Origin of the sequence: Microbacterium sp. NPDC091382 (assembly GCF_044757025.1) — a bacterium.
GTDB lineage: Bacteria > Actinomycetota > Actinomycetes > Actinomycetales > Microbacteriaceae > Microbacterium.
The window spans coordinates 113,950-169,331 of the sequence record NZ_JBIVUD010000003.1 but is presented as its reverse complement, the minus strand read 5'-3'; the positions used below and the strand labels follow the sequence as shown (position 1 = coordinate 169,331).

Sequence of the window (55,382 nt, the reverse complement as noted above, 5' to 3'; positions counted from 1 at the left end):
TCCGCGCCGCGATCGAGGCCGTTGCGCGCGAGCTGGAGCAGCGCGGCGAGACCGCCGGAGGCGCGGCTCAGGAGGTCCTCGAGGCGCAGGCCATGATGGCCGAGGACCCCGCGCTCGAAGAAGAGGTCACGAACCGCATCGGCGCCGGCAAGACCGCCGAGTTCGCCGTGTTCGACGCCTTCGCGTCGTTCCGCGACACCCTCTCCGCGATGGGCGGCTACCTGGGCGAGCGCGCGGCAGACCTCGACGACGTCGCCCAGCGCGTGATCGCGAACCTCCGTGGCGTCGCCGCCCCCGGCGTGCCCGACCCGGGGCATCCGTTCGTCCTGGTGGCGAAGGACCTCGCTCCCGCGGACACCGCACTCCTGGACCTCGACAAGGTCCTCGCACTCGTGACGACGGAGGGCGGCCCCACGTCGCACACCGCGATCCTCGCGCGTGAGAAGTCCATCGTCGCCGTCGTCGGCGTCCGCGGCGCCGCCGATCTCGCCGACGGCGAGACCGTGATCGTCGATGCCGCCGGCGGCGTCGTCACGACCCAGCCGACCGATGACGACATCGCCCAGGCCGAGCGTCGCGAGGCCGATCGCGCCGCCGCTGCCGATGCCCCCGTCACGCCGGGCGCGCTCGCGGACGGGACGGCCGTGCCGCTGCTCGCGAACCTCGGCAAGCCGCAGGACGCCGCGAAGGCCGTCGAGCTCGGCGCCGAGGGCGTGGGCCTGTTCCGCACCGAGTTCCTGTTCCTGAGCTCGTCTCAGGCGCCGACGGTCGAGGAGCAGACGAAGGCGTACACCGAGCTGCTGCAGGCGTTCCCCGGCAAGAAGGTCGTCGTCCGCGCATTGGATGCCGGGGCCGACAAACCGCTCGCCTTCCTCAATGACGCGCATGAGGAGAACCCGGCCCTCGGACTCCGCGGCCTTCGCGCACTCCGCGCCAGCGAGGACATCCTGCGCGAACAGCTCACCGCCCTCGCCAACGCGGATGCCGCCACCCAGGCAGACCTCTGGGTCATGGCGCCGATGGTGTCGACCGTCGAGGAGACCGAGTACTTCGTCACCCTGGCGAGGGAGTACGGCATCAAGACCGCCGGCGTCATGGTCGAGGTCCCGTCGTCCGCGCTGCTCGCGGACAGGGTCCTCGCCCACGCCGACTTCGCATCGATCGGGACGAACGACCTGACCCAGTACACCCTGGCGGCCGACCGCCTCCTGGGTTCGGTGTCCTCGTTCCAGGACCCGTGGCATCCCGCCGTCCTGCAGCTCGTCAAGGCGACGGGCGACGGTGGACGCGTCACCGGCAAGCCCATCGGCATCTGCGGTGAAGCGGCGGCCGACCCGCTGCTCGCGGTCGTCCTCGTCGGCCTCGGCGCCACGACCCTCTCCATGGCACCGACGGCGCTCGCAGACGTGCGCGCCACCCTCTTGCACCACAGCCTCGACGACGCGAAGCGCATCGCCGAGGCAGCCCTCGCCGCATCCGATGCGGCATCCGCCCGAGCCGCGGCACAGGAAGCCGCAGCACAGCACAAGGAGAACAAGTAACCATGACAACGACGTCTCCGGCACAGACCCGGGGAGGAGCACGCGTCGCCGTTCAGCGATTCGGCACGTTCCTCTCGGGCATGATCATGCCGAACATCCCCGCGCTCATCGCGTGGGGCATCATCACCGCCTTTTTCATTCCCGTGGGCTGGACGCCCAACGCGGACCTGGCGACGCTCGTGGACCCGTTCATCCACTACCTGCTGCCGCTGATCATCGCCTACACGGGCGGCTACATGATCTACCGGCAGCGCGGCGGTGTCGTCGGCGCCATCGCGACGATGGGCGCCATCGCCGGCTCCGACCTCATCATCAACAACTTCAACGCCGCGCTCCTGGCTGCGAACCCGGATGCGTCCGAGCTCGGCAAGGTGCACATGTTCATCGGTGCGATGATCCTCGGCCCGCTCGCCGCCTGGACCATGAAGAAGCTCGACTCGCTTTGGGAGGGCAAGATCCGGGCGGGCTTCGAGATGCTCGTGAACATGTTCTCAGCGGGCATCTGGGGCTTCATCATGGCCGTCATCGGGTTCTACCCCGTCGCCTGGCTCGTCAACGGCATCATGACGGTTCTGTCGAACGCGGTGAACTTCCTCGTCGACACGAACCTGCTGCCCCTGACCAGCATCATCATCGAGCCCGCCAAGGTCTTCTTCCTGAACAACGCCATCAACCACGGCGTGCTCACCCCGCTCGGAATCTCCGAGTCGGCTGAGCAGGGCAAGTCGATCCTGTTCCTGCTCGAGGCGAACCCCGGCCCCGGTCTCGGCCTGCTTCTCGCGTTCACGTTCTTCGGCATCGGTGCGGCTCGCGCATCGGCTCCGGGCGCCGCGGTGATCCAGTTCCTCGGCGGCATCCACGAGGTCTACTTCCCGTACGCGCTCATGAAGCCGGTTCTCATCGTCGCGCTCATCGCGGGCGGCATGACGGGCGTGACGACGAACATGCTGCTCGGTGCGGGCCTGCGCGCACCTGCGGCTCCAGGCAGCATCATCGCTGTGCTGGCCCAGACCGCGAGCGACAGTTACGTCGGCGTCATCCTCTCGGTGATCCTGTCGGCTGCGGTGACGTTCATCGTCGCCTCGATCATCCTGCGCGCTTCGCGCAAGCGCGATCTGGCTGCCGCCGAGCTCGGCACTGATTCCTTCGCCGCCGCGGTCTCGCAGACCGAGGCCAACAAGGGCAAGAAGTCCGACGCCCTCTCGGGCCTGCGCGGTTCAGCCACGGCTCCCGCCGCGACGACGGACGCAGCAGCCGCGGCATCCGCCCCGGCCGAGACCGCCGTCGCCGAGCGCGAGATCACCAACGTCGTGTTCGCCTGCGACGCCGGCATGGGCTCGTCCGCGATGGGCGCGAGCGTCCTCCGCAACAAGTTCAAGAAGGCGGGCGTCGAGGGCGTCACGGTCACCAACAAGGCGATCGCGAACCTCGACCCGTCGGCCGACCTGGTCATCACCCAGCAGCAGCTGACCGACCGCGCGCGCGGAGTCACCCCCGACTCGGTGCACGTCTCGGTCGACAACTTCATGAACTCGCCGAAGTACGACGAGGTCGTCGAGATGGTGCGTCGCCAGCGCGGCGACGCCTGATGCACAGCGCTGCGGGGTCGGGAACAATGGTCCCGACCCCGCAGCATCCTTTTTTCCACCCCCTCAGAAGGAGAACGTCATGGCTCGCGAAGTCCTCACCCTCGGCCAGATCCGCATCCACTCCGGCTCCGTCAGCCAGGAACAGGCCATGAAGGAGGCCGCCGACATCCTCGAGGCCGCCGGCGCCGTCACGAGCGCCTACTTCGACGCGATGCAGCAGCGCGAGGTCGCCGTCTCGACCTACATGGGCAACGAGCTCGCGATCCCCCACGGCACCAACGAGACGAAAGAGGCCATCCTCGACTCCGCACTCTCCTTCGTCCGCTACGACGGCGGCGTGGACTGGGGCGGCGAGCACGTCTCATTCGTCGTCGGCATCGCCGGCAAGGGTGACGAGCACCTCGAGATCCTGTCTCAGATCGCACTCCTCTTCTCCGAAGACGACGAGGTCGCGAAGCTCAAGGCCGCGCAGACGCCCGAGGAGCTCTACCAGCTGCTCGCGACGGTGAACAACGCATGAAGGCCGTCCACTTCGGCGCCGGCAACATCGGGCGCGGCTTCGTCGGACTGCTCCTTCACGAGGGAGGGTACGAGCTCGTCTTCTCCGACGTCGCTCCGACCCTCGTCGAGACCATCAACGCGGCGTCCGAGTACACCGTCCACGAGGTCGGACCGGGCGGCGGCGACAAGACCGTCACCGGTTTCCGCGCGTTGAACAGCCAGGCCGACCCGGATGCCGTCGCCGACGAGGTCGCTTCGGCCGACGTCGTGACGACCGCGGTCGGGCCCAACATCCTGCCGTTCGTCGCGCCGCACATCCTCGAGGGCCTCGCGCGGCGCGCCGCCGACGCGAAGCCGCTGCAGGTCATGGCGTGCGAGAACGCGATCGGCGCCACCGACACCCTTCGCGGCGAGATCGAGAAGCTCGCGGGCGACGCCTGGGGCGACCTCTCGACCCGCGCCGTGTTCGCCAACACCGCCGTCGACCGCATCGTTCCCGGTCAGCCCGAAGGCGCCGGTGTCGACGTGACGGTCGAGCCGTTCTTCGAGTGGGCGATCGAGCGCGGGCCGTTCGGCGACGATCTGCCCAGCATCCCCGGGGCCCACTTCGTCGACGACCTCGCCCCCTACATCGAGCGGAAGCTGTTCACGGTCAACACCGGCCACGCCGCGACCGCCTACTTCGGTGCCGCGGCGGGAATCACCCGGATCTCGGACGCACTGGCGGACCCTGGCATCCGGAGCAAGGTCGAGCAGGCCCTCGAGGAGACGTCCGCGTTCCTCGCCGCCGCGCACGGGCTCGACCCGACCGAGCTCGCCGAGTACCGTGCGACGATCCTCGAACGGTTCTCGAACGACGCGCTTCCCGACACCGTGCAGCGCGTCGGCCGTCAGCCGCTGCGCAAGCTCTCGCGTCACGAGCGCTTCGTCGGCCCCGCATCCGCCGCCGCCGAGCGCGGTCTCGGAGTGGACGGCCTCATCGCAGCGATCGCTGCGGCGCTGCGCTTCGAGGACGCCGCCGACCCGCAGGCCGTCGAACTGCAGGAACGCATCCGCACCGAGGATGCCGCGGCTTTCACGGCATCCGTCACCGGTCTCGAGCCGGCCCACCCCCTGTTCGGGCGCGTGCAGGAGCAGGTCCTCCAGCGGCAGACCGAGCTCGGCGTCTACAGCGCGTGAGCGCGTCGACGCGGCCCCGCTCCCGGGCACGGCGCGTCGTCTCGATCGTGCTGCTGTCCGTGGCGGGGCTGCTCGTCGCCGGCGTCCTCGGCATCGTGATCTGGAGCCAGGTCGGTGTGATGGATGCCGAGGCGGGCCCACTCGCGTCGGTGCGCGATGACGATCGCATCACCGTGTCCGACGTCGGCGGCAATGTCGTGATGTCGCCCGCGTCCGATGAAAGCACCGTCGGGCTCGTCTTCATCCCCGGCGCGAAGGTAGAGGCCGAGGCGTACGAGGCGAAGCTGTCGGGACTGGTCGCGGAGGACGGGATGACCGTCGTCATCACGCGCCCCTGGCTGAATCTCGCCTTCTTCGACCCGCGGCCGCTGTCGACGTTCACCGATGCCGCGCCCGGCGTGGACACCTGGCTCGTCGGCGGCCACTCCCTCGGCGGTGTGCGGGCGTGCCAGCTCGCTCCGGACGCCGACGGTCTCGTCCTGTTCGGCTCGTACTGCGCGAACGACCTCTCCGAGTCCGGCCTGCCGGCGCTCAGTATCTCGGGATCGGAGGACGGCCTGTCGACCCCCGAGAAGATCCAGGCGGCCCGCGACATGCTGCCTGCCGACGCCGAGTTCGTCGAGGTCCCCGGCGCCGCGCACGCCTCGTTCGGCGACTACGGCCGCCAAGCCGGCGACGGCACCCCCACGATCGACGACGCCGACATGACGGCCGACATCACGGCATCCGTCACGGACCTGCTCGCACGCCTCTGACCTGCGCTACGAGGTCCCGCGACCACAGCCGCGGAGAATCGCTCACCTCCGACTCTCGCCGCCACCTTCCCCCTCGCGTACTGGCCGCAACCGCGGAGGAATCCGCGCCCGCCCACACCATCGCGGCTGATAAGGGCCACTGGGCCACAAAACTCCTCGGACAGCGCCGCACTGCGAATTTCGCGGCAAGGGATGTCATCTGGCGCAGCTACAGAACTCCGCGCACAGTGCCGGCGCCGGTTCCTCCCCGGGCGCGGGATCGACCCACTGCTCCCCACGTCGGCTGCCCAACCGACCGGACCCGCGCGGAAAACGCCATCGTGAGTCGCATGTCCACGCCCACTTACCCCGCTCATGCCTTCTCGCGACGTCAGCTCCGCGACGCCGGAATGCGACGCCGCGACATCGACCGTGCCCTGGCATCCGAGCGACTCGTGCGTGTGCGTCGGGACCGTTACCTCCCGGGAGACGCTCATCCCGACCTCATCCGTGCGGCCCGATCGGGTGACCGTCTGGACTGCGTCTCGCTCCTGCGAACGCTCGGGGTGTACGTCCTCTCAGACGCACGATTGCACGTCCAGGTGACGCCGCACCGCAGCAGCCTGCTGCCGGCTGAGTCTGACGTTGTCCGGCATTGGCGGCCCGCTTCGCTGCCCTCGAGCGCGACAGCAGTGGACATCGTCAGCGCGATCGTCGCGGCCGTCCGCTGCCAGGAACCGCGCGCCGCCGTCGCCTCCCTGGACAGCGCCTGGCATCTGGGACACATCGACGAGGTCTCGATCGCGGAAATCTTCCGGCGGCTCCCGCGTCGCCACCGCGGTCTTCGTGCCCTCATCGACAGGTCAGCCGAGTCCGGGCCCGAGACCCTCATGCGACTGATCCTCCGTTCACTCGGTTGCGCCTTCGAGACACAGGTGTGGATCGCGACGGTCGGTCGGGTGGACTTCGTCGTGGAGGGCTGGCTGATCATCGAGTGCGACAGCCGCGCCCACCATGAGGGATGGGAGGCGCAGAAACGCGACCGGCGGCGAGACCTTGCGGCCGCTGCGCTCGGCTACGCCACGGTCCGCCCGCTCGCGGAGGACATTCAGTACCACCGCGACCAGGTCCGTACAGCGATCGGATGCGCGCTCGAGCGGCACTGACCGCGGAGAATCCGACGTCAGTGCCGCTCGTGTCGCACCGGCTCGTCAGCCGGGCCCGGAAAGTCCGCGGACCTTGCCGCTCAGAAAGGGCCTCGAGGGCCCGTCAGGCCGAGAACCCCTCGCCGATGAGCTCGATGAGCTCCTCGCGCTCCTCGATCGTGAGGAAGGCCGCCGCGGCGGCGTTGAGCTGGAACGCCTCGAGGTCGTCGAGGGTGTACTCGAACGCGTCGGCGAGGAGCTTGAGCTCCCGCGTCAGCGACGTGCGGCTCATGGTCCGGTTGTCGACGTTCACGGTGACCGCGAAGCCGAGCTGGTAGAGCAGGTCGAACGGGTGATCCTCGAGCTGCGTCCCCCATGCGGCGATCGCACCGGTCTGCAGGTTCGAGGACGGCGACAGCTCCAGCGGGATCTCGCGGTCGCGTACCCATCGGGCCAGGTCGCCGAAGCGCACCTGCACCTCTTCGCCCTTCTGCTCGACGACGTCGAGGTCCTCGGCGATGCGGACGCCGTGCCCCAGGCGCAGCGCACGTCCGTCGATCAGCGCGGAGCGGATCGAGTCCAGGCCCGCGGCCTCACCGGCGTGGACCGTGGCCGGGAAGAAGGCCGAAGCCAGGTAGTCGAACGCCGGGCGCAGGTTCGACGGCGGGAATCCGGCCTCGGGGCCCGCGATGTCGAAGCCGACCGCGCCCCGTCCGCGATGGCGGACGGCGAGCTCGGCGATCTCGAGGGACCGGTCGGTCTGGCGCATCGCGCTGATGAGCTGACCGACACGGATGTCGCGGCCCGATGCCTCGACGGCGTCCTCGCCCTCCTCGATGCCTTCCTGCACGGCTTCCACGACCTCGTCGAGGCTCAATCCGCCGCCCAGGTGCTGCTCAGGAGCCCACCGGACCTCGCCGTAGATGACGCCGTCGGCCGCGAGGTCCTCGACGAACTCCTTCGCCACCCGTCGCAACCCGTCGCGGGTCTGCATGACGGCGATCGCGAGGTCGAAGGTCTTCAGGTACTCGACGAGCGACCCCGAGTCCGACTGATCCTCGAACCAGTCGGCGAGGTCGTCGGCCGCCGTCTCGGGGACCTCGACACCCGCCTCGTCGGCGAGCTCGATGATCGTCTGCGGACGCAACGCGCCGTCGAGGTGGTCGTGCAGCGACACCTTCGGGAGGGAGCGGATCGAGACGCCCTCGAGCTTCGCGTCACCGTGCTGATCGATGGCCATTGTGCAGTCCTGTCGTGAGGGTTCAGGCGGTGATGCGCTCGAGGACGAGCGGGGTGGATGCCGGGGCTTCCGCACCGATCTCCCAGGCGCCCTCGAGCGCCTCGGCGGCCCGCGCGAAACGCTTCTCATCCTCGGCGAGGAGGGTGAACAGCGGCTGTCCGGCGGTCACGGTGTCGCCCGGCTTGACATGCAGGTCGATGCCGGCGGCATGGATGACGGGGTCCTGTGCGCGGGCGCGTCCGGCGCCCAGGCGCCACGCAGCGATCCCGAACGGGAGGGCCTCGAGCCGGGTCACGACGCCGGACTCCGTCGCGGTGACGGTGTGCGTCTCGCGCGCCGTCGGAAGGGCGGCATCCGGGTCGCCGTCCTGCGCCCGGATCATCCGACGCCACGAGTCCATGGCGCGGCCGTCCTTGAGCGCCGCCTCCACGTCGGCGTCGGGCTGCCCGGCGAGGGCGAGCATCTCGCGAGCGAGGGCCACGGTCAGTTCGACGATGTCGGCGGGCCCGCCGCCGGCGAGGACCTCGACGGACTCGCGGACCTCGTTGGCGTTGCCGATCGCGAGCCCGAGAGGCGTGTTCATGTCGGTCAGCAGCGCCGTCGTCGCGACGCCTGAATCGGTGCCGAGGGCGACCATCGTGCGGGCGAGCTCACGGGCCTTGTCGACGTCCTGCATGAACGCGCCGGAGCCGAACTTCACGTCGAGGACGAGCGAGTCGGTGCCCTCGGCGATCTTCTTCGACATGATGCTCGACGCGATGAGCGGGATCGCCTCGACCGTCCCGGTGACGTCGCGGAGCGCGTAGAGCCGCTTGTCGGCGGGAGCCAGGCCGGAGCCCGCGGCGCAGATGACGGCGCCGACGCCCTGCATCTGCGCGATCATCTCGTCGTTGCTGAGCGCCGCACGCCAGCCGGGGATGGCCTCGAGCTTGTCGAGCGTTCCGCCGGTGTGGCCGAGGCCGCGGCCCGAGAGCTGCGGCACGGCGACGCCGAACGAGGCGACGAGCGGCGCGAGCGGCAGGGTGATCTTGTCGCCCACACCGCCGGTGGAGTGCTTGTCGACGGTCGGCTTGCCGAGACCGGCGAAGCTCATCCGCTCCCCCGACGCGATCATCGCATCGGTCATGACGCGGATCTCGTCGCGGCTCATCCCGTTGAGGAGGACGGCCATGGCGAACGCGGCCATCTGCGAATCGGCGACGTACTCCCGCGTGTAGGCGTCGATCATCCAGCGGAGCGCGTCCTCGGGGACGGCACCGCCGTCGCGCTTGGTGCGGATGACGTCGACCGCGTCGAACGCCTCGACCGCGCTCATCGGGCAGCCTCCAGGTCGCGGGGACCGAAGGCGTCCGGCAGGACCTCGTCGATCGTTCGGATGCCCGAGACCGTCTCGAGCAGCATCCCGGGGATCGCGAACTCGTTGAGCAGCTGTCGGCAACGTCCGCACGGCATGATCGTCTCGCCGTCGTTGTTGACGCAGACGAACGCGACGAGCTCGCCGCCGCCGGTCATGTGGAGGTTCCCGACCAGGCCGCACTCAGCGCACAGTCCGACGCCGTAGGACGCGTTCTCGACATTGCAGCCGGTCACGATCCGCCCGTCGCTCACAAGCGCCGCGGCGCCCACTCGGTAACGGGAGTACGGCGCGTACGCCTTCTCCATGGCCTCGACGGCTGCGGAGCGCAGCTCGTCCCAATCGATGTCGGTCACGACTTCTTCCTCTGTAGATGAGCGGATGCCGCGGGTCGCGGCATCCCGTGTCAGCCCTTGATGTAGGGCTTGCCCGCTGCCGCGGGTCCGCGGATCTGCCCGGCGAACCCGGCGACCGCGAGGATCGTCACGACGTACGGCAGCATCAGCATGAATTCGCTGGGGATCGGGGTGTCCAGCACGGTGAGCTGGTTCTGCAGGTTCGTCGCGAACCCGAACAGGAGCGCGGCCAGCGTCGCGCGGATCGGGTCCCACCGGCCGAAGATGACTGCAGCGAGGGCGATGAAGCCGAGTCCGGCGGTCATCTCCTTGCCGAACTGCGGCACCGAGACGAGTGTGAAGTAGGCGCCGCCGATGCCGGCGATCGCACCCGCGAGCGAGACGTTCCAGAACCGCGTCGTGTTGACCTTGATGCCCACGGTGTCCGCCGCCTGGGGGTGCTCACCGACGGCGCGCAGGCGCAGACCCCACCGTGTGCGGTAAAGGCTCCACGACACGACGGCGACCGTGACGTACATGAGGTACACGATGAAGGTCTGGTTGAACAGGACCGGACCGATGATCGGGATCTCGCTCAGGAGCGGGATCTCGATGCGACCGAAGCGCTCCGGACGGTTCAAGGTGTCCTCGTTGGGGACCAGCAGCGCTCCGTAGAGGAAGCCGGTCAGACCGGTCACGAGGACGTTCAGGACGACGCCGACGATCACCTGGTCGACGAGGTACTTGATCGCGAACGCAGCGAGGACGAACGACACCAGGACGCCGCCGACCATCGCGCCGATCAGGCCGACGAACGGGCTGCCCGTGATGCTCGACAGGAGCGCGGCGGAGAACGCACCGAGCAGCAGCTGGCCCTCGATGGCGACGTTGACCACGCCGACGCGTTCACCGATGACACCGCCGAGCGCTCCGAACACCAGTGGGACGGACAGCGAGACCGCGCCGAAGAGCAGGCTCGTCACGGGGAAGACGCCCCCGGCGGCGGCCCACACGATGAAGGCGACGACGGCGACGACGGCGAAGACCGTGGTCAGCCACAGGGGCGTCCGACGGTAGTTCCACGCGTTCCACGCGGCAAGTGCCGTGAGGAGGACGAGGACGACGACCATCACCCAGCTCGTCGGGCCGGTCGGCACCTCGATGTTCGGGACGGCGATGGACGACGTCGCGTCGCCGAGGCGGAACGTCGTGACGACCCCTCGGGGGACGAGGACGAACAGCAGTGCCATCAGGAAGACGACGACGGCGAAGACGATCGGCACCTTGATGTGACGCGCCTTGACGACGGTCAGCTGAATGGTGCCGTCGGATTCGACTGCGGGAGCCGGAGCGCTCATGCCGCCACCGCCTTCTTCGCGGCCTTGGCTCGCGCCTTGTCCGCCTTCTCGATCTCGGTCTTGGGGAGGAAGAACACCGCACGCAGCAGAGGCGGCGCCGCGATGAACAGCACGACGAGCGACTGGACGACGAGCACGATGTCGACCGGGATCCCCTGCGCCTGCATCGAGAACGACCCCGCCTTGAGTGCGCCGAACAGGATGCCGGCGGCGAAGGTCCCCCACGCGCGGCTCCGGCCGAGAAGGGCGACGGTGATCGCGTCGAAGCCGATGCCGGCGTCGATGGTCGCCGCGAAGCCGGTCGTGACGTTGCCCTGGATCTGGTTCATGGCGGCGAGTCCGGCGAGACCGCCGGCGAAGACCATGGCGTAGATGTAGATGCGCTCGACGTTGATGCCGCCCGCGCGCGCGGCATGCGGGTTCTCGCCGACGGCGCGCATACGCAGACCGAGGCTGGAGCGCTCGATGAGCCACCAGACGAAGACGGTCGCCAGCACGACGATGACGAAGCCCCAGTCCAGCTGCGGGAACGTCGGGCCGAGGAGGTCCGGGAACTGCGCCGTCACGGGTGTCGGCTGCGACTGCGGCTGGTTGCTGCCCTCGGCCTGCAGGAGACCCGGGGTGCGCAGCATCCACAGCAGCAGGTAGTACGCCACGTAGTTGAGCATGATCGTGAGGATCACCTCGTGCGCACCGGTGCGCGCCTTCAGCAGACCGACGAGACCGCCCCAGATCGCGCCGCCCAGGATGCCGGCGAGCAGCGTGAGGGGCAGGTGCACGAGCAGCGGCAGGTCGAGGTTGAATGCGAAGAAGCCCGCGAAGAGGGCGCCGACCAGCATCTGACCGCGCGCACCGATGTTGAACAGGCCGACGCGGAACGCCAGCGCGACGCCGAGACCGGCGGCGATCAGGGGCGCGGCGAATCCGAGCGTGTTGGTCAGCGGGCGGATCTGCGCGGAGAAGTCGCCGACGCGCGGGTTGAACACGGCGCCGCGGAAGAGCGCTTCGTATCCGGTGTAGATGGCGTTCCAGGCAGCGACGAGCGTGTCGGTGGGGCGCGCGAAGAAGTAGCCGCTCGTACGCTGAACCTCGTCGTTGGTGACCGCGATGAGCACACCGCCGACGATCATGGCGAGCACGAAGGCGAGGATCGTCGTGACGGCGCTGCCGCGCATCAGTTCGCGGAAGAAGACGTCGGTACGCGACGTCTGTGTCGGTTCCTTCTCCCCCGTCAGCGGGCCGCTCGCGGCGGGCAGCTGTTCAGCGGGATGCGCCGCGTCGGCGGCGCCGGGCGTCGTGCCGCTCATGCAGCCACCTCCGGGTCGGTTGCGCCGGCCATCATGAGGCCGAGGGTTTCGCGGGGGGTGTCACCGGGGACGATTCCCACGATGCGGCCGCGGTACATGACAGCGATGCGGTCGGCGAGAGCGGTGACCTCGTCGAGCTCCGTCGACACGACGATCACGGGGATGCCCGCGTCGCGGGTCTCGACGATGCGCTTGTGGATGAACTCGATGGATCCGACGTCGACGCCGCGTGTCGGCTGAGCAGCGACGAAGAGCTTCAGGTCGCGGCTCATCTCGCGGGCGATGACGACCTTCTGCTGGTTTCCACCGGACAGCGTGCCCGCGGGGGTTTCGGGACCCCTCGTGCGGATGTCGTACTCCTCGATCCGCGCACGCGCGAACGCGTCGAGTTCAGCGCGGCGGATGGTGCCCCCGCGCGAGAACGCGGGATCGGTGGTGCGGTCGAGGATGAGGTTCTCGGCAACCGAGAAGCCGCCGACGAGCCCGTCCTCCTTGCGGTCCTCGGGGACGAAGCCGACACCGGCGTCCAGGATGCTGCGGACGCTCTTGCCCACGAGCTCGGTGCCGTCGAGGCTGATGGAACCCTCGGTGCGGGCGGCGAGGCCGACGATCGCCTCGACGAGCTCGGTCTGGCCGTTGCCCTGCACACCGGCGACGGCGAGGATCTCGCCGGGGCGCACATCGAACGACACCTCGTCGACGACGATGGCACCGCCCGGGGTGAGGACGCGGAGGTCACGCACCTCGAGGCCGCCGGAGCTCGGCTTCGCCGGCTCCTTCTGGACGGTCAGCTCGACGGCACGGCCCACCATGAGGGAAGCGAGCTCCGCGTTGGTCGCCGTCGGTGACGCGGTGCCGACGATCTTGCCGAGGCGCACGACGGTGATGCGGTCGGCGACCTCGCGCACCTCGCGGAGCTTGTGGGTGATGAAGACGATGGAGGTCCCCTCGTCTCGCAGCTGTCGCATGATCCCCATGAGCTCGTCCGTCTCCTGCGGCGTGAGGACTGCGGTGGGCTCGTCGAAGACGAGGACCTTCGCATCACGGGAGAGCGCCTTGATGATCTCGACGCGCTGCTGGACGCCGACGGGGAGATCGCCGACGAGAGCATCGGGATCGATCTGGAAGCCGAACCGATCGGCGACGGCACGCACGTGCGCGCGGGCCTGCGCGAGGTCGAGCTTGCCGAGGCCGGTCGTCTTCTCGTGGCCGAGCATGACGTTCTCGGCGACGGTGAAGACGGGGATGAGCATGAAGTGCTGGTGCACCATGCCGATGCCGGCCGCCATCGCGTCGCCGGGACCCCGGAAGTTCTGGACGGCGTCGTCCAGGAGGATCTGTCCCTCATCGGCACGGTAGAGGCCGTAGAGGACGTTCATGAGAGTGGATTTGCCGGCGCCGTTCTCGCCGAGGAGAGCGTGGATCTCCCCCGGCTCGACCACGAGGTCGATGTGATCGTTGGCGACGAGGCTGCCGAATCTTTTCGTGATTCCGCGGAGCTCGAGCTTCATACGAGAACCCTAACCGGCGGGTGTCTGGAAGTACCCGCCATAAAACATTGTGCGAACGTCACTCGGGGCGGGCAGCTTCGCGCTGCCCGCCCCGAATGGATGTCGTTCAGATCACGGCGAGTTCTTGGACTCCACCGTGATGTCGCCGGAGATGATCGACTTCTGGAGCGCAGCGAGCTCGTCGGTCAGACCGGCGGGCAGCTTCGACTCGAAGTCGTGGAAGCTCGAAAGCTTGACGCCCTCGTTCTCCAGGGTGCCGATGTACGGCGCGGCGTCGAACTTCCCGGTCGATGCGGCGACGGTGGTGTCGTAGACGGCGACGTCGATCGCCTTCATGATCGAGACCAGCGTGATGTCGGAAACCGTCTCGTCGGCGACGGCGAGGTCGCTGTCGACACCGAGGATGAGGGTGTCGTCACCGCTGTCCTTGATCGCCGCTGCGGCACTCGTGTAGATCGGGCCACCGACGGGGAGGATGACGTCGACGCCCTGGTCGAGGACCGACTGCGCGGTCTGCTTGGCGGTGTCGTTCGCGTCGAAGCCGCCGGTGAAGGCGCCCTTCTGACCGGCGACGTCCCAGCCGAACAGCTTGACGTCGGCGCCCTTGTCCTCGTTGTACTTCTCGACACCGAGGGCGTAGCCGTCCATGAAGACAGCGACCGAGGGGATCTGAAGTCCGCCGAAGGTGCCGACCTTGTTGACGCCGGCCTCCGCGGACCACGCGGCGGCGGCATAGCCACCGAGGTAGGCAGCCTCAGCCGTGTTGAACACGAGGGGCTTGATGTTGGGGGCGTCGGTCTTGCCGTCCTGGTCGGTGTCCGCGTAGTCGTCGATGATCGCGAACTGCAGGTTCGGGTTGGCCTTGGCCGCCTCGACCGTCGCCGCGGCGAGCTTGAAGCCGACGGAGACGATGAGGGTGCAGCCCTCGGAGATCGCCGTGGTCATGTTGGGCTCGTAGTCGTTGTCGTTGGTCGACTCGAACTCGAGGGGCTTGATGCCCAGCTCGTCAGCGGCCTTGTCCATGCCGTTCTTGGCGGATTCGTTGAACGACTTGTCGTTCCAGCCGCCGGCGTCGGAGACGAGGCAAGGCTTGAAGCCGTCGACGACGTCGCCGGCACCGGCGCCTGCGGACGAGGACGGGTTGGCCTCGGGGGCGGTGCCGCAGCCGGCCAGCGCGGCGATGAGAAGCGCGGCGCCGGCGATGCCGGCGAGCTTCTTCGGGTTCGAGATGGTCAAGAGTGCCTCCACGGAAGAGAACCCGCGGACTTCGCGGGTGTGCGCAACCGAAGTTACCCACTGTGACGACGACCGGGCACCCTGATGAGCGCGTGAGGCGGAATGGTTACAAAGCCGCAACCAACCCGTCACAGGAGCGGCATCCTGCTCACCCGACATGGTGTCAGAGCACGTCGCCGCGACCCGTCACCTTCAGCGCGTCGACGACGCGCTTGACCCGCTGCGCATGCTCGGCGGTCGTCACCAGCAGAGCGTCGTCGGTGTCGACGACGACGATGTCCTTCACACCGATGATGCTGATGACCCGGCTGGTCTGCGAGACCACGATGCCGCTCGCCGCATCGGAGAGCACGCGGGCGTTCTCGCCCAGGATGGCGAGGTCGCTGCGCCCTGCCGAGTTGAGCTTCGCGAGGCTCGCGAAATCCCCCACGTCATCCCAATCGAAGTGGCCGGGCACGACGGCGAGCCGGCCCTTCTCCGCCGCGGGCTCGGCGACGACGTAGTCGATGGCGATCTTCTCGAGGGTCGGCCAGATGCGGTCGACGGCCGGTCCGCGGCGCTCGCGGTCGTCCCACGCCTCGGCGAGTTCCATCAGCCCCGCGTGCAGCGTCGGGTTGTTGGCTTCGATCTCGGCGAGCAGGACGTCCGCACGCGAGATGAACATGCCCGCGTTCCAGAGATAGGAGCGATCGGCGACGTAGGACCTGGCGGTCTCGAGGTCGGGCTTCTCGACGAAGCGCTCGACGAGCGACGCGTCCCGAGCCCCGTCGACGATCAGCTCACCGCCCCGCTTGATGTAGCCGAATCCGATCGCCGGCTCCGACGGTGCGATGCCGATCGTGCAGATGTACCCCTCGCGTGCGACCGCGACGGCGTCGCGCACAGCGAACTCGAACACGCGGGAGCCGCGGATGACGTGGTCGGCCGCGAAGGAGCCGATGACGACATCGGGATGCCGGCGGTGCAGGATCGCTGCCGCGAGACCGATCGCGGCGGCCGAGTCGCGGGGCTCCGATTCGAGGATGACGTTCTTGTCCGGGATGCCGGGGAGCTGCCCCTCGACGGCCGCCCGGTGCGCGCGACCGGTGACCACGGCGATCCGGTCGGGCCCCGTGAGCGGCTCCAGGCGGTTCCACGTGTCGCGCAGCAGGGAATGCCCTGACCCCGTCAGGTCGTGGAGGAACTTCGGCGCGTCGGCGCGGGACAGGGGCCAGAGGCGCGATCCGACCCCGCCGGCGGGGATGACCGCGTAAAAGTCCTCGATGTGATCGACCATGCCCCGAACCCTACCGGCCGATTAAGGCTCGCCTTCCTCGCCCGCCCCTCTCGAGGCCGCTTAGGATGGTCGATGCGCCCGCTTGCGACGATGGGCGACATTCCCCGGGATGCCGCGATCTCGCCGCACGCGCGCGATCCATCTCACTCAAGGGAGGACGACCGTGTCTGCACCAGCACGCGTCACGCCGTCGATCGCTGAGACCACGTCCAAGACCCCGCGCGGCACCCTGTACCGCGGCAACGAGGGCATGTGGTCGTGGGTCCTTCACCGCATCACCGGTATCGCCATCTTCTTCTTCCTGCTCGTGCACGTCCTCGACACCGCACTGATCCGGGTCTCGCCCGATGCGTACAACGCAGTCATCGGCACGTACAAGAACCCGATCATGGGCCTCGGCGAAGTCGCCCTGGTCGGAGCGATCGTCTACCACGCCTTCAACGGCCTCCGCATCATCGCGGTGGACCTCTGGCCGTGGGCCACACGGCACCAGCGTCAGCTGTGGTGGGGCGTGCTGGCCGTCTGGGCCGTCACGCTCGTCGGCTTCGCAGCTCGGCACCTTCCGAACGTCTTCTCGCACATGGGAGGCGAGCACTAATGACCGCCGACACCCTCGCCGCACCCCGCACTCCGCAGGGCAAGGCCGCCGTCCGCAAGAAGGGCCCCAACCTCGAGAAATGGGGCTGGGTCTTCATGCGCGTCTCGGGCGTGCTGCTGCTCGTTCTGATCTTCGGCCACCTCTTCGTCAACCTCATGGTCGGCAAGGGCATCTCGGCCCTGGACTTCGCCTTCGTCGCCGGCAAGTTCTCCACCCCGTTCTGGCAGTGGTGGGACGTCCTCATGCTGTGGCTGGCGTTCATCCACGGTACGAACGGCATGCGGACGATCGTCAACGACTACGTCACCAACGCGAAGGTCCGACGGGTGCTCGTCACCAGCCTCTGGGTGGTGGCCGGCTTCATGATCCTCCTCGGCACCCTCGTGGTCTTCACCTTCGACCCCTGCATCCCCAACCTCGACGGCAGCGTCCTCGCCGAGGTCTGCAAGGCACAGGGCTGAGCCGGCCCGCCCGGCACGCAAACGCAGAGAACAGAGGCAATCGTCACGTGAGCACTCAGACCGCGGACTCCGTCGTGAAGGACGGCGTCCACTACCACCAGTTCGATGTCGTCATCGTCGGCGCCGGCGGCGCCGGGATGCGTGCGGCCATCGAGGCCGGTCCCGGCGCGAAGACCGCCGTGATCACCAAGCTCTACCCGACGCGCAGTCACACCGGTGCGGCGCAGGGCGGCATGGCGGCGGCGCTCGCCAACGTCGAAGAGGACTCCTGGGAGTGGCACACCTTCGACACCGTCAAGGGAGGCGACTACCTCGTCGACCAGGACGCGGCCGAGATTCTCGCGAAGGAGGCCATCGACGCGGTCATCGACCTCGAGAACATGGGCCTGCCCTTCAACCGCACGCCCGACGGCAAGATCGACCAGCGTCGCTTCGGCGGGCACACGGCCGAGCACGGCAAGAACCCCGTCCGCCGGGCCTGCTACGCCGCCGACCGCACGGGTCACATGATCCTCCAGACGCTGTTCCAGAACTGCGTCAAGCTGGGCATCAACTTCTTCAACGAGTTCTACGCGCTCGACCTCATCACGGTGAAGGATGCCATGGGTCGCACCGGCATCGCCGGTGTCGTCGCGTACGAGCTCGCCACCGGCGACCTGCACGTCTTCCACTCCAAGGCCGTGATCTTCGCGACCGGCGGTTTCGGCAAGATCTTCAAGACGACCTCGAACGCCCACACCCTCACCGGTGACGGCGTCGGCATCGTCTGGCGCAAGGGTCTGCCGCTGGAGGACATCGAGTTCTTCCAGTTCCACCCGACCGGCCTGGCGGGCCTCGGCATCCTCCTCACCGAGGGTGCGCGCGGCGAGGGCGCGATCCTCCGCAACGCCTCGGGCGAGCGGTTCATGGAGCGTTACGCCCCGACCATCAAGGACCTCGCGCCCCGCGACATCGTCGCGCGATGCATGGTCAAGGAGGTCCTCGAGGGCCGCGGCGCCGGCCCCAACAAGGACTACGTCTACCTCGACTGCACGCACCTGGGTGCGGAGGTCCTCGAGACCAAGCTCCCCGACATCACCGAGTTCGCGCGTACGTACCTGGGCGTCGATCCCGTCGTCGAGCCGGTGCCGGTCATGCCGACCGCGCACTACGCGATGGGCGGCATCCCGACGAACATCAAGGGAGAGGTCCTCGCCGACAACGACACCATCGTCCCCGGGCTCTACGCGGCGGGCGAGTGCGCGTGCGTGTCGGTCCACGGCGCGAACCGCCTGGGCACGAATTCGCTGCTCGACATCAACGTCTTCGGCAAGCGTTCGGGGCAGAACGCCGTCGAGTACGTGCAGACCGCCGACTTCATGCCGCTCCCCGAGGACCCCGCCAAGGAGGTCCGCGAGATGATCGAGGGCCTGCGCGGCAACACGGGCACAGAGCGCATCTCGACCCTCCGCAAGAAGCTGCAGGAGGAGATGGACGCGAACGCCCAGGTGTTCCGGACCGAAGAGACGCTCACCAACGTCATGGGCACGATCAACGATCTGCGCGAGCGCTACAAGAACGTCCACGTCGACGACAAGGGCAAGCGCTACAACACGGATCTGCTCGAGGCCGTCGAACTCGGCTTCCTGCTCGACATCGCCGAGATCGTCGCCTACGCCGCACGCAACCGCAAGGAAAGCCGCGGCGGGCACATGCGCGAGGACTACCCCGACCGCGACGACGACAAGTACATGCAGCACACGATGGCCTACCTGACGGGCGACCCGCACTCCGCGAACCCCGAGGACCACATCCGCCTGGATTGGAAACCGGTCGTGTTCACCAAGAACGAGCAGGGCGAGTACAACTACCCGCCGATGGAGAGGAAGTACTGATGACCATCGTCGATTCCGACGCTCCGGCCGGCACGCAGGAGTCCACCGACTCCGGCATCCAGTCGTACCTGGTCACCTTCATCATCCGCCGCTTCGACCCCGAGGTGGACGCTGAGCCGCGCTGGGTCGACTACGACGTGGAGATGTACCCGACGGACCGCGTGCTCGACGCGCTGCACCGCATCAAGTGGGACGTCGACGGGACGCTGAGCTTCCGTCGCTCGTGCGCTCACGGCATCTGCGGCTCCGACGCCATGCGCATCAACGGCCGCAACCGCCTCGCCTGCAAGACGCTGATCAAGGACCTCGACATCTCGAAGCCGATCTACGTCGAGGCGATCAAGGGTCTGCCGCTGGAGAAGGACCTCATCGTCGACATGGACCCGTTCTTCGAGTCCTTCCGCGACGTGCAGCCCTTCCTGCAGGCGAACACCGCGCCGGAGCCCGGCAAGGAGCGCATCCAGTCCATCAAGGACCGCGCCGTCTACGACGACACCACCAAGTGCATCCTCTGCGCCGCGTGCACCTCGTCGTGCCCCGTGTTCTGGACCGACGGCCAGTACTTCGGCCCTGCGGCGATCGTGAACGCTCACCGCTTCATCTTCGACTCGCGCGACGACGCGGGCGACGTGCGCCTCGACATCCTCAACGACAAGGAGGGAGTCTGGCGTTGCCGCACGACCTTCAACTGCACCGAGGCGTGCCCCCGCGGCATCGAGATCACGAAGGCCATCGCCGAGGTCAAGCAGGCGGTCCTCCGCGGCTGATCCATCCGGATAGCCTCGAGGCGTGACCTCGGACGACACGACGCCTCCCCTGCGTGAGCGGTGGGAGGCGTCTCGTCTGCGTGAGCGCCTCGATCAGCCGATCGAGCGGGCCACGGAGCTGACGCAGCGGACCATCGGGTCGTTCCCGGTGCGGGTGTGGCGCCGGTTCCTGCGCCGGAACGGGTTCCTGCTGGCGGCATCCATCAGCTACCAGTCCCTGTTCGCGATCTTCGCGACGCTCTACACCGCGTTCGCGGGAGTGGGGCTCTGGCTCGGCGGCTCGCAGGCCGCCATCGACGGGCTCATCGCCGTCGTGAACTCCTACCTGCCCGGGTTCATCGCGGTGGGAGGGACCCTCGACCCCGCCGACGTGGCGGGCATCGCACGCGACAGCGGGAGCCTGCTCGCCGTGACCGGCGCGATCGCCGTCACCGTCGCGATCTGGACGGCGATCGGGTTCGTCACCTTCACGCGGCGTGCGGTGCGCGACATGTTCGGCCTGCCGTTCGATACGCGGAGCTTCGTGCTCCTCAAGCTCGGCGACCTCCTGGCCGCTGTGCTGTTCGGTCTCGCCCTCGTGCTCGGCGCGGTGTTCGGACTCGTCGCCGGCGGTGTCGTCGCGGTCGTGCTCGACTGGGCGAACATCCCCTATGAATCCGCCGCCGTCGACGTGTCGAGCCGGATCGCCTCGGTCCTCGTCAGCGTGCTCCTGAACACAACGGCGCTCACCGGGCTCATCCGCTTCCTCACCGGGACCTCGCTCCCGTGGCGGTCGATCATCCCGGGAGCCGCGCTCGGCGGGGTCGCCCTCGCACTCCTTCAGCTCGGCGCCGGGTTCCTCGCCGTCTACTCCCCCACCAATCCGCTGCTGGCGACCTTCACCGTCGTGGGGCTCCTCCTCTGGCTGCGCCTCGCGGGCATCGTGATCCTCGTCGCCGCCTCGTGGATCGCCGTCGCCGCGGACGACGCCGACATCCCGCTGGTCGAACCCACAGCGGCGGAGCGCCGCGAGCAGGAGCGCCGTGCGCTCCGGATCGTGGCCGAAGCGGGCGTGCGCGAGGCCAGGCAGGCCGTCGCCGACGCGTCGTGGTGGCAGAAGCCGGGCGCTCGGCGAGACCTGCGGCGAGCCGAAGAACTCCTGGAGCGCACACGGCGATGAGGCCGTGTCCGCGGCCCTCGATACGCTGGAACGCGTGCCACGAACACTCCGCATCGCCTCCGTCAACGTTAACGGCATCCGCGCCGCCGCCCGGAAGGGGATGCACGACTGGCTCGAGACCGCCGGCGTCGACGTCCTGACCCTGCAGGAGGTGCGGGCCGAGGCATCCGATCTCGCTGCGGCCCTTCCCGGATGGCATCTGGTGAACGACGAAGCCCTGGCGAAGGGGCGCGCCGGCGTCGCCATCGCTGCACGCGAGCCGCTGGACGTATGGCGCGTCGATCTCGGCGACGACGCGCTGGATTCGAAGGGCCGCTGGGTCGAAGCCGACCTCGAGGTCGACGGCGAACTGCTCACCGTCGTCAGCGCCTACGTCTTCACCGGCGAGGCGGGCACCGAGAAGCAGATGGCGAAGTACGCCTTCCTCGACGCGATGGAAGAGCGGATGCCGCACCTCGGCGATCTCGCGCTCATCACCGGCGACCTGAACGTCGGGCACCGCGAGTTCGACATCCGCAACTGGAAGGGCAACGTCAAGAAGGCGGGCTTCCTCCCCCGCGAACGCGCGTACTTCGATCGCTTCACCGGCGCCGCGGGCGAGACCGTCGCGACCGTGGACGGCGAGAGTGGAACCGGACTCGGCTGGGTCGACGTGGGGCGCAGCTTCGCCGGCGAGGTCGACGGCCCGTACACGTGGTGGTCGAACCGCGGCAAGGCGTTCGACAACGACACCGGCTGGCGGATCGACTACCACCTCGGGACCCCCGAGCTCGCGACGCGGGCAACCGACTACCGGGTAGTCCGCGCGCCCTCCTGGGACACGCGGTGGAGCGACCACGCGCCCGTCGTGGCGGACTACACGCTCGGTAGCTGAGGCACGGACGCGGGGGCGCGGCATCCGTTCACGCCTAGGATCGTAGGGTGAGCAAACCCCGCCTGTACTCCGGAATGCAGCCCTCCGCCGACTCGCTTCAGATCGGCAACTACATCGGGGCCCTCATGCAGTGGCGGGACCTGCAGGAGTCGTACGACGCCTTCTTCTCCGTCGTCGACCTGCACGCGCTCACGCAGCCGAACGACCCGTCGGAGCTGCGCGAGAAGACCCGCCGTACGGCCGCGCAGTACATCGCCGCCGGTATCGAGCCGGCGAAGTCGACGCTGTACGTGCAGTCTCACGTCCGTGCGCACGCCGAGCTCGCCTGGGTGCTGTCCACGATCACCGGGTTCGGTGAGGCGGGGCGGATGACCCAGTTCAAGGACAAGTCCGCGCGTTACGGCACCGACGCCACCAACGTCGGGCTGTTCACCTACCCGATCCTGATGGCGGCCGACATCCTGCTGTACCAGACCGACATCGTCCCCGTGGGGGACGACCAGAAGCAGCACGTCGAGCTGACCCGCGACCTCGCGGAGCGCTTCAACGGGCGCTTCGGCGAGGCGTTCCGCGTGCCGAAGCCCGTCATCCAGAAGGAGACGGCGCGCATCTACGACTTGCAGAACCCGACCTCGAAGATGTCGAAGTCCGCGGAGTCGGATGCCGGTGTCCTCTGGCTCCTCGACGATCCGGCGAAGTCCGCGAAGAAGGTCATGCGCGCCGTCACCGACTCGGAGGGCGTCGTCCGGTACGACCGGGAGAACAAGCCCGGCGTCTCGAACCTGCTCGTGATCTACGCCGCCCTCACGGGCCGCGAGATCCCGACCATCGAGGACGAGTACGCCGGTCGCGGGTACGGGGACTTCAAGAAGGGTCTCGCCGAGGTCGTCGTATCGGAGTTCGGTCCGGTGCGCGAGCGCGCCCTCGAGCTGCTCGATGACCCCGCCGAGCTCGACCGCGTCCTGTCGGCGAACGCCGCTCGCGCCGAGGAGGTCGCCGACCGCACCCTCGGCGACGTCTACGACAAGCTGGGGCTGCTGCGTCGTGCCTGACCAGCCTGGACTCGAACCCGCCTCCGACGCGGTCGCCGCGATCGATGCGGCCGCCGCGACGTCGATGGCCGCCCCCGACGATCGCGCCGCCCAGGAGCGCCTGTGGCGTGCGGTGTTCGCGCTGGAGAAGTGGATCTTCATCGCGCGCGGAACCGAGGATCAGCCCACCCCCTTCGCCGCCACGACCGAGCAGGGCCCGGCGATCTTCGCGTTCTCCACCCCGGAGCGCGCCCTCGAGGCTGCGACGGGCTTCGGCATCCCGTCCGAGGAAGCCGACCGCCTGCTGGCCGTTCCGATGCCGGATGCCGCCGGCTGGGTCGCCTCGTACGCCGAATCCGGCGTCGAATCGATGGTGTTCGACGCCCCCGTCACCGGCGCGATGGCTCCGCTGGCCAACCTCGCCGCGATGGCCGTCTGGATCCAGCAGCACCCCGAGGGCTGACGCCGGCCGCGGGTCGGCGGGCCGTTCTCCGGGCCGATGTCACTTCCGTGGTGCACGCAGGGCCGCTGGGCCTCGTTCATCCGGAGAACGGTACGACGAGCCGGCGACGACGAGCTCCAAGCAATCCGCGGAGGGCTGCCGCCACGCGTCCGGGGTGCCACATGATGTCGACGGCGGAGACCCGGAGGGTCGTGAGACCGAGCTCTGCCAAGGCGAGGTCTCTTGCCCGGTCGACACGATACGCCTCAGGCCCGAGGTGATGAGCCTCGCTGTCGCACTCGATGACGAGCCACCCGTCCACCAAGAGATCGACCCTGCCGACGCCGGCGATGCGGACCTGCACCTGCACCTCGGAGCACAGACCTCGTAGGAGCAGGCGCACGAGACTCTCCGGCCCGGATTCCGCTCGCCCGTCGATCAGGCGCTCGAGCCGCGCGTAGCGTTTCGGCAACGCCGCGAAGACGTCGGGGATGTCGCTGGGCCGGATGAGCCCGGTGTGGATCGCGCTGTCCAGGGTCGCGATCGCTGGCCTAGGTGGTTGGCAACGCACCGCATGGATGAGCATGTCCGTGGGAAGCGCACACGCACGTCGTGTGGTCGGTGTCTCGAGCGGCTCCCGCCAATGACGCACGACATGTCTCGAGACGGCCGGCAGCCGACTCGCATGCGGCGGCACGAGCACATGAAGACGGGACCGCTCGAGGACGAAAACACCCAGAAGTCGAAGTGCGCTCACACAGGTGAGGACGCCGCCCGCGACGACTGCGGCGATCAACTCCGGACGAGTGCCGGCGGCGAGGTAGCTGTCGCGCCGCGCCCGGACGAGCTCTCCATCGCACACGGCGGCCGCGATGCGCCGCCTGCTCATGCCTTCGGCGCGCAGATCTGCCGCGGCCCAGACCGGGGTCTCGATGAGGTCGGCGGCTCGCCGCTGGAACTCCCGCCGCTCGCTCTCCCGCATGGGCCCACCTTCGCCGACCGGAATCCCGGGCGGCGGCCCCGCTCACGGCCGGTGGATGAGGTGACATTCAGCGGCAATGTGGAGGACTCCCGAACGGTTCTCCGGAAAATGCCGCCGATAGAGCGCCCGCGGGGGCGGTCCGGGAGTCCTCCCGGAGAACGGCACGCTCGTCACCACCGGGCGGCTTCGGCGCGGCGAGCAGAGAAGCACGCGAAATGCGAACCCAACTCCGGAGAACCGAACCCAACTCCGGAGAACAAGGTGCAGACGGGGGCGAAACCGGCGGCATCCGCTTATTTCTCCGGAGGACGGCGCCGCCGCGGATAGGGTCGGAGCGTGGAACCGGTGACCCTGCGAACCGAACGGCTCGAGCTGTCCATCCCGACGGCGGCCGACATCGACGCGATCACGGCGGCCGCGCAGGATCCCGAGGTGCCCCGGTGGACGACACTCCCCTCGCCCTACGAGCGGCGGCACGCCGAGGAGTTCGTCGAGAAGGCCTCCGGGTGGTGGAAGGACGAGAGCGAGCTCACCTGGGCGGTCCGTCTCGAGGGCCGCTGGATCGGCATGCTCGGTCTGCACCGCGTCGAGAAGAGGGGTGCCGCCGAGATCGGCTTCTGGATGGATGCCGCGGCCCGCGGCCACGGCTACCTCACCGAAGCCGCCGTCGCCGCCGTGGAGTTCGGCTTCGCCGAGCCCCTCTCGCTCGCCCGCATCCAGTGGCGCGCCGTCGTCGGCAACCAGGCGTCGGCGCGGGTCGCGCAGAAGCTCGGGTTCCGGTACGAGGGGCTCCTGCGCCAGGGCCTCAACGACCCGCGCGGCCGTCACGACGGCTGGATCGCGTCCCTGCTGCCCACCGATGACCGGACGCCGCAGTCGTGGCCGGTGCTCTGACAACCCCCTGATCCCCGTCGCACCCGGATGGCAGGATGACCCCATGCCTGAGATGCCCGAGGTGCAGGGACTGGTCGATTTCCTCCGCGAGCGCGCGACGGGACTCGCCGTGACGAAGGTGTCGGTCGCCAACATCGCGGCACTGAAGACGTACGACCCGCCGATCGACGCCATCACCGGTGCGACCGTGACCGGTGCGAGCCGCCACGGCAAGTTCGTCGACCTCGAGACGGATGCCGGTGCCCACCTCGTCTTCCACCTCGCCAAGGCGGGCTGGCTGCGCTGGTACGACCAGCTGCCTGCGACCGTCATCCGGCCGGGCAAGACCCCGATCGCCCTGCGGGTCGGCTTCGACGACGGCTCCGGGTTCGATCTGACCGAGGCCGGCACCAAGAAGTCCCTCGCCTACTACGCCGCCCGCTCCCCCGCTGACGTTACCGGCATCGCCCGCCTCGGTCCGGACCCCCTCGACGCGACGTTCACGCGGGACACCCTCGCGGGCCTGCTCGAGGGGAGACGCACCCAGATCAAGGGCGTCCTCCGTGACCAGTCCATCGTCGCCGGGATCGGCAACGCGTACTCCGACGAGATCCTCCATGCCGCGAAGATGTCGCCCTACGCGCTGGCGGCGGGGCTCACGGATGCCGAGATCGATCGACTCTACGCTGCGCTGCGGCAGACCCTCACCGACGCGGTGGCCGCGGCATCCGGCAAGCCTCCAGCGGATCTGAAAGACGCCAAACGACGCGGCATGGCCGTGCATGGGCGACGCGGTGAGACCTGCCCGGTGTGCGGCGACGAGGTGCGGTCGGTGTTCTTCGCCGACAACAGCCTCGAATACTGCCCGACGTGTCAGACGGGCGGCAAGATCCTCGCGGACCGGCGTCTGTCGCGGCTGCTGAAGTAGGTCAGACGGTTCCGGCGAGGACGCGCGCGTCGTCGTCGACCCAGTCCATCGACTTCGAGACGGCCTTCTCCCACAGGCGGCAACGTCGGTCGCGCTCGTCGGGATCCATCTGCGGCTCGAAGCGGCGATCCTCCTGCCAGTATCCGCGCAGAGCGTCCTTGTCCGACCAGACGCCGACGGCCAGGCCGGCGGCGTAGGCCGCCCCGAGCGCCGTCGTCTCGACGACCTTCGGACGGATCACAGGGATCCCGAGGATGTCGGCCTGGAACTGCATGAGGGTGTCGTTGCGGGTCATCCCGCCGTCCACGCGCAGCTCATCGAGGTCGCGGCCGGTGTCGGAGACGACGGCGGTGATGACGTCGCGTGTCTGGAACGCGGTCGCCTCGAGGGCGGCCCGGGCGATGTGCGCCTTGGTGACGTAGCGGGTGAGCCCGACGAGGGCGCCGCGCGCATCGGGGCGCCAGTACGGGGCGAACAGGCCCGAGAAGGCGGGGACGAAATAGGCGCCGCCGTTGTCTTCGACGCTGCGCGCGAGCCGCTCGACCTCGCCGGAGTCGGAGATGATCCCGAGGTTGTCGCGCAGCCACTGCACGAGCGATCCGGTCACGGCGATCGATCCTTCGAGCGCGTAGTGCGCCGGCTCGTCGCCGAGGCGGTAGGCGACGGTGGTGATGAGGCCGGCCTCGGAGCGGACGAGCTCGGTGCCGGTTCCGACGAGCAGGAAGTTGCCCGTGCCGTACGTGTTCTTCGACTGGCCCGCGTCGAAGGCGGCCTGCCCGAAGGTGGCGGCCTGCTGGTCGCCGAGGATGCCGGCGATCCGGATGCCCCGGGCCACGCGCGGCTGCACGACCTCGCCGTACACCTCGGAGGACGAGCGGATCTCCGGCAGCATCTCGCGCGGGATGTCCCAGACCTGCAGCATCTCCTCGGACCAGTCCAGGGTGGTCAGGTCCATGAGCAGCGTGCGGCTCGCGTTGGTGACGTCCGTGATGTGGATGCCGCCGTCGCTGCCGCCGGTGAGGTTCCAGACGATCCACGTGTCGGGCGTGCCGAACATCAGGTCGCCGTTCCGGGCCGCGTCACGCGCGCCCTCGACGTTGTCGAGGATCCACGAGATCTTCGAGGCGGAGAAGTAGGACGCGAGCGGCAGCCCGGTGACGTCGGCGAAGGCGTCGACGCCGTGGGCGTCGATCATCCGGTCGATCGCGGGCTGCGTGCGGGTGTCCTGCCAGACGAGTGCGTTGTGGATGGGCCTGCCGGTGCGGCGGTCCCACACGATCGCGGTCTCACGCTGATTGGTCACCCCGATGGCGGCGACATCGGACGGCGCCAGGCCGACCTGGTTGAGGACGCGGGCGAGCACCCACTCGGTGTTCGTCCAGATCTCCACGGGGTCGTGCTCGACTCGCCCGGCCCGCGGGAAGATCTGCTCGTGCTCCCGCTGCGCGGTGGCGACGAGGGCCCCCTCTCCGTCGAACACGATCGCTCGCGTCGAGGTGGTTCCCTGGTCGATGGCGATCACGTGTTCAGCCACGTCTCGTCTCCTCTTCGAGTACTCGTCACCGCTGGTGACGGATGCCGGGCGTCAGACCGCGACGGGATCGGCGGCGTGCACCGCCGCGAGCGCCCGGTCGATCTCGGAGCGCCGTGCTGCGGTATCCCAGCCCATCACATCCGTGATCGCGTCGGCCACTTCTTCGACGACCTCGTGCGTCGCCTCGCCCCGGAAGCCGATGTTGGTGCGGCGGAGCAGGATGTCGTCGAGGTGGACGATCGACTCGGTGCGGGCGATGTGGCGGAACTCGCCCGACGAGAACCGCGGCAGCGAGGCGAGGGGGGCGTCCTCGTCGTCCCGGCGGATGGAGGCGGCCACGGCGAGCGCATGCGTGCCGTAGCGGTGCAGCAGTCGGGTGCCGCGCTCGAGTCCGAAGTCGGAGAGGTGCTGGTGCACCCACTCGTCGCGGTCGGCGTCGGTACGCGGGAAGCCGACGGCGCCGCCGATCGGCAGACCCTTCGTGGAGCGGACCCGCTGTCGACCGATCCGCGTCATCAGCTCGTCGGTCAGGCGGGCGGCGACGGCGCGGAACGTGGTCCACTTGCCGCCGACCAGGCTGAGCACCGGCACCCCGTCCGATCCCGGGAGGATGGCCTCTTCGATGCGGTAGTCGCGTGAGACGAAGCCCGCCGCCATGTCGCCGTGACCGGGCAGCGGACGCACGCCCGAATAGCGGTGGACGATCTGCGAGCGGTCGACCGGGATCGTCGGGAAGACGTGGCCGATGAGATCGAGGAAGTAATCGACCTCCTCCTCGGTGCAGACGGCCGGCTCGGACATGTCGTGCTCGAGGTCGCTCGTACCGACGAGGACACGACCGTTCAGCGGGTAGATGAGGACGATGCGTCCGTCGGAGTGCTCGAAGAAGAGCTCGCGGCCGCCGGTGGCCTGCATGAGCTCGGGGTGGTCGAGGACGATGTGGGAGCCCTTCGTGCCACCCATGTACTGCGTGGCGTCACCGAGGGCGCGGTTGGCGATGTCAATCCAGGGGCCCGCCGCGTTGAGGACGACGGATGCCGCGAATGCGAACTCCTCGCCACTCTCCTCGTCTCGCAGGACGACCTTCCCGTCCTGCACACCGGCCGCGGACACGTAGTTGGCGGCGCGAGCGCGGCTGCCGCCGACGGCGACGCCGTCGCGGACCAGGTCGAGGCCCAGGCGCTCGGGGTCACGGAGCGAGGCATCCCAGTACGTGGCGGTGTACTTCACGTCGGGGTTCAGGTCCGGCAGCGCTCGCAGCGAGCGACGGCGACCGTGGAACGTGTGACGGGGAACCTTGCCGCCGCCGCGCGAGAACGAGTCGTAGATGATGAGCCCCACCTTGATGAGGAGCGCGCCGCGTTCGGTCGAGGCCGTCTTGCGGTGGAGCACCATGCGCAGCGGCGCCGAGAGGAGGCCCGAGAAGGTCGAGAAGATCGGCACGGTCGTGCGGAGCGGGCGGACGTAGTGCGCTGCCGTGGTGAGCAGGTCGTTGCGCTCGGTGACGGCCTCGTGGACGAGGCGGAGCTCGCCGTTCTCGAGGTAGCGGATGCCGCCGTGGATCATGTGGCTCGACGCGGCCGACGCGCCGGAGAGGAAGTCGCTCTTCTCCACGAGCGCGACGTCGACCCCCTGCAGCGCCAGATCGCGGAAGGTGGCGACACCGTTGATGCCGCCGCCGATGATGAGCACGTCCGCCTCGGGCCGCTCTCGCAGCGCCGCCGTCGTCGATCGGATGTCGGTGTCCACGTCACACACTCCTGCTTCTGCCGGGTGTCCACCCGGTCGCCTCAGACCGCCACCGCAGTGGCCGATGGCACCAATGATGACATTCATGGACGAGATTGCAGTCGCCATGCACATACGTGCACACTGTCATCCGTGGAAGAGACGCTCGATCCCGACGATGTCCGCCGTGCCCTCACGGCGGCGCACCTGTATTACGTCCAGGACCGCACGATGGAGGCCATCGCGCGCGAGCTCGGCACCTCCCGATCGACGGTGTCGCGCTTGCTCTCGCGGGCCCGCGCCACCGGCATCGTCGACATCCGCATCCGCTCCCCCTTCGCCGCGCCGCAGCTGCTCGAACAGGATCTCGCCGACCGCTACGGCATCACGGCGCACGTGGTGCCGGTCCCCGACGACGCGAGCGACGTGGAGCGCCTGGAGCGCGTTGCGACCGCAGCGGCGCACCTGCTCGGCGACCTCATCGTCGCCGACACGACCGTCGGGATCGCGTGGGGGTCGACGACCGCCGCCGTCAGCCGTCGGCTCGTCCCGAAGGCCGTGCACGGGACGACGTTCGTGCAGCTCAACGGCTCCGGCAACACCCGGACGACGGGTCTGCTCTACGCGAGCGACATCCTCAGCCGCTTCGCGGAGGCGTACGGGGGCAGTGCACAGCAGTTCCCCGTGCCGGCGTTCTTCGACGATCCGCGGACGAAGCACGCGATGTGGCGCGAGCGGAGCACCACCCGCATCCTCACCATCCAGGCCGCGATGGACCTCGTCGTCTTCAGCGTGGGTGCAGCGGACTCGCGCGTGCCCAGCCACGTCTACTCGGGCGGCTACCTCGAACCCGAGGAGCTCGCCGCCCTCGACCGCGAGGGTGTCGTCGGCGACGTCGCGACGGTGTTCTACCGACTCGACGGCTCGACCCGGGGCATCGAGCTGAACGACCGCGCGACCGGTCCGCGATTCGACGTGCTCCGACGCGTGCCCAGCCGGGTCTGCGTCGTCTCGGGCGTCGACAAGCGGGACAGCCTCCGAGGGGCCCTCGCGGCCCGTCTGGTCACCGAGCTCGTCGTCGACGAGGCGACCGCGCGCGCCCTGACCGGGTGACGCACGAAGTCAAGAGATGACGCGGGAATGAATCGCGCGAAGAGCGGTTGATTACACTGCAAGAGCAAGAAACGTGCTCCGGGGTCGGTGGGAATCCGAACCGGCGGTGACAGTCCGCGAGCGGGATCGAGGTCCTGCTGATCCGGTGGAAATCCGGGACCGACGGTGATGCGACGAGAGTCGCTAGTCCGGATGGGAGGCAGCACGGTGGATGCGGCGACGCCGCGCCGCCCGCCGCGCCCGCGCCCCGGAGAACCCCATCGTGAGGATCCGGATGAGTGTCACCGACGCGGAGCGCAGCGCGCTCCGTCACGCGTTCGCGCTCGCGACGAACGGACCGCGCGGCCTGAACCCGCAGGTCGGGGCTGTGATTCTCTCGCCCGACGGCGCCGTGCTCGCCGAGGGCTGGCACCGCGGTGCCGGTACGCCACACGCCGAGATCGACGCGCTGTCGAAGCTCGAACCGGATGCCGCGCGCGGCGCGACCGCCGTCGTGACGCTCGAACCCTGCAACCACACCGGCCGCACCGGTCCGTGCGCCGTCGCCCTCATCGAGGCCGGCATCGCCCGCGTCGTCTACTCCGCCGAGGACCCCGGCGCCGTCTCATCCGGAGGCGCCGAGCGCCTGCGCGCCGCCGGCGTCGACGTCGAGGGCGGCGTGCTCGGCGACGAAGGCGTGGAGCTCATCGCGTCGTGGCTGACCGTGCAGCGGCTGGGGCGACCTCACGTCACCGTCAAATGGGCGCAGTCGCTCGACGGGCGGGCCGCGGCATCCGACGGCACCAGCCAGTGGATCACGGGACCCGCAGCGCGCGCGGACGTGCACCGGCGCCGCGCGCTGGCCGACGTCATCGTCGTCGGAACCGGTACCGTCCTCGCCGACGACCCGGCACTCACGGCACGCACGGCCGACGGTCCCCTCTACGACCACCAGCCGCGGCCCGTCGTCGTCGGCACCCGCGCGGTGCCGCAGGACGCGGCCGTCCGCCGCCACCCCCGGCCCTTCATGCAGGACGAGGGCGAGGACCTCCGCGACCTGCTCGACCGGCTCCGCGAACTCGGTGCGCACCGGGTCTTCCTCGAGGGCGGTCCGACGCTCGCGGCTTCGTTCCTGCGACAGGGACTCGTCGACGAGCTCCTCGTCTACATCGCCCCGACGCTGATCGGCGGCGACCGTGTCGCGGTCGGCGACATCGGTGTCTCGACGATCGCGGAGCAGCGCCGACTCGACATCACCGGCATCGACAGACTCGGTGACGACATCCTCGTCACCTTGACCCCCGAGGAGGGCTGATGTTCACGGGCATCATCGAAGAACAGGGCGTCATCACGGCCATCGAGCCGTCCGGAGACGGCGTGCGCCTCGCCGTGCGCGCACCGCTCGCGGTCTCGGACGCGCAACGGGGGGACTCGATCTCGATCAGCGGAGTCTGCCTCACCGTCACCGATCAGACTCCCGAGGGCTTCACCGCCGACGTCATGAAGCAGACGCTCGACATGTCGACGCTCGGCACGCTCGCCGTCGGCTCCCCTGTCAATGTCGAGCGGGCTCTCGCCGCGCACACGCGCCTGGGCGGACATATCGTGCAGGGACACGTCGACGGCACCGGCGAGGTGCTCGACGTACGCCCGGGCGAGCAGTGGCGCGTCATCCGCGTCTCGCTCCCCGCCGACCTCGCCCCGCTCGTCGTCGACAAGGGGTCGATCACGGTCCAGGGTGTCTCCCTCACCGTCTCGGCCGTGTCCGAGCCCGAGGTTCCCTCGCACTGGTTCGAGATCTCCCTCATCCCCGAAACCCTCGAGGTGACCACCCTCGGCGCGCTGGCGGCCGGCGACCGGGTCAACCTCGAAACCGACATCCTGGCGCGGCACGTGCAGCGCCTGCTCCGTTTCGCCTCACCCGACGGCATCCCGTCCACAGAAGAAGGAGGCTCCCGATGAGCCTTTCCACCATCCCCGACGCCCTGGCAGCGCTCAAAGAAGGCCGGCCGATCCTGGTCGCCGACGATGAGAGCCGCGAGAACGAGGGCGACATCATCCTGTCCGCCGAGCTCGCCTCGCCGGAGTGGCTCGCCTGGACCATCCGCTGGTCCAGCGGCTTCCTCTGCGCACCGATGCCCGCCGACTGGGCCGACCGCCTCGACCTGCCGCCGATGGTCGAGCAGAACCAGGACGCGCGCAGCACCGCCTACACCGTGAGCGTCGACGCCGCCGAGGGCGTCACGACCGGCATCAGCGCCTCGGACCGCGCCCGGACGGTCAACGTCCTCGCCGACCCGAGCTCCGTTCCCGCCTCGCTCATCCGCCCCGGTCACGTGCTGCCGCTGCGCGCCGTCGACGGCGGCGTCCGCGAGCGTGCCGGACACACCGAGGCGGCTGTCGAGCTCATGCAGCTCGCGGGCCTGCAGCCGGTCGGCGTCATCGGCGAGGTCGTCGCCGACGACGGAAGCATGATGCGGATGCCGGGGCTCATGGAGATGGGCGAGCGCGAAGGCATCCCCGTCATCACGATCGAACAGCTCATCGCGCACCTCAACGCCGCCGACGGCGACAGCACTTCCGCCCACATCGACCACCCGGCCAAGCGCCGGGTGAGCCTGCGTGCGGAGGCGACCGTGCCGACCTCGCACGGCGAGTTCCGCTTCCTCGCCTACAAGGACCGGATCACCGGCACCGACCACATCGCCGTCGTCTCCGGCGACCTCACCGAGGAGGCTCCGCTCGTGCGGGTGCACTCGGAGTGCCTGACGGGCGAGGCGTTCGGCTCGCTGAAGTGCGAGTGCGGCCCGCAGCTCGAGGCGGCCCTCGACGCCATCGAGCAGGACGGCGGCGTCGTCATCTACATGCGCGGCCATGAGGGTCGCGGCATCGGTCTGATCAACAAGCTGCGGGCATACAGCCTGCAGGAGCGCGGCCTCGACACCGTCGACGCCAACCTCGCCCTGGGTCTGCCGGCCGACGCCCGCGACTACGCAGCGGCCGCCGGCATCCTGACGGATCTCGGCGTGAAGCAGATCCGCCTGCTGACCAACAACACCGACAAGGTCGCGCAGCTGACGGCGCTCGGCCTGAAGATCGTCGACCAGGTCCCTCTGCTCGTCGGCGTCGGCGCGAACAACCACCAGTACCTGGCGACGAAGGCCGACCGGATGGGCCACATCATCGACGCCGACGACCTGCGCGAGGCGCTCGCGCACAGTGAGGAGCACACCGCATGAGCGGACACGGAGCACCGAAGACCGAGATCGTCGACGCGAGCGGCCTGACGGTCGTCGTTGTCGCGGGCCAGTGGCACGACGTCATCACCGACGGTCTGATCGCCGGCGCCCAGCGGGTCCTGGACGCCTCCGGCGCCTCGTGGCGGCTCGTGCGCGTGCCGGGCTCGTTCGAGCTGCCGGTCGCAGCGAAGGCCGCTCTCGATGCCGGCGCCGATGCGGCGGTCGCCCTCGGCGTCATCATCCGGGGCGGAACCCCGCACTTCGATTTCGTGTCGTCCGCCGCGACCGATGGACTGACCCGCGTCGCCCTCGACACCGGCAAGCCGGTCGGCTTCGGCGTCCTGACCCTGGACGACGAGCAGCAGGGCATCGACCGTGCCGGGCTCCAGGGCTCGAAGGAGGACAAGGGCGCGGAAGCCGCGGATGCCGCCATCCGCACCGCCCTCGTCCTGCGCGACCTCCGCGGCTGACCGCACCAGTTGCTGCGCAGGGTCTCCACCTTCAGGTAGCCTGAGGGCATGGAGACCCTGCGCAGCATCGTCGTTCTCGTCCACCTCGTCGGATTCGCGACGCTCTTCGGAGCCTGGGTGGTCGAACTCGTCGGGCAGCGGCGCGTGACGCGCATCATGCATTGGGGACTGGGCATCGCGCTCGTCGCCGGTCTCGCCCTTTCGGCGCCGTGGGGCCTCGACCACGACCTCAACTACGCGAAGATCGGCATCAAGCTCGTGATCCTCGTGATCATCGGCGGCCTGCTCGGTGCCGGTGCCGCGCGCCTGCGGAAGTCGGGCGCCGTCCCCGCCGGGATCTTCTGGCCGGTCGGCATCCTCACCCTCGTCAATGCGGGACTCGCGGTCATCTGGCGCTGATCGGGACTTCTCGCGCGGCGCGCGGGAGTAGGGTGGAGGTTTGCGTCGACCACTCCGTCGGCGCCTCGGCGATCCCAGTGCTGTGATGCCCTCGCGTCACCCCTGCGAGCGCATCCGCCGCCGACGCGTCCCATGAGGACCCACCGCTTCGTTCCGAAGGTCCCACGCATGTCATCCGCAGCACCCGCGGCATCCGCGGCGCCCGCCAATCCGCGCTCCCGCGTCATCACGGCGAGCCTCATCGGCACCACGATCGAGTTCTACGACTTCTACGTCTACGCGACCGCCGCCGTCCTCGTCTTCCCCATCCTCTTCTTCCCCGCCGGGAACGACACCACGAACCTCCTGCTGTCGTTCAGCATCTTCGGCGCGGCCATGGTCGCGCGCCCCGTCGGCGCCGTGATCTTCGGGCACTTCGGCGACAAGTTCGGTCGCAAGGCCACCCTCGTCGGGTCGCTCCTGACGATGGGCGTCGCGACGTTCCTCATCGGCTTCCTGCCGACATTCGACCAGGTCGGCATCGTCGCCCCGATCCTGCTCCTGGTCCTCCGCCTCGCGCAGGGGTTCGCGCTCGGCGGCGAATGGTCGGGCGCCGCTCTGGTCGCGACCGAGAACGCCCCGAAGGGCAAGCGCGCCTGGTACGGCACCTTCCCGCAGCTCGGTGCGCCCATCGGCTTCATCATCGCCAACACCGTCTTCCTGGTGATCTACTTCCTCCTCCCCCACCCGGACGGACCCGCGCAGCGCAGCGAGGAGTTCCTCGCCTGGGGCTGGCGTGTGCCGTTCCTGTTCTCGGCGGTGATGGTCATCGTGGGCCTCTACGTGCGGCTCAAGCTCGTCGAGTCGTCGACGTTCGCGAAGGCCGAGAAGACGGGCGCGATCCGCAAGTTCCCGCTGGGCGAGGTCGTCCGCCGCCACTGGAAGCAGCTCATCCTCGGCACGTTCATCATGCTGGCGACCTACGTGCTCTTCTATCTGATGACGAGCTTCACCCTCGCCTACGGCACGAAGGCGACCACCGACGGCGCCGCCGCGGCGGCCGAGGCAGCGGGCACCCCCTTCGACGCCGCCACCTATGTGCCGGGACTCGGCTTCGGCTACACCGACTTCGTGATCATGCAGATCATCGGCGTCGTTTTCTTCGGAATCTTCACGCTCCTGTCGGGCCCCGTCGCCGACGCGGTCGGCCGCCGTCGTCTGCTGTTGTGGATCACGGGTCTCATCGGCGTCTTCGGTCTGCTGTTCAACGTGTTCCTGCTGCCCCAGCTCGACCCGAAGTTCAGCGGCGCACTCGTGCAGGCGTTCCTCATCCTCGGCTTCATGCTCATGGGCGCGACCTTCGGGCCGATGGGGGCGCTGCTCCCGGAGCTCTTCCCGACGAACGTCCGCTACACGGGGTCGGCGATCTCGTACAACGTGTCGTCGATCCTCGGGGCCGCGCTCGCCCCGATCGTCGCGACCGCACTGTGGGCGGCCGCGGGCGGATCGCCCTGGCTCGTCGGCGTCTACCTGTCGGGCTCCGCCGTCCTCACCTTCATCGCCCTGTGGCTGTCGAAGGAGACGAAGGACGTCGAGTACGAGACGAACATCGGACACGCCGAGGCCGTCACCCGCTGACCTCGCGCTGAACCGACGGATGCCGCGGCCCGCCCCACCGGGAGGGCCGCGGCATCCGTTCTGTCAAGAGTTCCCCTCGGGCATGAGGCGGGTCTATCGTCGGCCCCACAGGCACACGAGGGAGTGGACGATGGCGATCAAGAAGGTGACCCAGGCATCGGTCGTCGAGTACGACCAGACCGGCGGGCCGGAGGTGCTGCACCTCGTCACCCGGTCCCTCCCCGAACCGGGACCCGGCGAGGTCACCGTCGAGGTCATGACGATGGGCCTCAATCACATCGACGGCTTCGTCCGCTCCGGCGCCGAGAAGGAATGGGACGACGAGTTCCCGCGCCGCTCGGGGAGCTGCTTCGCCGGAACGGTGATCGCCGTCGGGCCCGACACCACGGGCTTCCCGGTCGGCAGCGATGTCGTCGGTCATGTCCGCTCCGGCGCTCAGGCGAGCCACCTCACCGTCTCGGTCGACCGCCTGGTCCGCAAACCCAAGAACGTGACGTTCGAGACCGCCGGCGGGCTGTATCTGGCCGGCACGACCACTCTCGACATCCTCGACGAGCTGAAGGTCGGCGCGGGCGATACCGTCGTCATCTCGGCGGCCGCCGGCGGGGTCGGCAGCGTCGAGGCGCAGATCGCGATGCACCGGGGCGCCCGCGTCATCGGCACCTGCGGAGCGCGCAACTTCGACTACCTGCGCCAGCTCGGCGTGAAGCCGGTGCAGTACGGCGAGGGTATCGTGGACCGCATCCGTGCACTCGCCCCCGACGGCGTCAGCGCCTACATCGACAACTTCGGCCAGGACGGGCACGAGATCGCCGAGGCGCTCGGTGTTCCGGCGGGGAAGTTCCGTTCCAGCGCTGATCGGCGGGACCGCGAGGTCGCGCTGCTCGCTGACGATCCGGACGCCGTCGCGCACGGCACCGATCAGCTCCGCAAGGTCGTGGACCTCGCCGAGAAGCGCGCGGTGAACGTCCTCGTCTCGGGCTTCTACCCCCTCGCCGATGTCGCCGAGGCCTACGACGACCTGCTCAAGCTGCACTCCCGAGGCAAGGTCGTGCTCGCGACGCATCCCGTGAACCCGCGTCGCATCCGCAAGGCTCGCGACGTCATGGAATCCGGCCGCTGAGCGACATCCTCAGTCGAGGAACAGGGCGCGCAGCCGCTTCGTCGTGAAGACGAGCCCGACGGCGATCATCACGACGTAGTACAGGACGTGCCACAGCATGTCGACGGACAGGATGCCGAGGGTCAGCCCCCGGATGAGCTCCACGCCGTGCCAGAGCGGCAGCGCCATGACGATCGACTGCACCCATTCGGGGTACACGGTGATCGGGTAGAACGTCGCCGAGAAGAGGAACATCGGCAGGAGGACGAAGTTGATCCAGTCCATGTGCTGGAAGGTCTTCATGTAGCTCGTGATCGCCATGCCCAGGCTCGCGAAGCCGAATGCGATGAGGAGCACCGCGGGGATGGCGAGGATCGCCGTCCAGGCGAGGTTGAGACCCAGGACCTGCATGACGATCATGAAGCCGGTGGCGTAGAGAAGACCGCGCATCAGGGCGTAGAGGATCTCGCCCAGGGCGACATCGAGGGGGCCGAGCGAGGTCGCCAGCATGCCCTCGTAGAGCTTGCCGTAGTTGAGTTTGAAGAAGACGTTCCAGGTCGAGTCGTAGATCGCTCCGTTCATCGCCGAGACGGCGAGCAGGGCGGGTGCGATGAAGGCGGCGTAGCTGACGTCGACTCCCTGCGAGGTCTGCACCTCGCCGATGAGTTTGCCGAGCCCGAGCCCCATCGAAGCGAGGTAGAACACCGGCTCGAAGAAACCGGACAGGACGACGGCCCAGCTCGACGACCGGGCCGCGAGGAATCCGCGCTGCACGACGGCGCCGGGATTGCCCGCCCACAGGGCGCGCACGCCGCCGCGGCGGGTGACGGTGTCGATGGTTGCGGCAGTCACTTCGCGAGCCTCTCGATGAAGACCTTCCGCGCCCAGAGGTAGCCGACCCCCGACAGCACGACGAGGTAGGCGAGGTGGACGACGACCATCGCCGGAGGAACGGCACCGCCGTACGTCGCGAGGCGTCCCAGCTCGGCGCCGTGCCACAGCGGCGAGACCCAGCCGATCCACTGCAGCCAGACGGGCAGCGTCTCGAGCGGATAGAAGGTGCCCGAGAACAGGAACATCGGCATGAAGATGAAGCGCTGGACGAGGGCGAACTGACCTTTGTCGTCCTCGATCGACCCGGCGTACGCCATGAGCGGGATGCCGAAGGCGAGACCGGCGAGCAGCCCCGCCGGGATCGCGAGCCAGCCGGTCTCGGGGTTCGGCACCGTCGTCCACCCGATACCGAGGGCTCCGAGCAGCCAGATGAACAGGTAGTACGCCGCGACCGCGAACGCCATGCGCGCCGCCGCGCCGACGATGACGCCGTTCGCGATCTGCGGACTCGAGAGGGCGGACGCGTTGAACCCGAAGAAGTAGCGCCGCCACTTGAACCCGGCCATGACGGGGTACGTCATCTCCTCGGAGGCGACCGAGATCGCCGCGGTGACGAGCAGGGCAGGGGCGACGAAGACGAGGTAGTCGACCTGCACACCGCGGTCGTCGATCGGCGTCTGGATGAGCGCGGCGAGGCCGGCGGCGAGACCGAGCAGGTACAGCACCGGCTGGCCGAGCGCACCGACGACGATCGTCCAGCCGTAGGCGCGCATCGCGCGGACCATGTGCTCCGTGACGTACCAGCTGCCGAACCGCCGGGGCTTGCGCCCCCACTCCATCGCCTCGGCGCGCAGCTCGTCGAGCGTCGGCTGCGCCGCCTGTGTTGTGTCGCTCATTCGATCAGCGACCGTCCTGTCAGGCGGAGGAAGACGTCCTCGAGACTCGAGCGCCGGACGAGGCTCGTCATCGGCTGCAGACCCGACGCCGTCACGCGCTCGAGAGCGGCCTCGCCGTCGTGCGCGTAGACGAGGATGCGGTCGGGCAGCACCTCGACGCGGTCCCCGATCCCCTGCAGCTGCGCAGCGACCTGCTCATTGCGGTCCGAGCCGAACCGCACCTCCAGTACCTCCCGGCTGGAGTGCTCGCGGATGAGCGACGCAGGGCTCCCCTCGGCCATGATGCGTCCCTTGTCGACGACGATCAGCCGATCGCAGAGCTGCTCGGCCTCGTCCATGTAGTGAGTGGTGAGCACGAGGGTCGTGCCGCGCTCCTTGAGACGGAACAGCCGGTCCCACAGCACGTGCCGCGCCTGCGGGTCGAGACCGGTCGTGGGCTCGTCGAGGAGGAGGATGCGGGGGTCGTTGATGAGCCCGCGCGCGATCGTGAGCCGGCGCTTCATGCCGCCGGAGAGCTGGTCGACCTTGTTCTTCGCCTTGTCCTCGAGCTGCGCGAAGGCCAGCAGTTCATCGGCCTTCTCGGCGCAGACCCTGCCCGGAAGGCCGAAGTAGCGCCCGTAGATGTAGAGGTTCTCACGGGCGTTCAGTTCACCGTCGAGGTTGTCCTGCTGGGGGACGACACCCAGGCGCGAGCGGATCTCGGGACCGTACCGGTCGGGGTCGAGCCCCAGGATCGAGAGGTCACCGCTCGTGCGCGTCGAGACGGCGCCGATCATCTTCATCGTGGTCGACTTGCCGGCGCCGTTGGGGCCGAGAAGGCCGAACGACTCCCCCGGCGCGACCTCGAACGACAGTCCGTCGACGGCGACGAAGTCGGGCTTGCCCTTGCTCTTATAGGCCTTGACGAGGCTCTCGGCGTGGATCACGGGTTCTGGCACCGGACCACCCTATCGACGGGCGGGGACATAAGAAGTACGGAGGAAGATAGAGGGATGTCCACGCCCCGCCGCGGTCTGCGCCGCCCCACGAAGGACGACGGCCCCCGTGCCAGCCTCCGCCAGCTCCTCCCGTTCCTCCTCGAGCACAAGCGCGTCCTCGTCGTCGTCGGCGTCCTCAGCGTGCTCGAAGCGGTCGCGACCCTCGTGCAGCCGCTCCTCGTCGGGAACGTCATCGGTCGCGTGCAGGCAGGGCAGGCCCTCGGCATCCTCGTCTGGGTCCTCGTCGGACTCGTCGTGGTGTCGTCCCTCGTCGGAGGGTTCCAGCACTACCTGCTGCAGCGCACCGGCACCGCGGTGGTCTACTCGAGTCGCCGCCGTCTGATCGCGAAGCTCCTCCGGTTGCCCGTGCAGGAGTACGACGCGCGTCGCACCGGCGATCTGGTGTCGCGCGTCGGCACCGACACGACGCTTCTTTACGCCGTGCTGACGCAGGGTTTCGCCGACTCGATCGGCAACGCTCTCATCTTCGTCGGCGCGATCATCGCGATGCTCGTGATCGACCCCGTCCTGCTCCTGCTCATCGTCGTCGTGATCGGGGCATCGGCAGCGGTCGTCGGCGTGCTGAGCGGCCGCATCCGCCGCGCCACATCCGTCCAGCAGGAGAAGGTCGGCGCACTCGCGTCAGGCGTCGAACGGGCGATCGGCTCGATCCGCACCATCCGAGCATCCGGCGCGGAGTCGCGCGAGCAGGACGCCATCTCGGCGACGGCGAGCGAGGCGTACGACGCCGGCGTGAAGGTGGCGAAGGCATCGGCGATCGTCGTGCCGGTGGCCGGCATCGCCCTCCAGGTGTCGCTGCTGGTGGTGCTGGGCGTCGGCGGGTTCCGCGTCGCGTCGGGCGCCATCGAGATCGCGCAGCTCGTGGTGTTCGTCATGTTCCTGTTCTTCCTCGTGCAGCCGCTCGCGTCGTTCTTCGGGGCCATCACCTCGGTCAATCAGGCGCTCGGCGCGCTGGGTCGCATCCAGGAAGTCCTCGACCTCCCCGACGAGACGGCAGAGGATGCCGCGATCGCCGCCTCGACCACCGTGCGGGAATCCGACTCCGCCGCCGCGATCGAGTTCCGCGACGTGCACTTCTCCTACCCCGAGGCGGTCGTCCGCGCTCGCAGGAGCGCTCAGGACGAGGCGCTGAAGACCCTCGTCGACGCCCGAGCGCCACTCCCCGAGGACGCCGAGCCCGAACCCGAGGCGACCGTGCTCCGCGGCGTCTCGTTCCGCGTGCCGCGCGGTTCGCGCGTCGCACTCGTCGGCCCGTCCGGTGCGGGCAAGTCGACCACCCTCGCACTCATCGAGCGCTTCTACGACCCGACCTCGGGATCCGTCCTCGTGGACGGCGTCGACGCGCGTGCCCTCGACCGCCTGTCGCTGCGCGCCCGGCTCGGCTATGTGGAACAGGACGCCCCGACCCTGGCCGGCACCATCGCCGACAACCTGCGCCTCGCCTCTCCGGATGCGTCCGACGAGGACTGCGAGCGCGTGCTCGACGCCGTCAACCTGACCGAGGTGCTCGAGCGGTCGCCGCTGCGCCTGCAGGCTCCCGTCGGCGAGGCAGGTGTCATGCTCTCGGGCGGCGAGCGTCAGCGCCTCGCGATCGCCCGCGCCCTGCTGGCCGCGCCGCCGATCCTGCTCCTCGACGAGTCCACGTCGTCGCTCGACGGCCTCAACGAGCAGCGCATGCGCGAGGCGATCGACGCCGTTGCGGCGGGTCGCACCCTGGTCGTCATCGCGCACCGCCTGTCCACCGTCGTCGACAGCGACCTCATCGTCGTCCTGGACCACGGCCGGGTCGTCGGACAGGGCACGCACGAGGCACTCATCCGCGACGTGCCGCTCTACCGCGACCTCGCCGCCCGCCAGCTCCTGGTCTGACGCAAGACGTCGCAGATGGTCGCCTCCCGCAAGGGAAAGTGACCATCTGCGACGTCTCGGCGCGTGCCGGAGGTCAGGCGTCCTGCTGAGCGCGCTGCAGGCGGTAGCGCAGTGCGGCGAGCTCGGCGTAGAGAGCCGCAGGCACCTTGCCGCCGAAGGTGCGGTAGAACTCCTCGGTGAGGTCGGCCTCGGCGAGCCAGGATGCCGGGTGCACCGCGAACAGCTCGTCGAGATCGGTCTGCGGCACGTCGATCCCCGTGAGGTTGAGGTCCTCGGTCTTCGGCAGGCGCCCGACCGGGCTCTCGATAGCGCCGACCGACCCATCGATGCGGCGGATGATCCAGTCGATGACGCGGGCGTTGTCGCCGAAGCCGGGCCACAGGAACCGACCGTCCGCGCCCTTGCGGAACCAGTTGACCTGGAAGATCCGCGGCGCACGGTCGAAGCGAAGCTTCTGCCCGACCTTGAGCCAATGACCGAAGTAGTCGGCCATGTTGTATCCGCAGAACGGCAGCATGGCGAAGGGGTCTCGACGCAGCTCACCCACGAGGCCCTCGGCGGCGGCGGTGCGCTCGGACGAGATGTTCGAACCCATGAAGACGCCGTGGGTCCAGTCGGTGGCCTCGACGACGAGCGGCACGTTCGTGGCCCGACGCCCGCCGAACAGGATCGCGTCGAGCGGCACGCCCTCGGGAGCGTCCCAATCGTCGGCGATCTGCGGGCACTGTCCGGCGCTGACGGTGAAGCGCGAGTTCGGGTGTGCGGCGGGACGACCGGATGCCGGGGTCCAGGGCTTCCCCTCCCAGTCGGTGAGCTCGGCGGGCGCCTCATCGGTGAGCCCCTCCCACCACACGTCGCCGTCGGGGCGGAGCGCCACGTTGGTGAAGATCGTGTTGCCCCACAGAGTGTCGACCGCGGTCACGTTCGTCGACTCACCCGTCCCGGGCGCGACGCCGAAGAAGCCCGCCTCGGGATTGATGGCCCAGAGCCGGCCGTCCTCGCCGGGACGCAGCCACGCGATGTCGTCACCGAGCGTCTCGACGCGCCAACCGGGGATCGTCGGGCGGAGCATGGCGAGGTTCGTCTTGCCGCACGCCGACGGGAACGCAGCGGCGACGTGGTAAGCCTTGCCCGCCGGGTCGATGACGCGGATGAGGAGCATGTGCTCGGCGAGCCAGCCCTCGTCTCGTCCGATGACCGAGGCGATGCGCAGCGCGAAGCACTTCTTGGCCAGGATCGCGTTGCCGCCGTAGCCGGAGCCGAACGACCAGACCTCCAGCGTCTCGGGGAAGTGGACGATGTACTTCTCGTCGTTGCAGGGCCACGCCTCGTCCTGCTGTCCGGGAGCCAGCGGAGCGCCGACGGAGTGCACCGTCTTGACCCAGGGCTTGCCGTCGGCGATCTGCTGCAGCACCTGTGCGCCGACGCGCGTCATGATGCCGATCGAGGTGACGGCGTACGCGCTGTCGGTGACCTGGACGCCGATGTGCGACAGGGGACCGCCCACGGCGCCCATCGAGAACGGCACGACGTACATCGTCCGGCCGCGCATGCTGCCCTCGAACAGGGGCGTGATGGTGGCGCGGATCTCGTCGGGCGCGATCCAGTTGTTCGTGGGACCGGCATCCGCTTCGCGCTCCGAGGCGATGAAGGTGCGCGCCTCGGTGCGGGCGACGTCGCTCGGGTGCGAGCGGGCGAGGTAGGACCCGGGACGCCACTCGGGGTTGAGCTTGATGAGCTTCCCCTCATCGACCTGCTGGCGCAGCAGGGCGTCGTTCTCGGCGGCCGAGCCGTCGACCCAGTGGATGCGCGCGGGCTGCGTGAGCTCCGCGATCTCGTCGACCCACGCATGGAGGGCGGCCATGTCGTCTCCCGTGAGGGCGGGGCGGATGCCGGTGGGTGCCGTCGGTGTCGCGTGAGCGACGATCGGGGTCGAGCCGGTGCGGGTGGGGCGGGTGAACAGGTCTGCGATGGCCATTCGGCGCTCCTCGGTCGTGGTGGGCGTATGTCCACTGTGAGGGCTCGCTGCGAAGACTTTTCGCGATTCTCAGCGTCAAGAAATGCATTTCTTTCATTAGGATGAAGATCATGGCGACACCGCTCCAGCTCTCCACGCTCGGCCACCGCATCAGGCACCAGCGCGTGTCCCACGGCTACACGCTCGACGAGCTGGGGGCGATCGTCGGTATCGCCGGCAGCCAGCTCAGCCTCATCGAGAACGGGAAGCGGGAGCCCAAGCTGTCGATCCTGCAGGCCATCGCCTCCGCGACGGGCACAGACGTCACCGATCTGCTCTCCACCGAGCCGCCGAATCGTCGCGCCGCTCTCGAGCTCGATCTGGAGCGCGCGCAGCAGAGTCCGGTGTTCCGTCGCCTCGGCGTCGCCCCCGTCAAGGTGACCAAGACGATGTCCGACGAGACGATCGAAGGCATCCTCGCGCTCCACCGCGAGCTCGAGCGCCGGGAGCGGGAGTCGATCGCGACCCCCGAAGAAGCACGCCGCGCCAACACCGAGCTGCGTCTGCGCATGCGCGAGCAGAACAACTACCTGCCCGAGATCGAGAAGCTCGCCGAGAAGAAGCTCAAAGCCGCCGGGCACACCACGGGCGCCCTGACCCACCGCACCGTGAGCATCATGGCGGAGCAACTCGGGTTCGAGCTCATCTACGCCAACGATCTGCCGCACTCCGCGCGTTCGGTCACCGACCTCGAGAACGGGCGGATCTACCTCCCCCCGGCATCCATCCCCGGCGGTCACGGCCTGCGCTCGATGGCGCTGCAGGCGATGGCCCACCGCCTGCTCGGACACACTCCGCCCACCGACTACGCCGACTTCCTGCAGCAGCGGCTCGAGATCAACTACTACGCGGCCTGCTGCCTCATGCCCGAGACGGCGTCGGTCGCGTTCCTCGCCCAAGCCAAGAAGGACCGGAACCTCGCCGTCGAGGACTTCCGCGACGCCTTCGGCGTCACCCACGAGGCCGCCGGGATGCGACTCACGAACCTCCTCACCCAGCATCTCGACATCCCGCTGCATTTCCTGCGCGTCGACGGGGCGGGTGCGATCAACCGCGTCTACGAGAACGACGGCCTCCCCCTGCCGATGGACGTCACGGGGTCCGTCGAGGGCCAGGTCGTGTGCCGGAGATTCGCGGCACGCTCGGCCTTCGCCGAGCAGAACCGCACGACGGAGCATTACCAGTACACCGACACCCCGAGCGGGACGTTCTGGTGCTCGAGTCAGACGGGAACGACCGCAGACGGCGAGTTCTCGATCACCGTGGGCGTGCCCTTCGACGACGCGCGCTGGTTCCGCGGGCGCGAGACGCAGAAGCGCGCAGCCTCGACGTGCCCGGACGAGGCGTGCTGCCGTCGGCCCGACGCCGATCTCACCGACCGCTGGCAGGGCAAGGCGTGGCCGAGCGCACGCGTGCACATGCAGATGTTCTCGCCGCTCCCCCGCGGGATGTTCCCCGGTGTGGACGACGGCGAGGTCTACGCGTTCCTCGACCGACACGCCTGACCGCCGTGTTGAGCGTCGCCGTTCGGCGGGTGTACGCTCTCGCGAGTGAGGTTCGCCTAACCTAATCTGCCACGTCGTTTCGTCGTCGCACAGCGGTTCCTGCGAGCGGGCTGCGACGGGGCAGCAGGCACCGGCCTCACTCCCGAACACCCGAAGAGATACCCGTGCTCGCCTCGCTCCTCCCTCCCTTCCTGATCGGCCTCCGCGAGGGGCTGGAAGCCGCCCTCGTCGTCGGCATCCTCGTCGCCTACCTCGTCCGGATCGACCGCCGCGACGTCCTCCCGAAGCTCTGGGCCGGAGTAGGACTCGCCGCCGCGCTCGTGCTCGTCATCGGCGCCGCCCTCACCTTCGGCGCCTATGCGCTGACGTTCCAAGCCCAGGAGCTCCTCGGCGGCCTGCTGTCCCTGATCGCCGTCGGCATGGTCACGTGGATGATCTTCTGGATGCAGCGGACGGCGCGAACGATGCGCTCCCACCTCGAGGAAGGTGTCGATCGCGCGCTCGCCATGGGCGGTTTCTGGGGCATCGTGCTGATCGGGTTCGTGTCGGTGGCGCGCGAAGGCATCGAGACGACGCTGTTCCTCTGGTCGATGGTGCAGACCGCCGGACAGGAGGGCCCCGGCTGGCTCGGCGCCGTGCTCGGACTCGCCGTCGCCGTCGTCCTCGGGTGGCTGCTCGCACGCGGTGCGGTGCGCCTCGACCTCCGACGGTTCTTCGCCTGGACGGGCGGCTTCCTGGTCGTCGTCGCCGCGGGGGTGCTGGCCTACGCGCTCCACGACCTGCAGGAAGCGGGCGTCCTCCCCGGCCCGTTCTCGGACGCGGCGACGATCGACCCGGTGACCGGCGGTGTCGGTGTGGGATGGGCCGGATTCCCCTTCGGCTGGGCCTTCGACGTCAGCGGGCAGCTTCCGCCCGGCGGCGCACTCGCCGCCCTCCTGCAGGCCACCGTCGGCTTCATGCCCGAGATGACCTGGCTGCAGGTGATCGCCTGGGCCCTCTACCTCGCCGTCGTCGGCACGTTCTTCGTCCGTGGCCTCATCGGGCGCCCGAGCCCGACTCCTGCCGCATCCACCGGCACCCCCGCATCCCGTCACGCATCCCTAGGAGCATCATGACCCGCCCCCTTCTCACCAAGGCCCATGCCGCCCTCGCCCTCGCCGCCGTCGGTGCCGTCGCCCTGTCGGGGTGCGTCGCAAAGTCCGAGGCCACGAGCGCGGACGCACTCACCGTCAGCTCCACCGACTCCTCGTGCGACGTCTCGGCCGCGACGGCGAAAAGCGGGACGCTGACGTTCGCGGTATCGAACGAGAGTTCCCAGATCAGCGAGTTCTACCTGCTGGCCGAGGACGGGCTGCGGATCATCGGCGAGGTCGAGAACATCGCCCCCGGTGCCCAGCGCACGCTCACCGTCGTCGCGCAGCCGGGAGAGTACAAGACGCTCTGCAAGCCGGGCATGGTCGGCGAAGGGGTGGGCCGCGCCGACTTCCGTGTGACGGGCACGACCGTCGCAGCCACCGGGGACGATGCCGAACAGAAGCAGAAGGCCGTCGAGTTGTACGCCGCCTTCGTCAAGGACCAGGTCGAGCAGCTCGTGCCCGCCGTCGACGCGTTCACGACCGCGTACGAGTCGGGGAAGGACGATGAGGCCCGCGCACAGTTCCCGAAGGTCCGCGCGTTCTACGAGCGCATCGAGCCGGTCGCCGAATCGCTCGGGGACCTCGACCCGCGGATCGACTACCGCGAAGTGGATGCCGTGGCGGAGGGCCTCGACTGGACGGGTTTCCACCGCATCGAGAAGGACCTGTGGCAGCCGCAGGAGGACGCTCTGAACGCGGACGGCGAGACGCCGGCATGGCAGGACTGGGCGCCGTCGACCACCGACGAGCGCGCAGCCTACGGCGACAAGCTCATCGCCGACGTCGGCGAGCTCAACGACTACGTCCACTCCGAGAAGTTCCAGCAGGCACTGGACGCGCAGGGAGTCGCCGGCATCTCCAACGGCGCCATCGCCCTGCTCGATGAAGTGGCGACCGGCAAGATCAGCGGCGAGGAGGACTGGTGGTCGGGCACCGACCTCTCGGACTTCGCCGCGAACGTCGAAGGCTCGAAGATGGCCTTCTCACTGGTGAAGGACTTCGCGTCCGCCACAGGTTCCGACGGTGCGACGCTCACGGAGGAGATCGCCCGTCGATACGACGACCTGGAGGCCGCCCTCGCCGCCCATGGATCCCTGCAGAAGGGATTCGTCGCGTACAAGACACTGACCGCGGACGACAAGCGCGAGCTGACCGACCTGATCAACGCGCTCGCCGAGCCGCTGTCCCGCCTCACCTCCACCGTCCTGCAATGACCGCCGAGGGATCGTCGCCCGACGAGGCTGTCCAGCCGTCGTTGAGCCGGCGCGGTCTGTTCGGCCTGGCCGCCGGCGTCGGAGCCGCCGGACTCGCCCTCGGCGCGGGAGCAGGATCTGCCGCGGGAGTCGCGATCGGGCGCGCTGGGGCCACGGAGGACGCCGCGTCCGTCCACCCGTTCTTCGGCACGCACCAGGCGGGCATCACGACGCCGATGCAGGACCACCTGCACTTCGCCGCGTTCGACATGATGGCGGGCACGGGCCGTGAGGATCTGCGGTCGCTGCTGCAGGACTGGAGCTACGCGGCGGCCCGCATGACGCAGGGACTCCAGGTGAGCGCCACCGGTGCCGTCGGCGGGTCTCCCGAGGCGCCGCCGGACGACACCGGCGAGGCCCTGGGATTGCCGGCATCCGGTCTCACCATCACGATCGGACTCGGCCCGACCCTCTTCGAGACGGCGGACGGCGCGGACCGGTACGGGATCTTCTCGCTCCGCCCGGCGAGTCTCGCGAAGCTTCCCGCATTCCTCGGAGACGACCTCATCCCCGAGTCGTCGAACGGGGATCTGTGCATCCAAGCGTGCGCGGACGACCCGCAGGTCGCCGTGCACGCCATCCGCAACCTCAGCCGGATCGCGTTCGGCCGCGCGCGCCTGCGGTGGTCGCAGCTCGGCTTCGGCAAGACCTCGAAGACGACCGCCGCCCAGGCGACCCCCCGGAACCTGTTCGGGTTCAAGGACGGCACGGCGAACATCCTGGCCGACGACACCGTGGCTCTCGCCGATCACGTCTGGGTCGATGCGCACGACGAGCACGCCTGGCTTGCGGGCGGGTCGTATCTCGTCGCCCGCAAGGTCGCGATGCTCATCGAGACCTGGGACCGTGTCCGGCTCTCGGAGCAGCAGCGCATCATCGGCCGCGACAAGTCCGAGGGCGCCCCACTGTCGGGCGGGGCGGAGGCGACGGCGCCGGATTTCCGGAAGAAGGATGCCGCCGGCACCCCCGCCATCGATCACGCCTCGCACGTGCGCCTCGCCCACCCCGACCTCAACGGAGGCGTCCGCATCCTGCGCCGCGGCTACAACTACGTCGACGGCAACACCGGCCTCGGCCGACTCGATGCGGGGCTGTTCTTCTTGTCGTACCAGCGGTCCCCCGAGCAGTTCGTCACGCTCCAGCGTGCGCTCTCGACCGATCTCATGAACGAGTACGTCCGGCATATCGCGTCCGGCATCTGGGTGATCCCTCCCGGCGCGAAGAACGGCTCGTTCGTCGGCGCGGGCCTGTTCTCCTGACCCGCGTACACACACGAAGAAGCGGGGAGCACGGTCCCCGTCGTGCTCCCCGCTTCTGCTCGCGCCGCCCCCCAGCTGCCCGATGGCGCGAGCGGTGAAGGTCAGTCCTTCTTGAAGGCGTCCTTCACGTTCTCGCCGGCCTTCTTCGCCTCGGCCTTGGTCTGGTCGGCCTTGCCCTCGGCAACGAGCTTGTCGTTGTCGGTGGCCTTGCCGATCGCTTCCTTCGCCTTGCCGGCGATGTCCTGAGCGGCGTTCTTGATCTTGTCGTCGAGTCCCATGAGGGTCTCCTTTCTGTGTGGTGCGGATGGGGGAACCGGTGCCTGGACCGGGGATCGGGGGCGGATCAGCTGACCCGCGGGGCGTCCGTGGCGAGCTTGCTGCGAAGCCCTCCGTGGACGGAGATGAACGCGGCGGTGTCGGTGCCGGTCACTGCCGCCAAACCGTCCATGACGCGATCGACGTCATCGACGACCCGGCGGGGGTCTGCTCCCTGGCGAGCCGTGACGCTCACGTGGAGGACGGGCTCGTCCTTGACCGAATGGGCCGTGACGGAGGCCGAGAGCACGCCGTCCCGACGGGCGAGCGAATTCTTGACGGCGTCCGCGGCGAACCCCTCGGCGACGGTGACCCGGCCGAGCGGGGTCTGCGACCCGCTCGATCGCAACACCGTGCGGGAGCGTCGGCTGACGAGGGTGGTGAGTGCCGCGAACAGGATCACCGCGATGACGACCGCAACGGCCACCGCGCCGAGGACGGCCCAGCTGAGGGTGGTTCCCCCGATCGTCGTGGCGTCTCCGGCGGCTCGGAGTCCGTCGACGGCTGCCGTTCCCGCCGAGGTCCACCGGTCGCCGACGGCCGGGACGGCGACCGCCGTCGCCGCCGCTCCCCCGCCGACCAGGAGGACCAGACCGACGATCAGGAGCACGGTGCGGTTCAGTGCACGGTTCGTGTCGTTCACGCCGCCTTCTCCTCTCCATCGGTGCGTTCGATCCGGACGCGGGCACGGACCGGGCGCGCGAGCCTCAGCGAGGCGATCTCCGCCTCGGCCAGAGCCGCTACCTCGGATCTCTCGATCGGGATGCCGGCGCCCGGCCGGACGGTGACGTCCACGCTCCGGTGGGCGACCCCGACCGTCACCCGATCGCGGGCGACGCCGATCTCGTCACTCACCCGCTGTGCGAGTGCCGACGCGAGCACACCGTTGTCGATGACGGCGACTCGGCCACCGGCATCCACTTCGTGCTTGGACAGGCGTCCCGGGGCGATGGCGAGGATCACGAGCCAGAGCCCGATCGCGGCCACGACGAGCCCGCCGGCGACGCCGGCAGCCGTCGGGACGCCCCCGGGAAGTCCGGCCAGCCACCTCAGCGCGGTCATCGGCCGCGCCAGGAGGGGCGGTTGTGCCGCGAGCGCGAGCACGAGCTCGACCGCGACGTACAGGGCCAGAACGATCCCGAGGAGGACGACGAGAGCGAAGGCGACGCTGCGCGGCGAGTGCGTTTCGCGGCGCACGACGCGACGGAGCACGGGAGTGGTCATCGCACACGCTTCCTTTCCGGGGTTCGGGCACCGGTCACGGTGATGTCGATCCGGGCGATGTCGCGCCCGAGGAGGTGGGTCAGTCGCTCGCGCAGCTGCTCTTGCATCCGAGCGGCGCGCTCGAGGACGGGAGTGGTGCTCCGCACCGCTTCCGCGTCATCGAGGTCGGGGACGGGCAGGGGACTCGAGACCTGCAGAGCCATGCCGTCCCGTCGATCGGTGACACCCACGGAGACCTCGCCCCGCGGGACGCCGATGACATCGGCGGACACCGCCCGCGCGACGCCGACGAGCACACGCTCGGCGACGTCGGTGCGGCCGGCGACGCCGGGGGCGGCGGCGAGTCGCGGGGACTCGCCGCCCGCCGTTCCGTCGGTGTCGGTACGCATCAGGAGGTGCGCCGTCCCGTGAAGGCATCGGTCACGGCCCGGACGTCGAGCTTGCCCGACGCGATGCGGCCGATGACGGCGCCGATGGCCATGAACAGGGCGGTGAGGAGGAATCCCCAGAACCCGAACACGAGGCCCACGACGGCCAGGATGGCGCCGGTCATCGCGCCGATGACTGTGGTGCTCATGAGACGCGCGACTCCTCGTGCTCCTCGTCCTCGTCGCCCGGGATGTGGACGTCGTCGACCGTCACGTTGACCTCGACGACCTCGAGTCCGACCAGACGGGTGATGGCGCCGGCGACGGCGTCACGGACCTGCGAGGCGACCTGGTGGACCGGCGTCGGGTACTCAACGACGATCGTCAGGTCGACGGCAGCCTGCGTCTCGCCGACTTCGACCTTGACGCCCTGGCCGAGGTCCGTCGCGTTGATCGCGTTACGGATGGCGCCGAGCGCACGGGCGCCACCGCCACCCAGCGCGTGCACGCCGGGGATCTCACGCGCGGCGATACCGGCGACCTTGGCGACCACGCCATCGGCGATGACGGTGGTGCCACCCGTCGCGGACGACGACTCCTCCGTACGGGGAGCGGTCCGGTCGACGCGTCCGGTGCCCGGCACGGCGGGGGTGGTGGTCTTCGGGGTCTCGGTGGCCATGATGTCTCCTCTTTCTCGAACGATTCGTCGACGCGGGATGCGCGTCGTGGCCGGTGTTGTCGGCCTCGTACATAAGAGGCACCGGCGTCCGGATTCGTCACAAAAAAGTTCGGAGAATCTTCGTGCAGGGCTCCCGCGTCAGTGAATGCGGGCGATCTGGATGCTGATCTGCGCGTCCTCGGGGGTGTTCGCCAGCAACGCGTCGGCGACCCGGCGGGCCGCATCGGGGGTGTTGTCGTGCGACGCGGTCGCGATCCGCGCGGCGACCAGCGGCATTTCGTCCCGAACGGTGACGGCGACCTCCGCCATACGGTCGTCAGCGGCGCCGGCGGCCGCCGCGATGAGGCCGGGGATGCGACTGACCGCGGAGCGCGGCGAGTACACGTCGGTCACGCCGTCGACGGCACGGATGCGGGCGACGAGATCGAGCTGGTCGGCCTGCCCGTCGGAGGTGTCCGCGGAGTGGTCGGCGGAGAGCGGTCCGGTCATGTGCTCACTCCTTCCCTTCTGTCCCGTGGATCTCATCCACGGCGACGTTGACGGCGGTGACGTTCAGCTCGGTGTGCTCGGCGAGGACGCGGTAGACCAGCTCACGGAGCGAGCTCGTGAGCTCCGGGATCGACTTGCCCCAGGCGACGGATGCCGTGAGCTCGATGCGCACCGGAGCGCCCGGGGTCTCGGCGTCTCCGACGATCTCGGTGCGCCCGAGATAGATGCCGTCGAGGGCATCCGCGCGGGTCCGGACGAGCGACCGGACCGCCCCCTCCGTCACCGTGATCGTGACGCGGGGATCGGGGTGGTGGATCGGGAAGCTGCGCCCCGCGCGGAGCTCGGAATGGATGACCGACAGGATCCCTTCGAACCAGCTCTCGGGAGGTCGCGGCATCCGCTCGGCATCGTCTGCCAACAGATCGCGGGACAACTGCCCCACGCGTTCCAGCGCTTCGATCGCGTTGAGGCAGTCGGGGCACGACTCGATGTGCGGGTCGCGGGGCGTGCGACCGGATTCGACGTAGCTGCTGAGTTCCTCGATGGTGCGGCCGCAGTCGAGTGTGGAGTCGTCGGTCATCGCCATCCCTCCATCTCGATCGCGATGCTGGCCCTCGCGCGGGCGAGCAATCCTCGGACGGTGCTCTCGGTCATGGTCATCTCTTCTGCGATCTCGGCGTAGCTCAGCTCTGCGACTTCGCGCAGTAACCAGCATCGACGTTGATCCTCTTTCAGTCGATCGAGCGCGCGCGACAGAGCTGCCATACGGTCGTTCTGGATGGCCGTCCGCTCGGGCTGCGCCTGCGACGACGGCGGAAGGACGGCCTCGTCGAGCGCGTCCTCCTTCGATCTCCCGGTCGCGACGGCGAGCGCCTCGCGACCGGCGATGCGCATGAGCCACGATCGGAACGCCGCGGGGTCGCGAAGGGTCGGCAGCTGCTTCCATGCGGTGACGAATGCGTCCTGCACGACGTCGTCCGTATCCGCCAGCGACCCGACGATGCGGTAGACGTACGCGCGGACCAGCGACGAGTGACGACGGAGCAGGTCGCTGAAGGCGACGGCATCCCCTTCGATGGCGCGCTCGACGAGGATCCGATCCGGCACATCGCGCGGAAGCGAGGGCATGCTGCGCTCCCTTCGTCGCGCCCGCGGGGTTCGGCGCGTAAGAGGACGCTAATGCGGCTCGACGGAGGCGAGAACCGCTTGCGCGGCTGCGTCCGGATCGCTATGCGACGGCGAAGAATCGCCGAACGCGCGCCAGAGCCTCGAACACTCCGGCGTCCGATTCCCCCGTGAAGAGCGTCGCATCGGGGATGCCGCGGCTACCGGCGGCGAGCGACAGCGCCCATGTCCCGACGGCGACACCGTCACGGAGGAGGACGGGACGCACCATCCCGTTCGCTGTCGGCCCGACCGTCGTCCTGTCACCGACGCCCATCCCGAGGGACCGATCGGCGTAGGAGAGCACGTACTCGTCGAAGGCGGGGAGCGCGAGCGGAGCCGGGACCGTCCCCGCGGTCGTCTCGGTGAGGGCGAGCAGCCCGTACTCGAGCCTCACCACGCGTTCTCCGGCCCGCTCGGCGGCAGCGCGCGCCTGCCCCGACGGCAGACCGGCCCACCACGCGAAGTCCGCGATCGTGGCCGGTGCGTGTCCGCGCAGATACGCGACGAGCAGGTCGACGGTCGGATCGTCCGTATCGGCAGCGCGAGGCGGGAGCGCCACGACAAACTGCTCGCGCGTGACGCCCGCGGCCCGGGGGACGACGGGCCCGAGGGCGAGGACGCCGCGGATCGAGAGCGCCGTGAGGATGCGGCTGCCGGCCGTGACCGATCCGGCGACCCCGTCGCTCTGAAGCGCCTCGACGAACGCCGACCGGGTGAGATTCCCTTCTGCGTCGAGGGCGGCCCGGAAGACGCGCTCACCGCCGTCGAGCACCTGCGGCTCGATGCCGTACGCGCGTGCCTGCCGCTCTCCGGTGACGGCGAGGATGGTGCCGACGGAGTGGGGTTCGACGACGTGGAGGGTTCCGCGCTGCGTCCACGCGCGCACGAGATGTCCCTCGTCGAAGGCGCGATCGACATCGCCGACGGTGAGGCCGCCGGCGGTGCGGATGCCGAGGGCCCAGCGGCTCGCGGCGAAGTCCTGCGCCTGCACGGCGAGCAGGCGTCGCGCGACGTCGGGAACGGTCGCGGCCGGCTCGGCGAGCAGGTGCGACTGCAGGCGCCGCCTCCGGACCTCTGCGGCATCCATCGACGCCTCAGTCCGTCGCGTACGGCTGGAGGGCGTCGACGACGCTCCCAGCGAAGTCGGCGCTCGCGCCCCAGTCGAACCGGAACAGGGCGCCCTCTCCCCCGCCCGACCCGCGGAACACGGCCTTCGTCGGGCCGGCGAGGTTCTCGAGCAGGACGGTCAGCGACGCCCGGCTGCTGGTGCGCATGTAGTACTTCTCGAAGATCAGCAGCGCACTCTGATGCCCGGCATCCGTCGCCGTCGCGTGCTGTCCGACGCACTCGACCGTCATCCCCGACGACTGGACGTGATCGAGGACGATCCGGGCGGCGTCGAACGGCGTCAGGCTGATCTCCATCGTCTGCAGCATGATCGCAGTGTGCCACGGCGGGGCCTGCGGGGGTGCCTATACTTGTGCCGTCCGGGACCGCGAGGCCCTGGTGCTCGGAAAAGGGGCACGCAGCCACCCGCATCGCCGCGGGGCGCGAGACATATACGGCATCCGTCGTCATCGTCTCCAGGAGCTCTCATGCCCACCGTCGCCGCCCACGTCGCCGCCGCCCTCGCCGCCCACGTCGATCACGTCTTCGGCGTGATGGGCAACGGCAACGCCCTCGTGCTCGACGCGCTCGAACGCCGGGGCGACGTGACCTTCACCGCCGTCCGCCACGAGGCGGGGGGCGTCGTCGCCGCGGATGCGCACTTCCGCGCCGGCGGCGGCCTCGCTGCGGCCACCTCGACCTACGGCGCCGGCTTCACGAACACGCTCACGGCGCTCGCCGAGGCGGCGCAGGCCCGCGTGCCGCTGGTACTCGTCGTCGGCGACGAACC

56 protein-coding genes (2 of these 56 only partly in view) are annotated in these 55,382 nt (G+C 69.3%); 30 read left to right on the top strand and 26 right to left on the bottom strand.

Going from position 1 to position 55,382, the window contains the following annotated elements; all coding sequences use genetic code 11:
- The 6 genes from ptsP to ACIQLK_RS12235 form a co-directional block, all read left to right on the top strand.
- On the top strand, positions 1-1,541 hold the 3' portion of the coding sequence (gene ptsP, locus ACIQLK_RS12260; protein ID WP_400365076.1) for a phosphoenolpyruvate--protein phosphotransferase. Its footprint begins 130 nt before the window's first position; the window shows 1,541 of its 1,671 coding nt (coding positions 131-1,671); the start codon falls outside the window, past its left edge; it ends in the stop codon at positions 1,539-1,541.
- A gap of 2 nt (positions 1,542-1,543) precedes the next feature.
- Positions 1,544-3,130, top strand: a complete 1,587-nt coding sequence (locus tag ACIQLK_RS12255) for a PTS mannitol transporter subunit IICB (protein ID WP_400365075.1) — start codon at positions 1,544-1,546, stop codon at positions 3,128-3,130.
- A 79-nt stretch (positions 3,131-3,209) separates the two neighbouring features.
- Positions 3,210-3,650: a PTS sugar transporter subunit IIA gene (locus ACIQLK_RS12250; RefSeq protein ID WP_091356022.1), complete on the top strand. Its 441-nt coding sequence runs from the start codon at positions 3,210-3,212 to the stop codon at positions 3,648-3,650.
- On the top strand, positions 3,647-4,810 hold the full coding sequence (locus ACIQLK_RS12245) for a mannitol-1-phosphate 5-dehydrogenase (protein ID WP_400365074.1): 1,164 nt from the start codon (positions 3,647-3,649) through the stop codon (positions 4,808-4,810). The genes ACIQLK_RS12250 and ACIQLK_RS12245 overlap by 4 nt, the downstream gene beginning before the upstream one ends.
- On the top strand, positions 4,807-5,565 hold the full coding sequence (locus ACIQLK_RS12240) for an alpha/beta hydrolase (protein ID WP_400365073.1): 759 nt from the start codon (positions 4,807-4,809) through the stop codon (positions 5,563-5,565). The genes ACIQLK_RS12245 and ACIQLK_RS12240 overlap by 4 nt, the downstream gene beginning before the upstream one ends.
- A 329-nt stretch (positions 5,566-5,894) precedes the next feature.
- Positions 5,895-6,710 (top strand): endonuclease domain-containing protein, encoded by an 816-nt coding sequence (locus ACIQLK_RS12235; protein ID WP_400365072.1) that lies wholly within the window; start codon positions 5,895-5,897, stop codon positions 6,708-6,710.
- Positions 6,711-6,813: 103 nt separating this feature from the next.
- Here ACIQLK_RS12235 and ACIQLK_RS12230 read toward each other — a convergent pair whose 3' ends face one another.
- The 8 genes from ACIQLK_RS12230 to ACIQLK_RS12195 form a co-directional block, all read right to left on the bottom strand.
- Positions 6,814-7,929: an adenosine deaminase gene (locus tag ACIQLK_RS12230; protein WP_400365071.1), complete on the bottom strand. Its 1,116-nt coding sequence runs from the start codon at positions 7,927-7,929 to the stop codon at positions 6,814-6,816.
- A 22-nt stretch (positions 7,930-7,951) separates the two neighbouring features.
- On the bottom strand, positions 7,952-9,244 hold the full coding sequence (locus tag ACIQLK_RS12225) for a thymidine phosphorylase (protein ID WP_400365070.1): 1,293 nt from the start codon (positions 9,242-9,244) through the stop codon (positions 7,952-7,954).
- Positions 9,241-9,666: a cytidine deaminase gene (locus tag ACIQLK_RS12220; protein ID WP_081626489.1), complete on the bottom strand. Its 426-nt coding sequence runs from the start codon at positions 9,664-9,666 to the stop codon at positions 9,241-9,243. The genes ACIQLK_RS12225 and ACIQLK_RS12220 overlap by 4 nt, the downstream gene beginning before the upstream one ends.
- 23 nt (positions 9,667-9,689) lie before the next feature.
- Positions 9,690-10,976, bottom strand: a complete 1,287-nt coding sequence (locus ACIQLK_RS12215; RefSeq protein WP_400365069.1) for an ABC transporter permease — start codon at positions 10,974-10,976, stop codon at positions 9,690-9,692.
- Positions 10,973-12,283 carry an ABC transporter permease gene (locus tag ACIQLK_RS12210; protein WP_400365068.1) on the bottom strand — a complete coding sequence of 437 codons (1,311 nt, stop codon included), beginning with the start codon at positions 12,281-12,283 and terminating at the stop codon, positions 10,973-10,975. The genes ACIQLK_RS12215 and ACIQLK_RS12210 overlap by 4 nt, the downstream gene beginning before the upstream one ends.
- Positions 12,280-13,794: an ABC transporter ATP-binding protein gene (locus tag ACIQLK_RS12205; RefSeq protein ID WP_400365067.1), complete on the bottom strand. Its 1,515-nt coding sequence runs from the start codon at positions 13,792-13,794 to the stop codon at positions 12,280-12,282. Before ACIQLK_RS12205 ends, ACIQLK_RS12210 begins: the two co-directional genes overlap by 4 nt.
- A 111-nt stretch (positions 13,795-13,905) precedes the next feature.
- Positions 13,906-15,030 carry a BMP family protein gene (locus ACIQLK_RS12200; RefSeq protein WP_400365066.1) on the bottom strand — a complete coding sequence of 375 codons (1,125 nt, stop codon included), beginning with the start codon at positions 15,028-15,030 and terminating at the stop codon, positions 13,906-13,908.
- A 163-nt stretch (positions 15,031-15,193) separates the two neighbouring features.
- Positions 15,194-16,306 carry a mannose-1-phosphate guanylyltransferase gene (locus tag ACIQLK_RS12195; protein WP_400365065.1) on the bottom strand — a complete coding sequence of 371 codons (1,113 nt, stop codon included), beginning with the start codon at positions 16,304-16,306 and terminating at the stop codon, positions 15,194-15,196.
- Between the two features lie 163 nt (positions 16,307-16,469).
- On the opposite strand from ACIQLK_RS12195, the gene sdhC reads away from it, so the two are divergent.
- The 8 genes from sdhC to ACIQLK_RS12155 are packed head-to-tail and all read left to right on the top strand — an operon-like array spanning position 16,470 to position 23,533.
- Positions 16,470-16,904 carry a succinate dehydrogenase, cytochrome b556 subunit gene (gene sdhC / locus ACIQLK_RS12190; protein ID WP_018188784.1) on the top strand — a complete coding sequence of 145 codons (435 nt, stop codon included), beginning with the start codon at positions 16,470-16,472 and terminating at the stop codon, positions 16,902-16,904.
- Positions 16,904-17,365 (top strand): succinate dehydrogenase hydrophobic membrane anchor subunit, encoded by a 462-nt coding sequence (locus ACIQLK_RS12185; protein ID WP_400365064.1) that lies wholly within the window; start codon positions 16,904-16,906, stop codon positions 17,363-17,365. Before sdhC ends, ACIQLK_RS12185 begins: the two co-directional genes overlap by 1 nt.
- A gap of 47 nt (positions 17,366-17,412) precedes the next feature.
- Positions 17,413-19,239, top strand: coding sequence for a succinate dehydrogenase flavoprotein subunit (sdhA, locus tag ACIQLK_RS12180; protein ID WP_400365063.1), 1,827 nt, complete (start codon positions 17,413-17,415; stop codon positions 19,237-19,239).
- Positions 19,239-20,006 carry a succinate dehydrogenase iron-sulfur subunit gene (locus tag ACIQLK_RS12175; RefSeq protein WP_065569846.1) on the top strand — a complete coding sequence of 256 codons (768 nt, stop codon included), beginning with the start codon at positions 19,239-19,241 and terminating at the stop codon, positions 20,004-20,006. Before sdhA ends, ACIQLK_RS12175 begins: the two co-directional genes overlap by 1 nt.
- Before the next feature lie 22 nt (positions 20,007-20,028).
- Positions 20,029-21,165 (top strand): YihY/virulence factor BrkB family protein, encoded by a 1,137-nt coding sequence (locus ACIQLK_RS12170; protein ID WP_400365062.1) that lies wholly within the window; start codon positions 20,029-20,031, stop codon positions 21,163-21,165.
- Positions 21,166-21,199: 34 nt separating this feature from the next.
- Positions 21,200-22,039, top strand: coding sequence for an exodeoxyribonuclease III (locus tag ACIQLK_RS12165; protein WP_400365061.1), 840 nt, complete (start codon positions 21,200-21,202; stop codon positions 22,037-22,039).
- Positions 22,040-22,086: 47 nt separating this feature from the next.
- Positions 22,087-23,091, top strand: coding sequence for a tryptophan--tRNA ligase (gene trpS / locus ACIQLK_RS12160; protein ID WP_400365060.1), 1,005 nt, complete (start codon positions 22,087-22,089; stop codon positions 23,089-23,091).
- Positions 23,084-23,533 carry a hypothetical protein gene (locus tag ACIQLK_RS12155; protein ID WP_400365059.1) on the top strand — a complete coding sequence of 150 codons (450 nt, stop codon included), beginning with the start codon at positions 23,084-23,086 and terminating at the stop codon, positions 23,531-23,533. The genes trpS and ACIQLK_RS12155 overlap by 8 nt, the downstream gene beginning before the upstream one ends.
- 76 nt (positions 23,534-23,609) lie before the next feature.
- Here the strand turns inward: ACIQLK_RS12155 and ACIQLK_RS12150 are convergent, their stop codons facing one another.
- Positions 23,610-24,494 (bottom strand): hypothetical protein, encoded by an 885-nt coding sequence (locus ACIQLK_RS12150; RefSeq protein ID WP_400365058.1) that lies wholly within the window; start codon positions 24,492-24,494, stop codon positions 23,610-23,612.
- Positions 24,495-24,830: 336 nt separating this feature from the next.
- Between ACIQLK_RS12150 and ACIQLK_RS12145 the strand changes: the two genes are divergently transcribed.
- Both ACIQLK_RS12145 and ACIQLK_RS12140 read left to right on the top strand, forming a co-directional pair.
- The gene (locus tag ACIQLK_RS12145; RefSeq protein WP_400365057.1) at positions 24,831-25,388 is read left to right on the top strand and encodes a GNAT family N-acetyltransferase; all 558 of its coding nucleotides are present in this window, start codon (positions 24,831-24,833) and stop codon (positions 25,386-25,388) included.
- Positions 25,389-25,431: 43 nt separating this feature from the next.
- Positions 25,432-26,295 (top strand): Fpg/Nei family DNA glycosylase, encoded by an 864-nt coding sequence (locus tag ACIQLK_RS12140; RefSeq protein ID WP_400365056.1) that lies wholly within the window; start codon positions 25,432-25,434, stop codon positions 26,293-26,295.
- A gap of 1 nt (position 26,296) precedes the next feature.
- Here ACIQLK_RS12140 and glpK read toward each other — a convergent pair whose 3' ends face one another.
- A complete protein-coding gene (gene glpK, locus ACIQLK_RS12135) occupies positions 26,297-27,829 on the bottom strand; it encodes a glycerol kinase GlpK (RefSeq protein ID WP_400365055.1) in 1,533 nt (510 codons plus the stop codon).
- Between the two features lie 51 nt (positions 27,830-27,880).
- Positions 27,881-29,578 (bottom strand): glycerol-3-phosphate dehydrogenase/oxidase, encoded by a 1,698-nt coding sequence (locus tag ACIQLK_RS12130; RefSeq protein ID WP_400365054.1) that lies wholly within the window; start codon positions 29,576-29,578, stop codon positions 27,881-27,883.
- A 132-nt stretch (positions 29,579-29,710) separates the two neighbouring features.
- Here ACIQLK_RS12130 and ACIQLK_RS12125 point away from each other — a divergent pair, with 132 nt between their 5' ends.
- The 8 genes from ACIQLK_RS12125 to ACIQLK_RS12090 all read left to right on the top strand — a co-directional run bounded on the left by ACIQLK_RS12125 (position 29,711) and on the right by ACIQLK_RS12090 (position 37,497).
- Positions 29,711-30,670 (top strand): sugar-binding transcriptional regulator, encoded by a 960-nt coding sequence (locus tag ACIQLK_RS12125; protein WP_400365053.1) that lies wholly within the window; start codon positions 29,711-29,713, stop codon positions 30,668-30,670.
- 274 nt (positions 30,671-30,944) lie between these two features.
- On the top strand, positions 30,945-31,964 hold the full coding sequence (gene ribD, locus ACIQLK_RS12120; RefSeq protein WP_400365052.1) for a bifunctional diaminohydroxyphosphoribosylaminopyrimidine deaminase/5-amino-6-(5-phosphoribosylamino)uracil reductase RibD: 1,020 nt from the start codon (positions 30,945-30,947) through the stop codon (positions 31,962-31,964).
- A complete protein-coding gene (locus tag ACIQLK_RS12115; protein WP_400365051.1) occupies positions 31,964-32,611 on the top strand; it encodes a riboflavin synthase in 648 nt (215 codons plus the stop codon). Before ribD ends, ACIQLK_RS12115 begins: the two co-directional genes overlap by 1 nt.
- On the top strand, positions 32,608-33,888 hold the full coding sequence (gene ribA / locus ACIQLK_RS12110; RefSeq protein ID WP_400365050.1) for a GTP cyclohydrolase II: 1,281 nt from the start codon (positions 32,608-32,610) through the stop codon (positions 33,886-33,888). The genes ACIQLK_RS12115 and ribA overlap by 4 nt, the downstream gene beginning before the upstream one ends.
- Positions 33,885-34,358 carry a 6,7-dimethyl-8-ribityllumazine synthase gene (gene ribH / locus ACIQLK_RS12105; RefSeq protein ID WP_400365049.1) on the top strand — a complete coding sequence of 158 codons (474 nt, stop codon included), beginning with the start codon at positions 33,885-33,887 and terminating at the stop codon, positions 34,356-34,358. The genes ribA and ribH overlap by 4 nt, the downstream gene beginning before the upstream one ends.
- A gap of 48 nt (positions 34,359-34,406) precedes the next feature.
- Complete coding sequence (locus ACIQLK_RS12100; protein WP_400365048.1) at positions 34,407-34,757, top strand: Fe-S protein; 351 nt, start codon at positions 34,407-34,409, stop codon at positions 34,755-34,757.
- Positions 34,758-34,925: 168 nt separating this feature from the next.
- Positions 34,926-36,374 (top strand): MFS transporter, encoded by a 1,449-nt coding sequence (locus tag ACIQLK_RS12095; protein ID WP_400365047.1) that lies wholly within the window; start codon positions 34,926-34,928, stop codon positions 36,372-36,374.
- A 130-nt stretch (positions 36,375-36,504) separates the two neighbouring features.
- Positions 36,505-37,497 carry an NADP-dependent oxidoreductase gene (locus ACIQLK_RS12090; RefSeq protein WP_400365046.1) on the top strand — a complete coding sequence of 331 codons (993 nt, stop codon included), beginning with the start codon at positions 36,505-36,507 and terminating at the stop codon, positions 37,495-37,497.
- A gap of 9 nt (positions 37,498-37,506) precedes the next feature.
- Here the strand turns inward: ACIQLK_RS12090 and ACIQLK_RS12085 are convergent, their stop codons facing one another.
- From ACIQLK_RS12085 to ACIQLK_RS12075, 3 genes are read right to left on the bottom strand one after another with little or no spacing between them, the layout of a single operon-like run.
- A complete protein-coding gene (locus ACIQLK_RS12085) occupies positions 37,507-38,328 on the bottom strand; it encodes an ABC transporter permease (RefSeq protein ID WP_400365045.1) in 822 nt (273 codons plus the stop codon).
- Entirely contained in the window at positions 38,325-39,206 is an 882-nt protein-coding gene (locus ACIQLK_RS12080; protein ID WP_400365044.1) for an ABC transporter permease, read from the bottom strand. Before ACIQLK_RS12080 ends, ACIQLK_RS12085 begins: the two co-directional genes overlap by 4 nt.
- Positions 39,203-40,144, bottom strand: a complete 942-nt coding sequence (locus ACIQLK_RS12075) for an ABC transporter ATP-binding protein (RefSeq protein WP_400365043.1) — start codon at positions 40,142-40,144, stop codon at positions 39,203-39,205. Before ACIQLK_RS12075 ends, ACIQLK_RS12080 begins: the two co-directional genes overlap by 4 nt.
- 54 nt (positions 40,145-40,198) lie before the next feature.
- Between ACIQLK_RS12075 and ACIQLK_RS12070 the strand changes: the two genes are divergently transcribed.
- Positions 40,199-42,073: an ABC transporter ATP-binding protein gene (locus ACIQLK_RS12070; protein WP_400365042.1), complete on the top strand. Its 1,875-nt coding sequence runs from the start codon at positions 40,199-40,201 to the stop codon at positions 42,071-42,073.
- Positions 42,074-42,146: 73 nt separating this feature from the next.
- Here the strand turns inward: ACIQLK_RS12070 and ACIQLK_RS12065 are convergent, their stop codons facing one another.
- The gene (locus ACIQLK_RS12065) at positions 42,147-44,051 is read right to left on the bottom strand and encodes a phosphoenolpyruvate carboxykinase (GTP) (RefSeq protein WP_400365041.1); all 1,905 of its coding nucleotides are present in this window, start codon (positions 44,049-44,051) and stop codon (positions 42,147-42,149) included.
- 110 nt (positions 44,052-44,161) lie between these two features.
- Between ACIQLK_RS12065 and ACIQLK_RS12060 the strand changes: the two genes are divergently transcribed.
- The 4 genes from ACIQLK_RS12060 (at position 44,162) to efeB (ending at position 49,243) form a co-directional block, all read left to right on the top strand.
- Complete coding sequence (locus ACIQLK_RS12060; protein ID WP_400365040.1) at positions 44,162-45,595, top strand: helix-turn-helix domain-containing protein; 1,434 nt, start codon at positions 44,162-44,164, stop codon at positions 45,593-45,595.
- Between the two features lie 164 nt (positions 45,596-45,759).
- A complete protein-coding gene (gene efeU, locus ACIQLK_RS12055; RefSeq protein ID WP_400365039.1) occupies positions 45,760-46,710 on the top strand; it encodes an iron uptake transporter permease EfeU in 951 nt (316 codons plus the stop codon).
- Entirely contained in the window at positions 46,707-47,945 is a 1,239-nt protein-coding gene (gene efeO, locus ACIQLK_RS12050) for an iron uptake system protein EfeO (protein ID WP_400365038.1), read from the top strand. Before efeU ends, efeO begins: the two co-directional genes overlap by 4 nt.
- The gene (efeB, locus tag ACIQLK_RS12045) at positions 47,942-49,243 is read left to right on the top strand and encodes an iron uptake transporter deferrochelatase/peroxidase subunit (RefSeq protein WP_400365037.1); all 1,302 of its coding nucleotides are present in this window, start codon (positions 47,942-47,944) and stop codon (positions 49,241-49,243) included. The genes efeO and efeB overlap by 4 nt, the downstream gene beginning before the upstream one ends.
- A 101-nt stretch (positions 49,244-49,344) precedes the next feature.
- Here efeB and ACIQLK_RS12040 read toward each other — a convergent pair whose 3' ends face one another.
- From ACIQLK_RS12040 to ACIQLK_RS11990, 11 genes are all read right to left on the bottom strand, one after another.
- Complete coding sequence (locus ACIQLK_RS12040; protein WP_400365036.1) at positions 49,345-49,521, bottom strand: CsbD family protein; 177 nt, start codon at positions 49,519-49,521, stop codon at positions 49,345-49,347.
- Positions 49,522-49,586: 65 nt separating this feature from the next.
- Positions 49,587-50,201, bottom strand: coding sequence for a hypothetical protein (locus ACIQLK_RS12035; protein WP_400365035.1), 615 nt, complete (start codon positions 50,199-50,201; stop codon positions 49,587-49,589).
- Complete coding sequence (locus ACIQLK_RS12030; RefSeq protein ID WP_400365034.1) at positions 50,198-50,782, bottom strand: DUF6286 domain-containing protein; 585 nt, start codon at positions 50,780-50,782, stop codon at positions 50,198-50,200. Before ACIQLK_RS12030 ends, ACIQLK_RS12035 begins: the two co-directional genes overlap by 4 nt.
- Entirely contained in the window at positions 50,779-51,171 is a 393-nt protein-coding gene (locus ACIQLK_RS12025; RefSeq protein ID WP_400365033.1) for a hypothetical protein, read from the bottom strand. The genes ACIQLK_RS12030 and ACIQLK_RS12025 overlap by 4 nt, the downstream gene beginning before the upstream one ends.
- Positions 51,171-51,359: a DUF2273 domain-containing protein gene (locus ACIQLK_RS12020; protein ID WP_400365032.1), complete on the bottom strand. Its 189-nt coding sequence runs from the start codon at positions 51,357-51,359 to the stop codon at positions 51,171-51,173. Before ACIQLK_RS12020 ends, ACIQLK_RS12025 begins: the two co-directional genes overlap by 1 nt.
- On the bottom strand, positions 51,356-51,829 hold the full coding sequence (locus ACIQLK_RS12015) for an Asp23/Gls24 family envelope stress response protein (protein WP_400365031.1): 474 nt from the start codon (positions 51,827-51,829) through the stop codon (positions 51,356-51,358). Before ACIQLK_RS12015 ends, ACIQLK_RS12020 begins: the two co-directional genes overlap by 4 nt.
- Positions 51,830-51,967: 138 nt before the next feature.
- A complete protein-coding gene (locus ACIQLK_RS12010) occupies positions 51,968-52,318 on the bottom strand; it encodes a hypothetical protein (protein ID WP_400365030.1) in 351 nt (116 codons plus the stop codon).
- Between the two features lie 4 nt (positions 52,319-52,322).
- Positions 52,323-52,898, bottom strand: coding sequence for an Asp23/Gls24 family envelope stress response protein (locus tag ACIQLK_RS12005; protein ID WP_400365029.1), 576 nt, complete (start codon positions 52,896-52,898; stop codon positions 52,323-52,325).
- Entirely contained in the window at positions 52,895-53,446 is a 552-nt protein-coding gene (locus tag ACIQLK_RS12000) for an RNA polymerase sigma factor (protein WP_400365028.1), read from the bottom strand. Before ACIQLK_RS12000 ends, ACIQLK_RS12005 begins: the two co-directional genes overlap by 4 nt.
- Before the next feature lie 100 nt (positions 53,447-53,546).
- A complete protein-coding gene (locus ACIQLK_RS11995) occupies positions 53,547-54,572 on the bottom strand; it encodes a winged helix DNA-binding domain-containing protein (protein ID WP_400365027.1) in 1,026 nt (341 codons plus the stop codon).
- Positions 54,573-54,579: 7 nt separating this feature from the next.
- Positions 54,580-54,921 carry a DUF6054 family protein gene (locus tag ACIQLK_RS11990; RefSeq protein WP_400365026.1) on the bottom strand — a complete coding sequence of 114 codons (342 nt, stop codon included), beginning with the start codon at positions 54,919-54,921 and terminating at the stop codon, positions 54,580-54,582.
- Positions 54,922-55,080: 159 nt separating this feature from the next.
- Between ACIQLK_RS11990 and ACIQLK_RS11985 the strand changes: the two genes are divergently transcribed.
- Positions 55,081-55,382, top strand: partial view of a thiamine pyrophosphate-binding protein gene (locus tag ACIQLK_RS11985; RefSeq protein ID WP_400365025.1) — the start only. The gene runs 1,357 nt beyond the window's last position; 302 of the gene's 1,659 nt are visible here — the first part of the coding sequence; the start codon lies at positions 55,081-55,083; the stop codon falls past the right edge of the window.

What these genes read in the sequence shown, in the direction of transcription:
- ACIQLK_RS12255 (WP_400365075.1), top strand. Translation starts at nt 1,544, where the DNA reads ATGACAACGACGTCTCCGGCACAGACCCGGGGAGGAGCACGCGTCGCC.
- ACIQLK_RS12250 (WP_091356022.1), top strand. Translation starts at nt 3,210, where the DNA reads ATGGCTCGCGAAGTCCTCACCCTCGGCCAGATCCGCATCCACTCCGGC.
- ACIQLK_RS12245 (WP_400365074.1), top strand. Translation starts at nt 3,647, where the DNA reads ATGAAGGCCGTCCACTTCGGCGCCGGCAACATCGGGCGCGGCTTCGTC.
- ACIQLK_RS12235 (WP_400365072.1), top strand. Translation starts at nt 5,895, where the DNA reads ATGTCCACGCCCACTTACCCCGCTCATGCCTTCTCGCGACGTCAGCTC.
- ACIQLK_RS12230 (WP_400365071.1), bottom strand. Translation starts at nt 7,929, where the DNA reads ATGGCCATCGATCAGCACGGTGACGCGAAGCTCGAGGGCGTCTCGATC.
- ACIQLK_RS12225 (WP_400365070.1), bottom strand. Translation starts at nt 9,244, where the DNA reads ATGAGCGCGGTCGAGGCGTTCGACGCGGTCGACGTCATCCGCACCAAG.
- ACIQLK_RS12215 (WP_400365069.1), bottom strand. Translation starts at nt 10,976, where the DNA reads ATGAGCGCTCCGGCTCCCGCAGTCGAATCCGACGGCACCATTCAGCTG.
- ACIQLK_RS12210 (WP_400365068.1), bottom strand. Translation starts at nt 12,283, where the DNA reads ATGAGCGGCACGACGCCCGGCGCCGCCGACGCGGCGCATCCCGCTGAA.
- ACIQLK_RS12205 (WP_400365067.1), bottom strand. Translation starts at nt 13,794, where the DNA reads ATGAAGCTCGAGCTCCGCGGAATCACGAAAAGATTCGGCAGCCTCGTC.
- ACIQLK_RS12195 (WP_400365065.1), bottom strand. Translation starts at nt 16,306, where the DNA reads ATGGTCGATCACATCGAGGACTTTTACGCGGTCATCCCCGCCGGCGGG.
- ACIQLK_RS12185 (WP_400365064.1), top strand. Translation starts at nt 16,904, where the DNA reads ATGACCGCCGACACCCTCGCCGCACCCCGCACTCCGCAGGGCAAGGCC.
- ACIQLK_RS12175 (WP_065569846.1), top strand. Translation starts at nt 19,239, where the DNA reads ATGACCATCGTCGATTCCGACGCTCCGGCCGGCACGCAGGAGTCCACC.
- ACIQLK_RS12150 (WP_400365058.1), bottom strand. Translation starts at nt 24,494, where the DNA reads ATGCGGGAGAGCGAGCGGCGGGAGTTCCAGCGGCGAGCCGCCGACCTC.
- ACIQLK_RS12140 (WP_400365056.1), top strand. Translation starts at nt 25,432, where the DNA reads ATGCCTGAGATGCCCGAGGTGCAGGGACTGGTCGATTTCCTCCGCGAG.
- ribD (WP_400365052.1), top strand. Translation starts at nt 30,945, where the DNA reads ATGAGTGTCACCGACGCGGAGCGCAGCGCGCTCCGTCACGCGTTCGCG.
- ACIQLK_RS12115 (WP_400365051.1), top strand. Translation starts at nt 31,964, where the DNA reads ATGTTCACGGGCATCATCGAAGAACAGGGCGTCATCACGGCCATCGAG.
- ribA (WP_400365050.1), top strand. Translation starts at nt 32,608, where the DNA reads ATGAGCCTTTCCACCATCCCCGACGCCCTGGCAGCGCTCAAAGAAGGC.
- ribH (WP_400365049.1), top strand. Translation starts at nt 33,885, where the DNA reads ATGAGCGGACACGGAGCACCGAAGACCGAGATCGTCGACGCGAGCGGC.
- ACIQLK_RS12100 (WP_400365048.1), top strand. Translation starts at nt 34,407, where the DNA reads ATGGAGACCCTGCGCAGCATCGTCGTTCTCGTCCACCTCGTCGGATTC.
- ACIQLK_RS12095 (WP_400365047.1), top strand. Translation starts at nt 34,926, where the DNA reads ATGTCATCCGCAGCACCCGCGGCATCCGCGGCGCCCGCCAATCCGCGC.
- ACIQLK_RS12090 (WP_400365046.1), top strand. Translation starts at nt 36,505, where the DNA reads ATGGCGATCAAGAAGGTGACCCAGGCATCGGTCGTCGAGTACGACCAG.
- ACIQLK_RS12080 (WP_400365044.1), bottom strand. Translation starts at nt 39,206, where the DNA reads ATGAGCGACACAACACAGGCGGCGCAGCCGACGCTCGACGAGCTGCGC.
- ACIQLK_RS12070 (WP_400365042.1), top strand. Translation starts at nt 40,199, where the DNA reads ATGTCCACGCCCCGCCGCGGTCTGCGCCGCCCCACGAAGGACGACGGC.
- ACIQLK_RS12065 (WP_400365041.1), bottom strand. Translation starts at nt 44,051, where the DNA reads ATGGCCATCGCAGACCTGTTCACCCGCCCCACCCGCACCGGCTCGACC.
- ACIQLK_RS12060 (WP_400365040.1), top strand. Translation starts at nt 44,162, where the DNA reads ATGGCGACACCGCTCCAGCTCTCCACGCTCGGCCACCGCATCAGGCAC.
- efeO (WP_400365038.1), top strand. Translation starts at nt 46,707, where the DNA reads ATGACCCGCCCCCTTCTCACCAAGGCCCATGCCGCCCTCGCCCTCGCC.
- efeB (WP_400365037.1), top strand. Translation starts at nt 47,942, where the DNA reads ATGACCGCCGAGGGATCGTCGCCCGACGAGGCTGTCCAGCCGTCGTTG.
- ACIQLK_RS12040 (WP_400365036.1), bottom strand. Translation starts at nt 49,521, where the DNA reads ATGGGACTCGACGACAAGATCAAGAACGCCGCTCAGGACATCGCCGGC.
- ACIQLK_RS12030 (WP_400365034.1), bottom strand. Translation starts at nt 50,782, where the DNA reads ATGACCACTCCCGTGCTCCGTCGCGTCGTGCGCCGCGAAACGCACTCG.
- ACIQLK_RS12025 (WP_400365033.1), bottom strand. Translation starts at nt 51,171, where the DNA reads ATGCGTACCGACACCGACGGAACGGCGGGCGGCGAGTCCCCGCGACTC.
- ACIQLK_RS12020 (WP_400365032.1), bottom strand. Translation starts at nt 51,359, where the DNA reads ATGAGCACCACAGTCATCGGCGCGATGACCGGCGCCATCCTGGCCGTC.
- ACIQLK_RS12015 (WP_400365031.1), bottom strand. Translation starts at nt 51,829, where the DNA reads ATGGCCACCGAGACCCCGAAGACCACCACCCCCGCCGTGCCGGGCACC.
- ACIQLK_RS12010 (WP_400365030.1), bottom strand. Translation starts at nt 52,318, where the DNA reads ATGACCGGACCGCTCTCCGCCGACCACTCCGCGGACACCTCCGACGGG.
- ACIQLK_RS12005 (WP_400365029.1), bottom strand. Translation starts at nt 52,898, where the DNA reads ATGACCGACGACTCCACACTCGACTGCGGCCGCACCATCGAGGAACTC.
- ACIQLK_RS12000 (WP_400365028.1), bottom strand. Translation starts at nt 53,446, where the DNA reads ATGCCCTCGCTTCCGCGCGATGTGCCGGATCGGATCCTCGTCGAGCGC.
- ACIQLK_RS11995 (WP_400365027.1), bottom strand. Translation starts at nt 54,572, where the DNA reads ATGGATGCCGCAGAGGTCCGGAGGCGGCGCCTGCAGTCGCACCTGCTC.
- ACIQLK_RS11990 (WP_400365026.1), bottom strand. Translation starts at nt 54,921, where the DNA reads ATGCTGCAGACGATGGAGATCAGCCTGACGCCGTTCGACGCCGCCCGG.